This is a genomic window from Nostocoides japonicum T1-X7 (genome assembly GCF_001046855.1).
Lineage (GTDB): Bacteria > Actinomycetota > Actinomycetes > Actinomycetales > Dermatophilaceae > Nostocoides > Nostocoides japonicum.
The window spans coordinates 309582-362310 of sequence record NZ_HF570958.1; the positions used below are offsets into that span (position 1 = coordinate 309582).

General features: G+C 71.3%; 40 protein-coding genes and 1 pseudogene. 21 read left to right on the forward strand and 20 right to left on the reverse strand.

Annotated features, from left to right (window positions below):
- Positions 1–105 precede the first annotated feature (105 nt).
- From clpB to BN12_RS01460, 5 genes are all read right to left on the reverse strand, one after another.
- Positions 106–2670, reverse strand: a complete 2565-nt coding sequence (clpB, locus tag BN12_RS01435) for an ATP-dependent chaperone ClpB (RefSeq protein ID WP_048549722.1) — start codon at positions 2668–2670, stop codon at positions 106–108.
- Positions 2671–3047: 377 nt separating this feature from the next.
- Entirely contained in the window at positions 3048–4505 is a 1458-nt protein-coding gene (locus BN12_RS01440; RefSeq protein WP_048549723.1) for an LCP family protein, read from the reverse strand.
- Positions 4506–4986: 481 nt separating this feature from the next.
- Positions 4987–6693, reverse strand: a complete 1707-nt coding sequence (locus BN12_RS01450; RefSeq protein ID WP_048549725.1) for a formate--tetrahydrofolate ligase — start codon at positions 6691–6693, stop codon at positions 4987–4989.
- A 150-nt stretch (positions 6694–6843) separates the two neighbouring features.
- A complete protein-coding gene (nicT, locus tag BN12_RS01455) occupies positions 6844–7938 on the reverse strand; it encodes a Nickel transporter NicT (RefSeq protein WP_235432265.1) in 1095 nt (364 codons plus the stop codon).
- Positions 7939–7995: 57 nt separating this feature from the next.
- A complete protein-coding gene (locus tag BN12_RS01460) occupies positions 7996–8640 on the reverse strand; it encodes a maleylpyruvate isomerase family mycothiol-dependent enzyme (RefSeq protein ID WP_083454322.1) in 645 nt (214 codons plus the stop codon).
- A 50-nt stretch (positions 8641–8690) separates the two neighbouring features.
- Between BN12_RS01460 and BN12_RS01465 the strand changes: the two genes are divergently transcribed.
- Positions 8691–9527: a helix-turn-helix domain-containing protein gene (locus BN12_RS01465; RefSeq protein WP_048549727.1), complete on the forward strand. Its 837-nt coding sequence runs from the start codon at positions 8691–8693 to the stop codon at positions 9525–9527.
- Between the two features lie 71 nt (positions 9528–9598).
- On the opposite strand, the gene idi is transcribed toward BN12_RS01465, so the two are convergent.
- The 5 genes and pseudogenes from idi to dnaK all read right to left on the reverse strand — a co-directional run bounded on the left by idi (position 9599) and on the right by dnaK (position 14424).
- Positions 9599–10162: an isopentenyl-diphosphate Delta-isomerase gene (gene idi / locus BN12_RS01470; protein ID WP_048549728.1), complete on the reverse strand. Its 564-nt coding sequence runs from the start codon at positions 10160–10162 to the stop codon at positions 9599–9601.
- Positions 10162–10587 (reverse strand): annotated as a pseudogene (locus BN12_RS25970) (heat shock protein transcriptional repressor HspR); the annotation flags it as partial. The pseudogene BN12_RS25970 and the gene idi, both read right to left, overlap by 1 nt.
- Positions 10588–10760: 173 nt before the next feature.
- Positions 10761–11813 carry a DnaJ C-terminal domain-containing protein gene (locus BN12_RS01480; protein WP_048549729.1) on the reverse strand — a complete coding sequence of 351 codons (1053 nt, stop codon included), beginning with the start codon at positions 11811–11813 and terminating at the stop codon, positions 10761–10763.
- A gap of 47 nt (positions 11814–11860) precedes the next feature.
- Positions 11861–12520, reverse strand: coding sequence for a nucleotide exchange factor GrpE (gene grpE, locus BN12_RS01485; protein WP_235432266.1), 660 nt, complete (start codon positions 12518–12520; stop codon positions 11861–11863).
- Positions 12517–14424 carry a molecular chaperone DnaK gene (gene dnaK / locus BN12_RS01490; RefSeq protein WP_048549731.1) on the reverse strand — a complete coding sequence of 636 codons (1908 nt, stop codon included), beginning with the start codon at positions 14422–14424 and terminating at the stop codon, positions 12517–12519. The genes grpE and dnaK overlap by 4 nt, the downstream gene beginning before the upstream one ends.
- A gap of 745 nt (positions 14425–15169) precedes the next feature.
- Here dnaK and BN12_RS24220 point away from each other — a divergent pair.
- Complete coding sequence (locus BN12_RS24220) at positions 15170–15499, forward strand: hypothetical protein (protein WP_157635291.1); 330 nt, start codon at positions 15170–15172, stop codon at positions 15497–15499.
- Between the two features lie 236 nt (positions 15500–15735).
- Here BN12_RS24220 and BN12_RS01495 read toward each other — a convergent pair whose 3' ends face one another.
- On the reverse strand, positions 15736–17058 hold the full coding sequence (locus tag BN12_RS01495) for an aminotransferase class V-fold PLP-dependent enzyme (protein ID WP_083454323.1): 1323 nt from the start codon (positions 17056–17058) through the stop codon (positions 15736–15738).
- Between the two features lie 240 nt (positions 17059–17298).
- Here BN12_RS01495 and BN12_RS01500 point away from each other — a divergent pair, with 240 nt between their 5' ends.
- The gene (locus BN12_RS01500; protein ID WP_048549732.1) at positions 17299–17613 is read left to right on the forward strand and encodes a hypothetical protein; all 315 of its coding nucleotides are present in this window, start codon (positions 17299–17301) and stop codon (positions 17611–17613) included.
- A 297-nt stretch (positions 17614–17910) separates the two neighbouring features.
- On the opposite strand, the gene BN12_RS01505 is transcribed toward BN12_RS01500, so the two are convergent.
- Positions 17911–18681 carry a thioesterase family protein gene (locus tag BN12_RS01505; protein ID WP_048555874.1) on the reverse strand — a complete coding sequence of 257 codons (771 nt, stop codon included), beginning with the start codon at positions 18679–18681 and terminating at the stop codon, positions 17911–17913.
- A gap of 85 nt (positions 18682–18766) precedes the next feature.
- On the opposite strand from BN12_RS01505, the gene BN12_RS01510 reads away from it, so the two are divergent.
- Positions 18767–19777, forward strand: a complete 1011-nt coding sequence (locus tag BN12_RS01510; protein WP_235432267.1) for a magnesium transporter CorA family protein — start codon at positions 18767–18769, stop codon at positions 19775–19777.
- 122 nt (positions 19778–19899) lie between these two features.
- On the opposite strand, the gene BN12_RS01515 is transcribed toward BN12_RS01510, so the two are convergent.
- Positions 19900–21126, reverse strand: coding sequence for an acetyl-CoA hydrolase/transferase family protein (locus tag BN12_RS01515; RefSeq protein ID WP_048555875.1), 1227 nt, complete (start codon positions 21124–21126; stop codon positions 19900–19902).
- A gap of 194 nt (positions 21127–21320) precedes the next feature.
- Positions 21321–21914 carry a TetR/AcrR family transcriptional regulator gene (locus BN12_RS01520; protein WP_048549734.1) on the reverse strand — a complete coding sequence of 198 codons (594 nt, stop codon included), beginning with the start codon at positions 21912–21914 and terminating at the stop codon, positions 21321–21323.
- Between the two features lie 66 nt (positions 21915–21980).
- Here BN12_RS01520 and BN12_RS01525 point away from each other — a divergent pair, with 66 nt between their 5' ends.
- The gene (locus BN12_RS01525) at positions 21981–22550 is read left to right on the forward strand and encodes a hypothetical protein (protein ID WP_048549735.1); all 570 of its coding nucleotides are present in this window, start codon (positions 21981–21983) and stop codon (positions 22548–22550) included.
- Positions 22551–22763: 213 nt separating this feature from the next.
- On the opposite strand, the gene BN12_RS01530 is transcribed toward BN12_RS01525, so the two are convergent.
- Complete coding sequence (locus BN12_RS01530) at positions 22764–24266, reverse strand: CoA-acylating methylmalonate-semialdehyde dehydrogenase (RefSeq protein ID WP_048549736.1); 1503 nt, start codon at positions 24264–24266, stop codon at positions 22764–22766.
- A gap of 210 nt (positions 24267–24476) precedes the next feature.
- Positions 24477–25838 carry a TrpB-like pyridoxal phosphate-dependent enzyme gene (locus tag BN12_RS01535; protein ID WP_083454906.1) on the reverse strand — a complete coding sequence of 454 codons (1362 nt, stop codon included), beginning with the start codon at positions 25836–25838 and terminating at the stop codon, positions 24477–24479.
- A 391-nt stretch (positions 25839–26229) separates the two neighbouring features.
- Here BN12_RS01535 and BN12_RS01540 point away from each other — a divergent pair, with 391 nt between their 5' ends.
- From BN12_RS01540 to BN12_RS01570, 8 genes are all read left to right on the forward strand, one after another.
- Positions 26230–28128: an APC family permease gene (locus BN12_RS01540; protein WP_048549737.1), complete on the forward strand. Its 1899-nt coding sequence runs from the start codon at positions 26230–26232 to the stop codon at positions 28126–28128.
- Positions 28129–28231: 103 nt separating this feature from the next.
- Positions 28232–30265, forward strand: a complete 2034-nt coding sequence (locus BN12_RS01545; RefSeq protein WP_048549738.1) for a putative nucleotidyltransferase substrate binding domain-containing protein — start codon at positions 28232–28234, stop codon at positions 30263–30265.
- Positions 30266–30372: 107 nt separating this feature from the next.
- Positions 30373–31647 carry an NAD(P)/FAD-dependent oxidoreductase gene (locus BN12_RS01550; RefSeq protein WP_048549739.1) on the forward strand — a complete coding sequence of 425 codons (1275 nt, stop codon included), beginning with the start codon at positions 30373–30375 and terminating at the stop codon, positions 31645–31647.
- Between the two features lie 68 nt (positions 31648–31715).
- On the forward strand, positions 31716–32627 hold the full coding sequence (locus tag BN12_RS01555) for a dihydrodipicolinate synthase family protein (protein ID WP_048549740.1): 912 nt from the start codon (positions 31716–31718) through the stop codon (positions 32625–32627).
- A gap of 47 nt (positions 32628–32674) precedes the next feature.
- Positions 32675–34180, forward strand: a complete 1506-nt coding sequence (locus tag BN12_RS01560) for a gamma-aminobutyraldehyde dehydrogenase (protein ID WP_048549741.1) — start codon at positions 32675–32677, stop codon at positions 34178–34180.
- 184 nt (positions 34181–34364) lie between these two features.
- Positions 34365–35090, forward strand: a complete 726-nt coding sequence (locus BN12_RS01565) for an SDR family NAD(P)-dependent oxidoreductase (RefSeq protein ID WP_407667817.1) — start codon at positions 34365–34367, stop codon at positions 35088–35090.
- Positions 35091–35475: 385 nt separating this feature from the next.
- The gene (locus tag BN12_RS26625) at positions 35476–35898 is read left to right on the forward strand and encodes a sigma factor-like helix-turn-helix DNA-binding protein (RefSeq protein WP_162233017.1); all 423 of its coding nucleotides are present in this window, start codon (positions 35476–35478) and stop codon (positions 35896–35898) included.
- Entirely contained in the window at positions 35895–36926 is a 1032-nt protein-coding gene (locus tag BN12_RS01570) for a CU044_5270 family protein (protein ID WP_048549742.1), read from the forward strand. The genes BN12_RS26625 and BN12_RS01570 overlap by 4 nt, the downstream gene beginning before the upstream one ends.
- Positions 36927–36964: 38 nt before the next feature.
- On the opposite strand, the gene BN12_RS01575 is transcribed toward BN12_RS01570, so the two are convergent.
- Entirely contained in the window at positions 36965–37384 is a 420-nt protein-coding gene (locus BN12_RS01575) for an ArsR/SmtB family transcription factor (RefSeq protein WP_048549743.1), read from the reverse strand.
- 261 nt (positions 37385–37645) lie between these two features.
- Between BN12_RS01575 and BN12_RS01580 the strand changes: the two genes are divergently transcribed.
- Together BN12_RS01580 and BN12_RS01585 are read left to right on the forward strand one after the other, a co-directional pair.
- On the forward strand, positions 37646–39388 hold the full coding sequence (locus BN12_RS01580; RefSeq protein WP_048549744.1) for an ABC transporter permease: 1743 nt from the start codon (positions 37646–37648) through the stop codon (positions 39386–39388).
- Positions 39389–39435: 47 nt separating this feature from the next.
- Positions 39436–40833, forward strand: coding sequence for an ABC transporter ATP-binding protein (locus tag BN12_RS01585; RefSeq protein ID WP_048549745.1), 1398 nt, complete (start codon positions 39436–39438; stop codon positions 40831–40833).
- A 90-nt stretch (positions 40834–40923) separates the two neighbouring features.
- Here BN12_RS01585 and BN12_RS01590 read toward each other — a convergent pair whose 3' ends face one another.
- The gene (locus BN12_RS01590; protein WP_048549746.1) at positions 40924–42534 is read right to left on the reverse strand and encodes a PucR family transcriptional regulator; all 1611 of its coding nucleotides are present in this window, start codon (positions 42532–42534) and stop codon (positions 40924–40926) included.
- Between the two features lie 104 nt (positions 42535–42638).
- Here BN12_RS01590 and BN12_RS01595 point away from each other — a divergent pair, with 104 nt between their 5' ends.
- The 3 genes from BN12_RS01595 (at position 42639) to BN12_RS01605 (ending at position 48341) form a co-directional block, all read left to right on the forward strand.
- Positions 42639–43979: an aspartate aminotransferase family protein gene (locus BN12_RS01595; RefSeq protein WP_048549747.1), complete on the forward strand. Its 1341-nt coding sequence runs from the start codon at positions 42639–42641 to the stop codon at positions 43977–43979.
- Positions 43980–44775: 796 nt separating this feature from the next.
- On the forward strand, positions 44776–47433 hold the full coding sequence (locus BN12_RS01600; protein ID WP_157635292.1) for a hypothetical protein: 2658 nt from the start codon (positions 44776–44778) through the stop codon (positions 47431–47433).
- Between the two features lie 110 nt (positions 47434–47543).
- A complete protein-coding gene (locus BN12_RS01605; RefSeq protein WP_048549749.1) occupies positions 47544–48341 on the forward strand; it encodes a deoxyribonuclease IV in 798 nt (265 codons plus the stop codon).
- Between the two features lie 135 nt (positions 48342–48476).
- On the opposite strand, the gene BN12_RS01610 is transcribed toward BN12_RS01605, so the two are convergent.
- Positions 48477–49553: a DNA polymerase IV gene (locus BN12_RS01610; RefSeq protein ID WP_200901117.1), complete on the reverse strand. Its 1077-nt coding sequence runs from the start codon at positions 49551–49553 to the stop codon at positions 48477–48479.
- Between the two features lie 194 nt (positions 49554–49747).
- The gene (locus BN12_RS01620) at positions 49748–50377 is read right to left on the reverse strand and encodes a VOC family protein (protein WP_048555878.1); all 630 of its coding nucleotides are present in this window, start codon (positions 50375–50377) and stop codon (positions 49748–49750) included.
- Between the two features lie 134 nt (positions 50378–50511).
- On the opposite strand from BN12_RS01620, the gene BN12_RS01625 reads away from it, so the two are divergent.
- The 3 genes from BN12_RS01625 (at position 50512) to BN12_RS01635 (ending at position 52664) form a co-directional block, all read left to right on the forward strand.
- Positions 50512–51444, forward strand: a complete 933-nt coding sequence (locus tag BN12_RS01625) for a helix-turn-helix domain-containing protein (RefSeq protein ID WP_048549752.1) — start codon at positions 50512–50514, stop codon at positions 51442–51444.
- A gap of 84 nt (positions 51445–51528) precedes the next feature.
- Complete coding sequence (locus BN12_RS01630) at positions 51529–51768, forward strand: hypothetical protein (protein WP_048549753.1); 240 nt, start codon at positions 51529–51531, stop codon at positions 51766–51768.
- Positions 51765–52664 (forward strand): DUF692 domain-containing protein, encoded by a 900-nt coding sequence (locus BN12_RS01635; RefSeq protein ID WP_083454329.1) that lies wholly within the window; start codon positions 51765–51767, stop codon positions 52662–52664. Before BN12_RS01630 ends, BN12_RS01635 begins: the two co-directional genes overlap by 4 nt.
- The last annotated feature ends 65 nt before the right edge of the window (positions 52665–52729 follow it).

Below are 52729 nucleotides of genomic sequence, written 5' to 3' on the forward strand. Positions count from 1 at the left end.
ACCTCGACCCAGCAGAGGTCCCGCGCAGTCGAGGTACAACGACCCCACCCGAACGTCACCGCATACCTCCACCCACCAGGACCCCCACCCGGTCGAGGTACGACGTCACCGGAGGATGAGACCGTCGCTGTCGCCGTCGCGGTCGATCGTCACGGTGTCCCCGTCGTGGACGGTGCCGGCGAGCAGGGCACGGGCGAGCCGGTCGCCGATCTCGCGCTGGACGAGCCGGCGCAGCGGGCGCGCGCCGTAGGCGGGGTCGTACCCGGTGATGGCCAGCCACTCCCGCGCCGCGTCGGTCACCTCGAGGGTCATCCGGCGGTCGGCGAGCCGGGTCGCGAGGGCTCGGACCTGGAGCTCGACGATGTGGCTGAGCTCGTCGGTGGACAGCGGGTCGAACACGACGATCTCGTCGAGCCGGTTGAGGAACTCGGGCTTGAAGGTCGCCCGGACCATCCCCATGACCGCGTCGTGCTTCGCCTGGTCCGACATCGTCGGGTCGGTGAGGAACTGCGACCCGAGGTTGCTCGTCATGACGAGGATGACGTTGCGGAAGTCGACCGTCCGGCCCTGACCGTCGGTGAGCCGCCCGTCGTCGAGGACCTGCAGGAGGATGTCGAAGGTCTCCGGGTGGGCCTTCTCCACCTCGTCGAGGAGGACGACGGAGTAGGGACGCCGGCGCACCGCCTCGGTGAGCTGACCGCCCTCCTCGTACCCGACATACCCCGGGGGTGCCCCGATGAGACGGGCGACGGCGTGCCGCTCGGAGTACTCGCTCATGTCGATGCGGACCATGGCCCGCTCGTCGTCGAAGAGGAAGTCGGCGAGGCTCTTGGCGAGCTCGGTCTTGCCGACACCCGTCGGGCCGAGGAAGAGGAAGGACCCGGTCGGCCGGTCGGGGTCGGCGAGGCCCGCGCGGGAGCGACGGACCGCGTCGGACACGGCCTCGACCGCCTTCACCTGGCCGACGAGCCGCGAGCCGATGATCGACTCCATCGACAGCAGCTTCTCGGTCTCGCCCTGGAGGAGACGACCGGCCGGTATGCCGGTCCACGCCGAGATGACCTCGGCGATGTCGTCGGCGCCGACGCGCTCCTTGACCATGAGGTCGCTGGAGTTCAACCCCGCGGCGACCTCGGCCTCGTTGGCCGCGGCGAGCTGCTTCTCCAGCTGCGGGATCTCGCCGTAGAGCAGGCGCGATGCCCCTTCGTAGTCGCCCTCGCGCTGGAGCCGCTCGGCCTGGGTGCGGGCCTCGTCGACCTTCGCCTTGAGCTCGCCGACCTTGTTGAGGCCCGACTTCTCCGCCTCCCACCGCGAGGTGAGCGTCGCGAGCTCCTCGGACCGGTCGGCGAGATCCTTGCGGAGCCGGTCGAGGCGCTCGACGGACGCGGCGTCCTTCTCATTGACGAGGTGGAGCTCCTCCATCTTGAGCCGGTCGACGGCGCGACGGAGCTCGTCGATCTCGACGGGGCTGGAGTCGATCTCCATCCGCAGCCGGGAGGCGGCCTCGTCGACGAGGTCGATCGCCTTGTCGGGGAGCTGCCGACCACTGATGTAGCGGTCGGAGAGGCTCGCGGCCGCGACGAGCGCGGTGTCCTCGATCTCGACCTTGTGGTGTGCCTCGTAGCGCTCCTTGAGACCGCGGAGGATGGCGATGGTGTCCTCGACCGAGGGTTCGCCGACGAAGACCTGCTGGAACCGGCGCTCGAGGGCGGCGTCCTTCTCGATGTGCTCGCGGTACTCGTCGAGGGTCGTCGCGCCGACGAGGCGCAGCTCGCCGCGCGCGAGGAGGGGCTTGAGCATGTTGCCGGCGTCCATCGCCGACTCACCCGTCGCTCCCGCGCCGACGACGGTGTGCAGCTCGTCGATGAAGGTGACGATCTGTCCCTCGGAGGCCTTGATCTCCTCCAGGACGGCCTTGAGGCGCTCCTCGAACTCGCCGCGGTACTTCGCGCCGGCCACCATGGCGCCGAGGTCGAGGCTCACGAGACGCTTGTCGCGCAGGCTCTCGGGGACGTCGCCGTCGACGATGCGCTGGGCGAGCCCCTCGACGACGGCCGTCTTGCCGACGCCGGGCTCGCCGATGAGCACGGGGTTGTTCTTCGTCCGGCGGGAGAGGACCTGGATGACCCGACGGATCTCCGCGTCGCGGCCGATGACGGGGTCGAGCTTGCCGTCGCGGGCCGCCTGGGTGAGGTCGGTGCCGTACTTCTCGAGGGCCTCGCTCGTCGCCTCCGGGTTCTCGGACGTGACGTGGTGGCCCGCCCGGAGGCTCTCGATCTGGGCCTCGACGGCGCGGGCGTCCGCCTGGATGGCGCCCTTCTCGATGAGGGCGAGGACGAGCAGGTCGGTCGACAGGTAGGTGTCTCCCTTGGCCTGCATGAGCGTCTGCGCCGCCTGGAGCACGGCAAGCGTGTCCTGGGACAGGCCGGGCGACTGGACGGAGGAGCCGCTCGTATGCGGCATCCGGGCCAGCGCACGCTGCGCCTCCGCGGCGACGGCCTGGGCGGACGTGCCACCGGCGGCGAGCAGGGCGGGCGTCGTCGTCTCCGCCTGTTCGGCGAGGGCGACGGCCAGGTGGGCAGGGACGATCTCGGGGTTTCCGGCGGTCTGTGCCGACCGCTGGGCGACGGCCAGGGCCTCGGCGACCTTGGTCGTGGGCTTCAGCTCCATGAAGGCGGCTCCTTGGGTACGGGGGATGGGAGATTCTCCTACGGTCCAACCACCCCAAAGTTGAGCCTATTCCACTCAACCTCGGGTATGCCATTCCGGTCGCGTGTCATGGACGAGCCGGCGGTGGTGCACAGGCCCCGATCGGGTGCCAGACCGCCAGGCGACCGCCCCCGCACCGGCCCCGCCGTGGTGCACAGGCCCCGATCGGGTGGCAGACCGCCAGCCGACCACCGCGGCACCAGCCTGGCCGTGGTGCACAGGCCCCGATCGGGTGGCAGACCGCCAGGCGACCACCGCGGCACCAGCCTGGCCGTGGTGCACAGGCCCCGATCGGGTGCCAGACCGCCAGGAGGGGTGGGGTGGGGGGTGGGCTTGGGTCAGCAGGTGGCGTCGATCGAGCTCACCGCACCGTCGTCGGGCTCGGTGGTCGTCGAGCTCCCGTGCGTCGAGGTCTTCGAGGGTGACGCGGCGCTCGTCGTCGGCGTCGCCGTCGCGGCCGGGTGGTCCGCGACCGCCTTGTGGACGAGGCGGCGGATCTTGGCGTAGTCGGGGTTGGACACGTTCACGACCTGGTCGGTGATCGGCAGGCTGCTGATCGTGCCGTTCTGGATCCGCTGGACGAGCGTGACCCAGGCCTCGAGATCGCTCTGGGGGATGTCCACCGTCACGTTGTTCTTGAACACCTCGGCGAGCGCCCCGTAGTTCGCGAGCATCTTCACGGGGTTCGACTGGTCGAGCAGCGCGCCGACCATGCAGCGCTGCCGCCGCATCCGGCTGTAGTCGTCGGACTGCGCCCGGGACCGGGCATACCAGAGCGCCTCCTTGCCGTCGAGGTGCTGGCGGCCCGGCTCGATCCACGCCTGCCTGCCGGTCGTCCAGACGATGCCGCCGGCGCCGTCGCTCTTGCAGTTCATGCAGATCCGGCTCTTGACGTCGACGGTCACCCCGCCCATCGCGTCGACGAGCTGCTGGAAGCCCTTGAGGTCGATGATGACGCTCTGGTTGATCGTCAGCCCGGTGATCCTCCCGAGGGCCCGCCGGGTCTCGGTGTAGCCCGGTGCCGGGTCTCCGGGGAAGAGGTCCTTGTGCTGCTCGGCGAGCGTCCAGATGCCGTTGAGCAGGCAGTCCTGGTTCACGCCGGACTGCGGGTTGATGCAATGGAACCCGTCGGGATAGAGCGCGTGGAGCGGGTCGTCGGCAGCGAACGGCACCCGGTCGAGGTTGCGGGGCAGCCCGATGAGAACCGTGTCGCCCGTCTTGGTGTTGATGCTCGCGACCATCATCGAGTCCGACCGCACACCGATCCGGCCCTTGCCGGAGTCCGCGCCGATGAGCATGACGTTGACGCGGGGGATGTCGGCCCACGGATCCTTCTTCTCGGCGGCCGGCTTCACCGCGTTGACCGACGCGGGGTCCCCTCCGTCGGAGAACACCGTCCCGACCACGTCGCGCTGGATGGCGATGGCGCGGGCGCCGATGAGGGCGGGGAAGACGACGAGGCAGCAGCACAGGGCGGCGAACACCCTCGTCGTCCACGACTCGACGCGCGTCGCGTCCTGGGGGCGGGTCGTCACCGCCGTCACGACGATGAACGCGGCCCACAGCAGGGCTCCGCCGAGCAGACCGACGAGGATGACGAGCAGCTTGCTCCGGTCGACCCCGATGGACAGGGCCGTCGACATGGCGCCCTGGCTCATGACCCTGACGAGCGCATACACGCCGGCGACGACGAAGAGCGCGAGGACCCCGGCGCCGAGCCACCGCCGACGCGTCCCGAGCAGCCCGCTCCCGGGGACGACGGTGCTCGAGCCCGTGAGAAGATAGAAGCGCCGCATCTGGCGTCTTCGGGCCTCCAGACGGGACCGTCGACCGACATCCTCTAACGACACAGGGCTTGGCTCCTCGCGGTTGCAGGAAAAGATGGACGGTTGGGCTGGCAGACCCACGTCCACCGGCCAGTATGACCGACGAACCTGCGAAAACGATGTATGCGGGTTCCTCCCCTCTTCGACGACGCACCCGGGCGCCCGGTTGGGCCCGCTCTTCCCCCGCTCCGCCCGCCCCTAGACCACTCCCCCCGCACGTGCCGAGTTGTTGTCGTCATCCTGGCCTTTCGACGACATCTTCTCGGCACGTGCACCGACCCACCCCGCACGTGCCGAGTTGTTGTCGTCATCCTGGCCTTTCGACGGCATCTTCTCGGCACGTGCACCGAACCACCCCGCACGTGCCGAGTTGTTGTCGCCACCTCGGCCTTTCGACGACATCTTCTCGGCACGTGCGACATCTGCGCGGCGGGTGGGCGTGGGAGGCGAGTCAGAAGAGGCCGACGATCTCGCCGTCGTCGTCGAGATCGATCGACATCGCCGCGGGAGCGGAGGACAGACCGGGCATCGTGCGCATGTCGCCCGCAATGGCGTAGACGTAACCCGCCCCGGCGGCGGCGCGGACCTCACGGACCGGCAGCCGCCACCCGGTCGGGGCGCCCCGGAGCGTCGGGTCGGACGAGATCGACAGGTGGGTCTTGGCGATGACGACGGGGAAGGCGCCGTAGCCGAGCTCCTCGAACCGGGCCAGGTCGCGCGCCGCGGCCGGGGTGTAGTCGACGCCGTCGGCGCCGTAGACCTTCGTCGCGACGGCCTCGATCTTGTCGGTGAGGCAGGCGTCCATCGGGTACGTCGGGGTGAACTCGTGCTCCTCCGCGCACGCGGCGACGACCGCCTCGGCGAGGTCGGCCGCGCCGGCTCCCCCGTCGACGACGTGGGTCGCGACGGCCACGCGGGCTCCGGCCGCCTCGGCCGCGGCGCGGATGACGTCGTGCTCGCTGTCGAAGTCGGTGGGGAACCGGTTGATCGCGACGACCGGCGAGACGCCGAAGGAGCGGACGATCTCGATGTGCTTGACGAGGTTCGCGAGGCCGGCCCGGACGTCGTCGGGGTTCTCCTCGATCATCTCCGGCGGCAGCGGCTTCCCGGCGACGACGCGGTACCGGCCCGAGTGGGTCTTCAGCGCCCGGACCGTGACGACGAGGACCGCCGCGTCCGGCTGGAGGCCCGCGACGCGACACTTGACGTTGAAGAAGCGCTCGGCGCCCATGTCGGAGCCGAAGCCGGCCTCGGTGAGCAGGTAGTCGGCGGCGTGGATCCCGACCCGGTCGGCGACGATCGAGGAGTTGCCCGTCGCGATGTTGCCGAACGGGCCGGCGTGGATGAGGACCGGCCCGTGCTCGATGGTCTGCATGAGGTTCGGCTTGAGCGCCTCCTTCATGATGACCGCCATCGCCCCCGCGGCGTGGAGGTCCTCGGCCGTGACCGGCTCACCGGCATACGTGTAGCCGACGACGATCCGGCCGAGCCGGGCGCGCATGTCCCGCAGGGACGTCGACAACGCGAGGATCACCATGACCTCGCTCGCCGCCGTGATGTCGAACCCGGCCTGACGCGGCACGCCGTCGACGCGGGCCCCGAGTCCGACGACGATGTTGCGCAGCGAGCGGTCGTTGACGTCGAGGACGCGGCGCCAGGCGATGTTGCGCGGGTCGAGGCCCAGCTGGTTGCCGTGGTGGAGGTGGTTGTCGACGATCGCCGCGAGCATGTTGTGGGCCGCCGTGACGGCGTGGAAGTCCCCCGTGAGGTGGAGGTTGAGCGTCTCCATCGGGACGACCTGGCTGCGGCCCGCGCCGGCGGCGCCGCCCTTGATGCCGAAGGTCGGGCCCATCGACGGCTGCCGGATCGCGAGGATGGAGCGCTTGCCGATGTGCTGCAGCCCCTGGGCCAGGCCGACGGACGTCGTCGTCTTGCCCTCGCCGAGCGGTGTCGGCGTGATGGCGGTGATGACGACGTACTTGGCTCTCGGCCGATCGGCCAGGTCGTCGATGGCGGCGAGCTCGATCTTGGCGACGTGCCGGCCGTGCGGCTCGATGTGCTCGGGTCTGAGGCCGGCCGCCTCCGCGACCTCGGCGATGGGCAGCAGGGTGGCGGCGCGAGCGATCTCGAGATCGCTCGGCGGTGACGTCGTCGGCACAACCCCATCCTGTACCCCCGGGGTACTCTCGGTAGCCACTTCGGCCCGGACGCCTCCCGTGCGTCAGCGGCCGGCGCCGCTCGCGTCAGCGGCCGGCGCCGCTCGCAGCCGCGCTGGGCGTGGCTCCCGTCGGCGATGGACGCGCCTGCGTCAGCGGTGGGCGCGGCCCGTCTCCGGCGCCGTCGCGAGGGCGCTCTCCCAGCGCTGCTCGACCCTGCCCCACCGCCACACGCCGACCGCGAGGGCCCAGGTGAGGATGAAGAGGGCGACGATGGCATACCCGACGTAGTCGAGGCCGATGTTCCCGATGGCGGCGAGCGGCCCCGTCGTGATGTCGAGCCGAGCGGCGAGGACCGAGATGAGCTCGATCCCGCCGATGACGAGGGCCACGGTCACCGAGAGGGCCGTGACCGTCATGTTGTAGTAGATCTTGCGGACCGGGCGCGCGAAGGCCCAGCCGTAGGCCGCATTCATGAAGGCGCCGTCGAAGGAGTCGAGGAGGCTCATGCCGGCGGTGAACAGCAGCGGCAGGGTGAGGATGGCATACCAGGGCAGCTGCACCGCGGCCGCGCCCCCGGCGAGGATGAGCAGGCTGACCTCGGTCGCCGTGTCGAACCCGAACCCGAAGAGGACGCCGACGGGATAGATGTGCCAGGGCCTGCGGACGATCCTCGTCAACCCCCCGAACATCCGGTAGAGCGCGCCCTTGTTCGCGAGGGTCTCCTCGAGCTCGGCCTCGTCGACGGTCCCCCGGCGCATCCGGCGGAAGACCTTGACGATCCCGAGGAGCGTCGCGAGGTTGACGAGGCCGAGGGCGATGAGGAAGAGGCCGGACACCGTCGGCCCCCAGACCCCCGTCACCGTGTGCAGGGTCGAGTCGTCGGACTCGACCTGGCCCACGAGCGACCGGATGCCGAGGGCGAGGAGGGTGCACATGGCGAAGACGACGGTCGAGTGGCCCAGGGAGAACCAGAAGCCGACGGTGACCGGCTTCTGGCCGTCCTCCATGAGCTTGCGGGTCGTGTTGTCGATGGCGGCGATGTGGTCGGCGTCGAAGGCGTGCCGCATGCCGAGGGTGTATGCCGTGAGCCCGAGGCCGATCCCGAAGGCCTGGGACCCGAGGACGTAGTGCTGCGGAGCCACGACCCCGACGAGGAGAGCGAACCCGACGACGTGCAGGGCGAGGACGGCGGCGGTCATGAGACCGATCGCGATCCACTGGGGGCGTCCGAAGTGCGCGGTCACCCCGCCATTATTGCGAACATTTCGCAGCAGTGCTCCCCCGACCCCGACGAGGCCCGCTCAGGGACGCCATCGGGGGTCGCGGCCCAGCCGGCCGAGGAGCCGATCCTGCCGGCTCGCGTCCCGCGGCACCTCGACCGCCGCTGCGCAGACGCCGTCCCCGTAGAGGTGGTCGCCGAACCCGTCCGCCGCCCGCTCGACCATCGTCAGCTCCTCCTCCTCGAACGTGTCCGCGACGCCGACGGCCCGCGCGATGTCGTTGCGGTGCACGATGAGGTCGAACCCGTAGAAGTCGGCCAGCATGGCCCCGACGGTCGTGTCGCCGAACATGCCGGTGTATGCCGCGTCGGCGACGGCGGGATCGGCGAGCAGGCCGGAGAGCTCGTCGTGGTGGCGGCGCCAGCCCGCGACCGGGTCGGCGGCGACCTCCGGGCGCTCCTCGAGCGGGACGCCGGCCCGCCGGAGGAACTCCCGCTCGCTGTCGACGACGTGGGCGACGACGTCGGCGGCGGACCATCCCTCGCACGGCGAGGGGTTCGTCCAGGCGCTCGGAGCGGTGGTGTCGATGACGGCGTCGAAGCGGCGCGCGAGGGTCTCGTAGCGCTCGTGGCTCGACGGCTTCGTGGTCTCCGACGCCGTGGTGCTCGGTGCCGTGATGTCCGGTGTCGTGGTGTGTGGTGTCGGTGTGTGTGGTGTTGACGTCATGGAACGACAGTAGGTCGGGGCACCGACACGACGATTGTCATAATCCGACAATGGCGAGCCAGGGCCCGCGGCCGGTCGAGCCGGTCGACCGAGCGCACCTCACCGCTGCCGACCGGCCGTCGCCGCCCATCTGGCGCTACGCGCCGTCGGACGACCTCGGGGACCTCGTCATGCGCTACTGGGTCCCGGTGTGGGACCTTCCGGCCGGGTTGACGTGGAGCCAACAGGTCCTCCAGTACCCCGTCTGCCTCATCGTCGTCTCGACGACGTATGCCATCGCCGTGGGCCCGGACACCGGCCTCGGGCGGGTGGACCTCGCGGGGACGGGGTGGGGGGTCGGCACGATGCTCCAGCCCGCCGCCGGCTCGCTCCTCCTCGGTGGCTCCGTCGCCCCGCTCACCGACCACCGCGTCGACCTCGCGACGCTGCCATCCCTCGACGGGGCGCGTCTCGTCGAGGAGATCCGCGGGATCATGGCGCCCGACCCGGCCTCCCCGAGGCGTCACCTCGAGGCGCTGCGTGCCGTCGAGAGCCGCATCCGCCGTCTCGGCCCCGTCGACGAGGCCGGTCAGGTCTGCAACAACGTCGTCGCGCTCCTCGAGGCACGCCCCGACATCGTCCACGTCGCTGACCTGTGCGCCGCCCTGCGGATGACCGAGCGATCCCTCCAGCGGCTGACGACCGAGCGGATGGGGCTCACCCCGAAGTGGCTCATCCAGCGCCGCCGCCTCCATGATGCGACGCTCGCCATCAAGGAGGGCCGCGGCGACCTCGCCTCGATCGCCGTCGAGTCCGGGTATGCCGACCAGGCCCACTTCACGCGTGACTTCAAGCGGTTCACGGGGATGACGCCGGGCGCCTACCTCCGCGCCCAGCGGCCCGCCTGACGGCAGCTGCCGGGCCGCGCGGCAGTGCTGGCTGGGTCTGGTGCTCGGGCTCGGGCTCGGGCTCGGAGCAGTCAGTCGCCGCTCGGGGAGGAGATCGCCCTTCGCGCGAGCGGAAGCACGATGGCGAGCCACGGCGCCACCGTCGAGGGTCGGGAGGCCACGAGGGCGGAGACCTCGGCGGGCGTCGCCCAGCAGACCTCGGCGACCTCGTCGGGACGCGGGTCGACCCCTCCGAGAAGCCGCCCGAACAGGACGTGGTCGAACTCGTGCTCGGCGAGCCCCGAGACGGGGTCGGCGGCTTCGTAGACGACGGTGCCGACGCCCCGCAGCGGGCCCGCCACGGCGCCGAGCTCCGCGGCGAGGCGGCGGCGGGCGGTCTCCTCGACGTCCTCCCCAGGGGCCGGGTGGCCGCACGCGGTGTTGGCCCACAGGCCGGCGAAGTGGTACTTGGCGTCGCTGCGGCGCTGGAGCAGCAGTCGTCCGGCCCCGTCGTGGAGGAAGACCGAGATCGCCCGGTGCAGCGGGGCCGGCGGCCGGTGGGCGGCCAGCTTGGGGGCCACTCCCACCTCGACGTCGTCCTCGTCGACGAGGACGACGGGCGGATCGTCGGAGGGTCCGGCGGTCTCCTCGCTCATCAGCGGCGGGAGGCCGGAGGCCGCCAGACGACGAGCGCCCCAGGCGTATCGCGACCGACCGGCGGCGCGCCGCGCCGCATCGCGACGTCGCCGCTCGGCGACACCGCGAAGAACCGCGCGCTGGCTCCGTGGGTGACCCTGTCGAGCTCCTCGCGCAGCTCGCGAACCCGAGCCTGGAGCGCCTCGACCTGGTTGGTCAGCTCGAGGATGCGCTGGATCCCGGCGAGGCTCACGCCCTCCTCCTGGGACAGCCGCTGGACCTCGCGCAGCTGCGCGACGTCGCGGGCCGAGTAGCGCCGGCCGCCGCCGCGGGTCCGCGACGGGGTGACGAGGCCGAGCCGGTCGTACTGCCGCAACGTCTGCGCGTGCATACCGGCGAGCTCGGCCGCCACGGAGATGACGAAGACCGGGGCGTCGTCGTCGGAGGCGAAGACCGAGGAGTCGTCGGGGGCGAAGACCGGCGCAGCCTCGCCGGCCGGCCGTCGCCCCGTGGCCGAGGGGCCGAGGGGGCGAGGGCCGCCGGGGACCCCGCGGGCACGGGCGGCACCACCCGCAGCAGCCGCGCTGTAGGGGGTCGTCCTCCGCTCACCCGCAGGCATCACTCGCCGGCCTTCGCGAACAGCTCGGCCCGCGGGTCGTAGTCGCCCTCCTGCTTGCGGAGAGCCTCGACCGCCTCGCGTGCTTCGCCGGAGAGTCGTTGCGGGACAACGACGTTCACCTTGGCAAGCAGATCACCCGTGTGGGAGCTCGTCTTCACGCCACGGCCCTTGACACGCAGCACCCGACCGCTCGGTGTGCCCGGGGCGACCTTCACGCGCACCGAGCCGCCGTTCAGCGTCGGCACCCGCACGGTGGCCCCCAGGGTGGCCTCGGCGAAGGTCACCGGCAGGTCGACCGTGAGGTTGTCGCCGTCGCGGCCGAAGACGGGGTGCTTGTCGACCGTCACGGTGAGGATGAGGTCGCCGCTCGGCGCGCCGGCGTCACCGGGGGCGCCCTTGCCGCGGAGCCGGATCTTCTGGCCGTCCTTGACCCCGGCGGGGATCCGGGTCGTGATCGACCGGCCCTCCGGCGTCTGCAGGGTGACCGTCGCACCCTCGACCGCGTCGCGGAACGACAGGCTCGTCCGGGCCGTGACGTCCTGGCCCTTGCGGGGACCGGCCGGTGCGCCGTACCCCGAGAAGGGGTCGCCCCCGCCGTATGCCGTGCCACCTCCACCCCCGCCGAACATCTGGCTGAGGATGTCGTTGATGTCGGCCTGACCACCCGCCCCTCCGGCCCCGCCGGATCCGCGGAATCCCGTTCCGCCGGTGGAGAACCGGACGTTTCCTCCGCGTCCGCCGCCGAACGCGCTGAAGATGTCCTCGAAGCCGCCGTTGCCGCCCCCCGGTCCGCCGGCCGTGAACCGCGCGCCGCCGCGAGCCATCTGCCGCACGGCGTCGTACTCGTGGCGCTCCTCGGGGTCGGACAGGACGGCATACGCCTCGCCGACGTCCTTGAACCGCTGTTCCGCCGCGGCATCCCCCGGGTTCTGGTCCGGGTGCAGCTTGCGGGCGAGCTTGCGGTATGCCTTCTTGATGGCCGCGTCGTCGGCGTCCTGCGGGACGCCGAGGATCGCGTAGAAGTCCTTCTCGAACCAGTCCTGGCTGGCCATCGTGGCGTCCTCCTCTCAGGCGTCGGAAACGCTTGTCTCGTATGCGATCACGTGGGGTCGGCCACTGCCACCCGCGCGGGACGGATGACACGGTCACCCGTACGGTAGCCCGGCTGGAGGACCGTGACGACGGTCGTCGTCGTCGCGTCCTTCGGCAGGGCGGGGTTGTCGGCGTCCCACGAGGTATGCATGAGGGCCTCGTGGACGAGCGGGTCGAACTCGACCCCGACGTCGCCGAACCGCTCGAGCCCGAACTTGCCGAGCGTCGACTCGAGCTTGTCCGCGATGGAGGCGAACGGCCCCGCCACGAGGTCGCCGTGCTGGCGCGCCGCGTGGATGTCGTCGAGGACGGGCAGGAGCGCGTCGAGGACGGACTGGACCGCCGCCTCCTGGACGACGGCGCGGTCACGGTCGACGCGTCGCTTGTAGTTGACGTACTCGGCCTGGAGCCGCTGGAGGTCATCGAGCCGCTCGGCCGCGAGGGCCGTGTCCGGGTGGACCGACGGCGCGGCGGGCGACGGCCGGCCGGTGGTGGGCTCGAACGTCGTCTCGCCCACCACCTCCCGTTCGGTCTCGGCGGGGTCGCCCGCCGCCGCGTCGGCCGCGGCGGCGGGAACCTCGTCGTTGACGTACTCGGTGTTCACCGCGTCGTCGTTCACCGAGTCGTCCTCACCAGGCATACGGCCCGGGAAAGGAGTCTCGGTCACTTGGCGTCCTCGTCCTCGTCGACGACCTCGGCGTCGACGACATCGTCATCGGAGTCGGAGCCGCCCGTCGAACCGGTCTGGTCGCCCGCACCCGCCGAGCCGGCACCGGCATCACCGGCGGCCTGCTGCTCCGCCGCGCTCGCGGCATACAGGGCAGCGCCCATCTTCTGGGACTCCTCGTTGAGCGTGTCGACCTTCGTCGAGATGTCCGACGCGCTCGCGCCCGAGTCCGGCTTGAGGGCCCCCTTGAGGTCCGCGAGGGCCTCGTCGACGGGCTTGCGCTGCTCCTCGGTGAGCTTCTCTCCGCTGTCCTGGAGGAACTTCTCCGTCGAGTAGACGAGGTTCTCGGCCGTGTTGCGGGCCTCGGTCTCCTCACGGCGCTTGGCGTCCTCGGCGGCGTGCGCCTCGGCGTCCTTGACCATCCGCTCGATCTCCTCCTTCGACAGCGCGCTGCCGCCGGAGATGGTGATCTTCTGCTCCTTGCCGGTGCCGCGGTCCTTCGCCGACACGTTGACGATGCCGTTCGCGTCGATGTCGAAGGTCACCTCGATCTGCGGGACGCCGCGGGGTGCCGGGGCGATCCCGGACAGGTCGAACGTGCCGAGCGCCTTGTTCTGCTGCGCGATCTCGCGCTCGCCCTGGAAGACCTGGATGAGCACCGACGGCTGGTTGTCCTCCGCCGTGGAGAACACCTCCGACCGCTTCGTCGGGATCGCGGTGTTGCGCTCGATGAGCTTGGTGAACAGGCCGCCCTTGGTCTCGATGCCGAGCGAGAGCGGGGTGACGTCGATGAGGAGGACGTCCTTGCGCTCGCCCTTGAGGACGCCCGCCTGCAGTGCCGCCCCGACGGCGACGACCTCGTCCGGGTTGACGCCCTTGTTGGGCTCCTTGCCGCCGGTCAGTTCCTTGACGAGGTTGCTGACGGCCGGCATCCGGGTGGAACCGCCGACGAGGACGACGTGGTCGATGTCGGAGATGGAGATCCCGGCGTCCTTGATGACGTTGTGGAACGGCTGCTTCGTGCGCTCCAGGAGGCTCTTGGTCATCTGCTCGAACTGCGCCCGCGTGATCGTCTCGTCGAGGTGGATCGGGCCGTTCTCGCTCATCGAGAGGTACTGGAGGGAGACGTTCGTGCTCGTCGAGCTCGACAGCTCCTTCTTGGCCTGCTCCGCCGCGTCGCGCAGCCGCTGCATGGCGATCTTGTCCTTGGACAGGTCGACGCCGGTGTTGTTCTTCACCGTCGTGAGCAGGTGGTTGACGATGGCGTCGTCCCAGTCGTCGCCGCCGAGCTGGTTGTCGCCGCTCGTCGCCCGGACCTGGATGGTGGAGAACCCGTCCTCGGGGTCCTTGCCGACCTCGAGGAGGGACACGTCGAAGGTGCCGCCGCCGAGGTCGAAGACGAGGATGAGCTCGTCCTCCTTGCCCTTGTCGAGGCCGTATGCGAGGGCCGCCGCCGTCGGCTCGTTGATGATCCGCAGGACGTTGAGGCCCGCGATCTCGCCGGCCTCCTTCGTCGCCTGGCGCTCGGCGTCGTCGAAGTATGCCGGGACGGTGATGACCGCGTCGGTCACCGTCTCGCCGAGGTAGGACTCGGCGTCCCGCTTGAGCTTCTGGAGGATCCGGGCGCTGATCTCCTGGGCCGTGTAGGTCTTGCCGTCGATCTCCGGCGACCTCCAGTCGGTGCCCATGTGGCGCTTGACGGAGCGGATGGTCCGCTCGACGTTCGTGACGGCCTGGCGCTTGGCGATCTCGCCGACGAGCACCTCGCCGTTCTTGGAGAACGCGACGACGGACGGAGTGGTCCGGCCCCCCTCGGCGTTCGCGATGATGGTGGGCTCGCCGCCTTCGAGGACGGCGACCGCGGAGTTGGTGGTACCGAGGTCGATGCCGACCGCACGTGCCATGGTGTGTGTCTCCTTGTGGTTGAGTACTTCGGACTCAAGCTATGGACCTGAGCGGTCATGCCGCAACTTCGGTCGTCAAACTTGCGCTCACTTGACTCAACTTTACGACCTCCCGTCTTGTTCCCGATCGGAGTGATGGATTCCAGGCGGGCCGAGGTGTAGGGGTGGGAGCCGCGGCGGGCAGCCCGGGCCCGGCGACGGGCAGCCCACCCGGCCGGGGCCGGCCCACGGACACCCAAAGGGACTCCGGCCCGGTATGCGAACCCCGCGCCGAGCACGAGGTCGGCCACCCTGGCCGGCCATTGGGTGTCCGTCGGACAGAGGCGTCCTGCCTCTCGCGAGAATCGGAGTCCACGGAACATGCGCCGCTACCACGATCCTGAGCGGGAGGACCGGCTGGACTCATCCAGTCGATGTGCGAGGAGATCGCCCACAGCGCGCTCGGGAAGGCTCTAGGCTCACGGTAATTCGTGCGTCTCTCGAGGACCTGCCGACAGGAGCTGCGTTGAGTCGAGGCCGAGTTGGTTCCACGGTCGCCCTTGCGGCGGGTGCACTCGTGATGGCCGCTTGCACGGCATCCGATGCGACTCCACCGAATACGCCGACCTCCACCTCCGGGACGGCTCGATCAGGCCCGACGGATCGATCGGCCCCGGATGCATCGGCCCCGACCTCGGCCGTGGGTGCCCGCACAGCCAAGGTCCACCCTTTCAATCAGCCTGTCCTCATTGAACCTGGGCTCACGGTGACGGTCTTCGAGCCCAGTGAGTTCGGGCTTCCGTACTCGACTGGGCGAACCGGCACCACCGCAGCTCGCATCACCATGCCGGTTCAGATAGACAACCACTCTCAGCATGGCTACAGACCTGGCCGCCTCGAGATCAGCGTCGTGTCGGCCGGCGCCGAGGGTGTTCCCGTCACGGGACGAGGCATAGGGCGGAACGAATCACCGGAATACGTGCTGCCACCGCAGGCTACCTACCAATGGCAGGTCGTCTTCGCCGTCAAGGATCCTTCCCACGTCGTGGTGACCGTGGACCCACACGTGCGGTACACGATCACGTTCGCCAACTGAGGCGAGCGACGACAGACCTCAGCCCTGCGCGGCGGACACGGGGCGAGGCCCAGGATGCGGGCCGAGCCGACCGGCGGACACCCAAAGGGACCCGGACCGGGTATGCGAGGCCGGCGACGAGCACGAGGTCGGCCACCCGGGGCGGGCATTTGGGTGTCCGTCGGTCGAGCGGGTGGGGCGAACGGGCGAATCGACCTCGCCGAGCCATCCGCTCGGCCGGGGCACGACGGCGGCGCTCAGGCGCGAAACGGCGGGTACTCCTGGAGCGCGCCGACCAGCCGGTCGACGTCCTCCTCGCTCGTGTACGGCGCCAGGCCGAACCGCATACCTCCCTCGGCGCCGAGGCCGAGCCGACGCGCGGGCTCGTAGGCGTAGAACGACCCGACGGGCGCGTTGATGCGCCGGGCCGCGAGATGCGCTCGCAGCGCCTGGAGGTCGACACCGTCGATCGTCACGAGGAGCGTGGGCGTGCGGCGCGCCGCCCGCGAGTGGACGGTCGCGCCCGGGAGCTCGAACAGCGCCTGCTCCAGCCGCCGGCGCAGGGCGTCCTCGTATGCCTCGAGTGCCGTCATCGAGGCGACGATGCGTTCGCGTCGTGAGGCTCCGGCCGGGGCGGTGAGACCAGTGGCTGGCGTGACCGGGGCCGTCGCCCCGACCGACGCGGGCGCGACCGATGATGGAGCGGCCGGCGCCGCAGGTGGGATGAGGTCGGCGAGGAAACCGACCGCCGCCGCGGTCCCGGCGAGCAGTTCGTAGGGCAGGGTTCCAAGCTCGAACCGCTCGGGCAGCGCGTCGGTCGACGGGAGCAGCTTGTCCGGCGCGAGGCGCTCGAGGGCCTCCGGGCGGCCCCACGTCGCGCCGCAGTGCGGCCCGAGGAACTTGTACGGCGAGCAGGCGAAGAAGTCGGCGCCCAGGGCCACCACGTCGATCGGCACATGAGCCGTCGCATGGACGCCGTCGACATGGAGCAGCGCACCGACGGCGTGGACCCGGTCGGCGATGGCGCGCACGTCCGGCATCGTGCCGATGAGGTTCGAGGCCGCCGTGACGGCGACGAGGCGCGTTCGCGGGCCGAGGACCTGCTCGACCGCGGCCGGGTCGAGCTCTCCGGTGAGCGGGTCGAGCTCGGCGAACCGCACCGTCACCCCGCGCGCCGCCGCCGCGATGACCCACGGCCGGACATTGGCGTCGTGGTCGAGGCTCGAGACGACGATCTCGTCGCCGGACTCCCACGTCTTGGCGAGCGCCCGCGACAGCTCGAAGGTGTTGTGGGTCATGCTCCGGCCGAAGAAGACACCGCCGGGTGTCGCGCCGAGCAGGTCCGCCACCGCCGACCGGGCCTCGAGGACGGTCTGCTCGGCATTCCGCTCCGCGGCGGTCGCCAGCCCGCGGTTGGCCAGCGGCGCGGTCAGCGTCTCGTAGATCGCCCGGGCGACCGGCTCCGGCGTCTGGGATCCTCCTGGGCCGTCGAAGTACGCCGTCCCGTCGGCCAACGCCGGAACCTGCGCGCGGATCCGGTCGATGTCGTATGCCGCCTGCCTGCTCCCGATCGTCGTCACCGGCCCAGCGTCTCAGGGTCCCGGCGGATCGAGGCATCCGGGCACTCTCGAGGGATCCCGGATCCGCGGGTTCCGATTCCGCACCTGCCGCGAACCCGCGGGATCCCCGATCCGCGGGTGCCGGTTCGGCAGCTGTTGCGAACCTGCGGGTCCCCATTCCGCGCTGTTCCGGATCCGCGGGATCCTGGCTGTGTGGGGTCCCGGATGACTTCCACCCGTCGCGACCTACGATCGTGGGTCATGAGCCTGCGCACCGCTGCCGACGTGGACACCGCACCTCTCACGGTCCTCGGACTCGCCGGCGGCTTCCTCGTGGCCGATCAGACCGGCGTCCGGCCGGCGGGCGGTGCGCTGTTCGCCGCGGTCGGCGCGTACTGCGCCCGCAGCTGGGCCCGCCAAGGCCTCCCGACGGCCCTCGGCCTCGGGACGGTGTATGCCGCCGCCATGGGACTGTCGCACCCCCTCGCCAAACGGATCGGCGCCTGGCCGGCGGTGGCCGTCGTCTCGGCCGCGACGGCGACGGCTGCCCACCTGCTCAGCGACCGCAAGTCCTGACCCCACCCCAGGCGCGCGGAGGTCGGCCGGGATCGCGTGCCAGACCGCTAGGCCGGATGACTGGCTCTGGTGCACAGACCCCGATCGGGTGCCAGACCGCCAGGGTCAGCCGGCCGGCGGGGCGGAGCAGGTGGTGCACAGACCCCGATCGGGTGGCAGACCGCCAGGGTCAGCCGGCCGGCGGGGCGGAGCAGGTGGTGCACAGACCCCGATCGGGTGCCAAACCGCCAGGGTCAGCCGGCCGGCGGGGCGGAGCAGGTGGTGCACAGGCCCCGATCGGGTGGCAGACCGCCAGGGTCAGCGGGGGCGGACGGTGAGGATCTGGGCCAGCGTGCCCATCGGGCCGGTCTCGTCGTGGAGGACGCTGCTCGTCAGGCCGATCCCCGTCTCGCCGAAGGACACCGTCGTGTCGAAGCCGACCCAGTCGCCGGCGGGCTGCCGGAAGAGGTGGGCGGTGAGGTCGACGTTGGGGAAGAGCACCTCCCCCGGGTCGGCGCGCACCGTCATCCCGTTGGCGATGTCGAAGAGCCCTGCGGCGCGGGCGAGTCGGGAGACCGGCTCCCCCTCGACGAGCGGAGTGTCCGTGCGCACCCAGTAGGCGGCGCGGCCCGGCTCGACCTGCTCGCGGCGCAGCTGCGCCGACGCGATGAACCCTCCGGGCCACACCGACGCCGGCTCCCACGGACCCATCTGCTCGGGAGACGGTATGCGGGGCAGCCGACTCCCCGCATACCCGCCGGTCTCCCCGGGGGCCATGAGCCAGGCGCGGAGCCGGACGACGTCGCGACCCGCATACGCCATCGTCGCCTCGACGAGCTCGATGGTCCGCCCGGCGCGCAGGACATGGACCCCCGTCTCGACGGGGCCGACGGGGACGGTCCCGAGGATGTCGTAGGAGAGCCGCACGACCACGAGCCCGTCGCCGCGGCGACTGTCCCGGTCGCGCTCGACGACGTGGGCGAGCAGCCCGAGGGCGGGCGCGATGTGCTGCTCGGCGAGGACCCATGCGCCGCTCGTGTGCTCGGTCGCCCGGAACGCGGTGTCGGAGAGCCGTTCGAAGTACGCCACGTCGCCCGAACCTAGCGCGGCGCGATCCCGGTCCCGCAGCCGCGTCGCGCGCCGTCGGAGGAGGTGACCGGGCACGATGGGCCTCGTGACGACGACCTGCATCGTCTCCGGACGGGCCTGGCGCGACGGCCACCCCGTCGCGGGCGAGCTGACCGAGGACGACCTCCACCGGCTCCACCGCGAGACGGACGCGCTCGTCTGGGTCGACGTCCGGGATCCGAGCCCGGCCGACCTGCGGCGCCTCCTCCACCGGGTCGGCCTCCCGGACGGCGCGATCGAGGACGTCACCGCGCCCTACGAGCGGCCGAAGGTCGCACGATATGGCGACCACGTCTTCTTCCAGGCCTACGCGACCTGGATGGCCGACCACCCCGCGGCCGGCGAGTACGTCCGGCTGCGGACCGGGCGGGTCTCCGGCTTCGTCGGGCCTGGTCTCCTCGTGACGATCCGGGAGGGCGACGCGTTCGACATGGCTCCGGTCGTGCGGGGGTGGGAGGAGAACGCCGACCTCATCGTCGAGGGCGCCGCCGCGCTCCTCTACGGCCTCCTCGACGTCGTCGTCGACTCCCACTTCGACACGGTGCAGCGGCTCGACGACGACCTGGAGGACCTCGAGGACGTCCTGTTCGCCGAGCGTCGGACCGGTCACGACTTCGCGCGCAGGACCTACGGCATCCGCAAGGACCTCGTCCGGCTGAGGCGTGTCGTCCTCCCCATGCGCGACGTCGTCGACGGCCTCATGCGCCATCGGTCCCGTCCCGAGGGCAACCGGTTCACCGCGCTCGACGCGTGGTTCGACGATCTCTACGACCATGTCCTGCGGGCCGCCGAGTGGACCGAGTCGCTGCGCGACATGGTGAGCACGATCTTCGAGACGAACCTGTCCCTCCAGGACGCCCGGCTCAACACCGTCATGAAGAAGCTCGCCGGTTGGGGCGCGATCATCGCCGTGCCGACGGCGGTCACCGGCTGGTTCGGGCAGAACATCCCGTTCCCGGGCTTCGGGCGGCACGGTGGGCTCGCGGTCAGTGTCGCCCTCATCGTCGTCGCGACGGCGGCCCTGTATGCGCTCTTCCGCTCCCGCGACTGGCTGTAGCGCCGTCCCCCGCGCGCCCCCTCTGCGAGGGCCCCGGGTGCGGCTCCCATGCGAGGCTCCTATGGAAGCCTCTCCACGAGGCTCCTGTGCGAGGTCCCCATGCGGGCCTGTGCGCGATGCTCCTACGCGAGGCCCAGGCCGGGAGCCTCCTCCCACAGCTCGTCGCGGACGTCCGGATGGGCCGCGTGGTCGATGATCCGGGCGGCCTGGGTCCGCTCGTCGACGCCGTAGATGTCGGCGACCCCCTGCTCGGTGACGACGGCGCTCGGTTGGAAGGAGGTGACCGGCTCCCCGAGGAGCGGCACGATCGTCGACGCGTCCGCCTTGGGATGCCACGAGCGGAGCGCGAGGATGGCCTGGCCGCCGACGCCGTGGAGCGCCCCGACGATGAAGTCGGTCTGGCCGCCGAACCCCGAGTAGATCCGGGCCCCGATGCGCGAGGCGTTCGCCTGCGCGAAGAGGTCGACCTGGAGTGCGGTGTTGACGCTCGTCATGAGCGGCTGCCGGGCGATCCGCGCCGGTTCGTTCGTCGTCTCCGTCCGCAGGAGGAGGACCCGGTCGTTGCCGTCGACCCACCGGTAGAGCTCCTCGCTGCCGAAGAGGAACGATGCCGTGATGGGGGTGCCGGCGTCGAGGGCGCCCCGGCGCTCCAGCCCGAGAACGCCGTCGCTGAACATCTCGCTCCACACCCGCAGCCCGCGTCGCGCGCCGAGCCCATGGAGGACGGCGTCGGGCACCCCGCCGATCCCCAGCTGGAGCGTGCTCCCGTCGGACACTCGCGCGGCGACCCGGTCGCCGATCGCCCGGCTCGTGACGTCGGGCGGGAGCGGGTCGAGGGTGGCGAGCGGTTCGTCGACCTCGACGGCGACATCGACGTGATCGAGCGGGACGACCGCATCGCCGTACGTGTACGGCATGTGCCGATTGATGACGGCGACGACCACTCCGCCCCGGGCTCGGGTCGCCTCGATCGCCGCCGGGAGGAGGTTCACCTCGATCCCGAGCGACACCGTGCCGTCGCGTGGGGGCGAGGCGTGGAGGAGGACGACGTCCGGCGGCAGAGTGGTCGCGAAGAGTCGTGGGACGAGGGACAGCCGCGACGGCACGTAGGACAGCCGGGGGCTGCCCCGCATACCCGGTCCGACGAAACAGGTCTCGAGGACGACGCCGTCCCGGTCCGGCAGCCCCCGCTGGGCATTGAGGACGAAGAGCCGGTATGCCGGGACCACCCGATCCCACGCCCGGAGGGCCGTCACGGGCGTCGCGAAGTTCCCGGCGACGACGAGGCGCGGGGTGTCCGGCAGGCCGGGGAGTGCCTCGGGCAGGCGGTCGAGGTCGACGGTGCGCACGAGCCGAGCCTGACAGACGTGGGCGCCCGCGCCGAGCCGTCCCCTCGCACACTCCCGCACGTGCCGACCTGATGTCGTCCAGGGACCCTTCCGGCGACAACAACTCGGCACGTGCGGACTCGGGAGCCAGGGGCGGGGCGGACTCGGGAGCCAGGGGCGGGGCGGACTCGGGAGCCGGGGCGGGGCGGACGGAGCTAGCGTGGGCGCGAGCCGGCCAGCCGGTCCACCTCGTCCCGCAGGCACTCGACGGCCCAGTCGGTGTCCGCCGTGTCGGGGTCGGTCAGCAGGTGGAGGGCGACCCCGTCGACGAGGGCGTGCAGCCGGCGCGCCTCGGTGGCGAGCCGCGTCTCGTCGAGATCGGGGGCGAGCGAGGCGACGAGGTGGGCGCAGAGGCCGAGCAGCGCCCGGTAGGCCTCGTCGCGGATCGGCACGAGCTCGGGGGTCGCCGGCGCCTCGGCGATGAGGGCGAGGTTGACCTCGAGCTCCGCACGGCTGTCCGGCTCGAGGGGGATGAGGTGCCGCAGGATGGCGACGGCGTCGCGGCGAGCGTCCCCCGTCCGCGCAGTGGCGGCCAGCCGCTCGGTGGCGCGGCGCACCATGAGCCGGGCGGAGAACTCCACCAGCTCGGTCCGGGTGGGGAACACGTGCCGCAGGGAACCCACCGCCACCCCGGCCTCCGCCGCGACGGTGCGCACCGAGACGGCGCCGATCCCCTTGTCCCGGATGACCCTCCAGACCGCCTCGGCGAGCTGCTCCTTCCGCTCGTGGGTGTCGATCCTCCGGGGCACGCGGCCAAACTAGCACGATCGTGCTAGTTTGGTGTTTCAGCACAGTCGTACTACCAAAGGTTCGTCATGATCGTCGTCATCGTCGCGTGCGAGATCGCCTTCTGGGTGTTCGTCGTCCTGGGCCTGCTCGCGCGGTATCCCTTGCGCCGGCCACGGCTCGGGCTCGTCCTCCTCGCGCTCACCCCGGTGGCCGACGTCGTCCTCCTCGTGGCCGCCGCGCTCGACCTGCGCCGGGGGGCGACCGCGGAGCTCGGGCACGGCCTGGCCGCGGTGTACCTCGGCATCTCGATCGCCTACGGACGCCGGATGGTCCGCTGGGCCGACGAGCGGTTCGCCCACCGGTTCGCCGGCGGCCCCGCCCCCGTCCGCCTCGACGGCCTCGCGTATGCCGCGCACTGCTGGGGGGACGTCGCCCGAACCCTCCTCGCCGCAGGCATCGCGGCCGGGGTCGTGTGGTTGCTCACCGTCGTCGCCGACGATCCGGCCCGCACGGCGGCGCTCGCACCGGCCCGCTCGCTGCTGCTCATCGTGCTCGCGATCGACGTCGTCTACGCCGTGAGCTACACGATCTGGCCGCGCCGACCGCGAGCCCGCTCCGGCGACGCGGTTCGGGAGCGCGTCGACTCCCACCGCTGAACGAATGCGGCTCGCGCAGGGGTCGACTCCCACCGCTGTGGCCGGTCGGAGCGGGCCAGGCCGGGGCGCCGGATCGGCTCCCACCCGAGGCAAGGGGTCATGGCGAGCGCCGTCATCGGCATACCGTCATCGACGCCCACCCGCCTGGCATGCAGAGAGCCGGCTCCCCGCATACGGGAAGCCGGCTCCTGCAGGTCACCGGATGGCGGAACCTCAGTTCTGGGGGAAGCCCAGGTTGATGCCGCCGTGGCTCGGGTCGAGCCAGCGGGACGTGATGGCCTTCTGCTGCGTGAAGAACCGGAAGCCCTCGGCGCCGTGCGCCTTCGTGTCGCCGAAGAGCGAGGCCTTCCAGCCGCCGAAGGAGAAGGTGGCGACGGGCACGGGGATCGGCACGTTGATGCCGATCATGCCGACCTGCACCTCGTTCTGGAACCGCCGGGCCGCCCCGCCGTCGTTGGTGAAGATCGCCGTGCCGTTGCCGTAGGCGCCGGAGTTGATGAGCTGGACGCCCTCCTCGAAGGACTCGACGCGGACGACGGACAGAACCGGACCGAAGATCTCCTCGGTGTAGACCCTCGACGTCGTCGGGACGTGGTCGATGAGGGTCGGGCCGAGCCAGAAGCCGTCGGCCGCGCCGTCCGCCTCGACGTCCCGGCCGTCGACGACGACCTTCGCGCCGTCCTCGGCGGCGATGTCGAGGTAGGAGGCGACCTTGTCGCGGTGCTGCTTGGTGACGAGCGGACCCATGTCGCAGCCGCGACGGCCGTCGCCGACCTTGAGGGTGCGCATGCGGTCGGTGACCTTCGCGATGAGGTCGTCGGCGACCGGCTCGACGGCGACGACGACGCTGATCGCCATGCACCGCTCGCCGGCCGAGCCGAACCCGGCGTTGATGGCGCTGTCGGCGACGAGGTCGAGGTCGGCGTCGGGGAGGACGAGCATGTGGTTCTTCGCGCCGCCGAGGGCCTGGACGCGCTTGCCGTGCTTGGAGCCCTTCTCGTAGACGTACTGCGCGATGGGCGTCGAGCCGACGAACGAGACGGCCTGGACGTCCTCGTGCTCGAGGAGCCCGTCGACGGCGACCTTGTCACCGTGCAGGACGGTGAAGACGCCGTCGGGGAGGCCGGCCTCCTTCCAGAGGTTGGCGATCCAGTTGGCGGCCGAGGGGTCCTTCTCGCTCGGCTTGAGGACGACGGTGTTGCCGGCCGCGATGGCGATGGGGAAGAACCACGCGGGCACCATGGCGGGGAAGTTGAACGGCGAGATGACGGCGACGACGCCGAGCGGCTGACGGGTCGAGTAGACGTCGACACCGGTCGACACCTGCTCGGAGAACTCGCCCTTGAGGTGCTCGGCGGCTCCGGTCGCGAACTCCACGACCTCCTGGCCGCGGGTGATCTCGCCGAGGGCGTCGGACAGCACCTTGCCGTGCTCGCTCGTGATGATCTCGGCGAGCTCGCCCTTACGGGCGTTGAGCAGCTCGCGGAACGCGAAGAGCACCTGCTGACGACGGGCGAGCGAGAGCCCGGACCAGGCCGGGAAGGCGGCCTTCGCCGAGGCGACGGCGGCGTCGACGGTCGCCTCGTCGGCGAGGGCGACGTTCTTGGTCACCTCGCCGGTGGCGGGGTCGTAGACGGGAGCGGTCCGGGTGCCGGCCGGGAGCAGCTCGGCACCGTCGACCCAGTGCGGAAGGGTGGGGAGGGTGGTGGTCGTCATGCGACGACGGTATGCCGGACCCTCCTGGGTGCGCCGTGCCGGATCGTCCCTGACAAAGCCAGACAACTGGACACTTCGTCGCCCCGGTCATCGCGAGCGACGACGACAACTCCCCGCACGTGCCGAGTTGATGCTCCCAAACCGACCCCGCGACGACATCTTCTCGGCACGTGCGAAGAGCGGCTCCGCCGGGGCGCCCACAAGCCCGCATCAGCCGGAGAGGACGGGGACTCCGGCGAGGGCGGCCGCGAGGTCGGCGTCCGACAGCGGGTCGTCCGAGAGCGCGTCGGCGAGGAAGCTCTCGTATGCCCCGAGCTCGAGGAGCCCGTGGCCCGACAGGCCGACGACGATGACCGTCTCCCGGCCCGCGTCGCGCGCCGCGAGCGCCTCCCGGCGGACCTGGGCGAGCGCATGCGAGGACTCGGGCGCCGGCACGATGCCCTGGGTCCGGGCGAACTCGACCGCCGTCTCGAAGCATTCGCTCTGCGGCAGGGCAGCCGCGGTGAGGAGCCCCTCGGCATACGCGTGCGACACGAGCGGCGCCATCCCGTGGTAGCGCAGCCCACCCGCGTGGATGGGCGACGGGACGAAGTCGTGGCCGAGGGTGTACATCTTCATCAGCGGGGTGAGGCCCGCGGTGTCGCCGAAGTCGTACCGGTACTCGCCCCGCGTCAGCGTCGGGCACGACGCCGGCTCGACGGCGACGATCCGCGGGTGCTGCAGCCCGGCCAGCGTCTCGCCGAGGAACGGGAAGGCGAGGCCGGCGAGGTTGGATCCGCCGCCCGCGCAGCCGATGACGACGTCGGCACCTGACTCACCGGCGATCGCGAGCTGCCGGATCGCCTCCTGTCCGATGACGGTCTGGTGGAGCAGGACGTGGTTGAGGACCGACCCGAGGGCGTACTTGGCCTCCGGGTCCTGTGCCGCCACCTCGACGGCCTCGGAGATCGCGATGCCGAGCGACCCGGGATGGCCCTCGGGGAAGGCTCTCCCGGAGGCGGTGAGCCGGCTCGGCGACCGGTGCACCGTGCCGCCGAAGACCTCCATGAGCGTGCGGCGCTGCGGCTTCCCGTCGTAGGACACGCCGACCTGCCAGACCTCGCACTCGACGCCGAAGAGCGCGCAGGCATACGCCAGGGCGGTCCCCCACTGCCCTGCACCGGTCTCCGTCGTGAGCCGGGTGATCCCGTCAACCGCGTTGTAGTAGACCTGCGGGATCGAGGTGTTCACCTTGTGCGAGCCGGCCGGCGAGACACCCTCGTACTTGTAGTAGATCCGGGCCGGCGTCCCGAGCCGCTGCTCCCACCGCCGGGCGCGGTAGAGCGGCGAGGGCCGGTACTGCGCATACACCTCGCGCACGGGCTCGGGGATCTCGATCCAGCGCTCGGTCGACACCTCCTGGCGGATCAGCTCCATCGGGAAGAGCGGCGCGAGGTCGTCCGGCCCGACCGGCTCGTGGGTTCCCGGGTGGAGCGGCGGTGGAGGCGGCGTCGGGAGATCGGCGACGAGGTTGTACCAGTGCGTCGGCAGCTGGTCCGGACCGAGGCTGAACATGACCTGCGAGTCACTCATCGAGGCTCCTGGGCGGCGGGCGGGTAGGGCGCGAGCGGATGGGCGGCAGCCTACTGGCGGTAGGTCGCGACGACGGTATGCCGCGGGCTCGGCCGGCCCTCCCGGCCCAACGGGAACGCCACATGCCCGGAAGGGCCGCTCGCCAGAGACCCTGCTGCGGCTCCGGAGCGCACCCGCCCGGTCGCGAAGCAGTCCGCCGCCCAGGCCGGGCGCCGGGAAGAACCCACCCATGACCTCTTGCGTGAATGCAACTTGTCTGACAATCTACGTTCCCACCACAGTCCCGCGGCGCCAGCTGCTCCGCCGGACAGGCATCTCGAGGCCCGACGAGGCGACGCGACGCCCACCACCTGACGAAGCAGTTCCCGACGAGAGCATGGGAGAACACGGAATGTCCGACGCGACATCCACCGCCGTCGAAGGCGCGTATGAGGCCAGCGACGCGGGCCTGAAGAAACAGATCACGTTGTTCGGGCTGATCGCGCTCGCGGTCAGCGTCCAGATCGGGTCCGGCTGGCTCCTCGCGACCCTCGCGGCGGCCAGCATCGCCGGCCCGGCCTCGATCATCTCGTGGATCCTCGGCGCCGTCTTCTTCGGGATCATCGGAGCGACGTGGATGGAGCTCGGCACGATGCTCCCCCGCTCCGGCGCCGGGGTGCGCTACCCGCGCCTCACGCACGGGGCGTTCCTCTCCTGGTTCAACGGGTGGGGGTACCTCATCGCCGCCATCGCGCTGCCCGTCATCGAGCTCCAGGCGGTCATCACCTACGTCGGTGGCCACTGGCCGCAGCTCGGCCTGCTCAAGGAGTCGTCCGGCACGCTCGTCCTGTCCTGGCCGCGGGGCATCGTCGTCGGCTTCGTCCTCATGGGGCTCTTCTTCGTCCTGAACTCCCTCGGCGCCAAGCTGCTCAGCGAGTCGAACAAGTACATCACCATCTGGAAGCTCGTCATCCCCGTCCTCACCGCGGTCCTCATGTTCACCGCGTTCAACTCCTCCAACCTCACGGTCGGCGGCGGGTTCGCCCCGCTCGGCGTGGGCACCATCTTCGGCGCGATGGCCGGCGGCGGGATCGTCTTCGCATACAGCGGGATCCGCCAGATCCTCGACTTCGGCGGCGAGGTCATCAACCCGCAGCGGAACATCCCCATCGCCATCATCGTCGGCGGCCTGCTCATCCCGCTGTTCATCTACATGCTCCTGCAGGTCGCCTTCGTCGGCGCCATCCACTGGTCCGCGACGGGCCTCAACCCCGGCGACTGGACCCATCTGCTCGACAGCAAGTGGGCCTCGGCGCCCCTGCTCAACGCCGTCGAGGCCGCAGGGTTCACGTGGTTCGCCGTCGTCCTGCTCACCGATGCCGCCCTGTCGCCGATGGCGACCGGCTGGGTGTGGCTCGGCATCGGCTCGCGCTCGATGTACTCCATGTCGGTCAACGGCGAGCTCCCCAAGCCGCTGCAGACCATCAACAAGTACGGCACCCCGATCGTCGCCCTGTTCGCCTGCACCGCGATCGGCCTGTTCTTCTTCTTCCCCGCGCCGAGCTGGTACTCCTTCGTCGGCCAGGTCTCGACGGCCCTCGTCCTCAGCTACCTCATGGGCGGGCCGGTCCTCGCCACGCTGCGCCGCACCGCGCCGCGTCTGCACCGCCCGGTCCGGCTGAAGATCGTCGGCTTCTGGGCCTTCGCCGGCTACGCCGCGAGCCTCTTCCTCATCTACTTCGCCGGGTGGGTGACGCTCATCAACCTGCTGACCGTCGTCTTCCTCGCCCTGCCCATCTACGGCGCCTACACGAGCGTCCGCAGCGGCTGGTCGCCGAAGGCCCCGAGCTGGATCCTCTCGGCCGTGTTCACCATCGCCTGGTTCTTCGTCGCCGGCAAGGGCGGCTGGCTGTTCACCGCGGACCAGAAGCAGTCCGCGGGCGGCTGGTCCTTCGGCCTCTACGGCACCGCGCTCCTCGTCCTCATCGCCGGCTTCGTCATCATCCTGTATGCGATGAGCACGGCCGAGGGCAAGCGGCACGTCGCGGGCGGGTCCTGGATCGTCGGCACCCTGACGGCCACCCTGTTCGTCGCGTACTTCGGCCAGTACGGCCCGATGACGACACCCACGCTCGGCCACCAGACCGACCTCGTCGTCATGGCGCTCGTCGCCGTCGGCTCCTACCTCTGGGCCATCCGCACGGGTGGGCCCACCGAGGAGCTGAGCGAGATCCTCGCGGCGAACGAGCAGGCGGGAGCGCTCGACACGCCGGACGCGGACGCCCCGGACGCGGACGCCCCGGTGCGCTGACCGCCGCCATCACCACCGCTCGACCCGCTCGATCGGCCCGGTCCGGGTCGTCCCTCGTGGACGGCCCGGACCGGGCGCGCGCCCGGCGCGGCACAATGAGCCGATGACCGGCTCGGGGCACCGCATCGAGGACGCCGGTCAGCGTGAGGAGGCCCTCACGACCGGGCTGGCGGAGTTCCTCGCCGGCTGTCCGCCGCTGGACGCCCTGTCCGAGGAGGAGCTGCGGCGGGCGGCCCGGACGGCGACCGTCGAGCGGTACCGGGCGGGGGAGGTCATCCTCGACGCCTTCGACGCGAGCAGCGGCCAGCTCTTCGTGGTCCGGGAGGGCCGGGTCAACATCTGGGCGCACGCCGACCGGCTGTCCGAGCTGCCCGACGAGACGGCGGGGCCGAGGTCGCTGTTCGGCTACACCGCCGCCCTGATGGGCGAGGCTGTGGGGCCGTTGGCGGCCGCGCTCGGCGAGGCGGTCGTCGTGCGCCTCGACGCCGACCTCGTCGCCCGGGCCTTCAGCACGCGGCGAGGAGCCGAGTTCCTCACGAGGCGCGTCTCGGCCTCCACCCGCCAGCGGGCCGGCATACCTCTCTACACCGTCGTCGCCGACCTCATCGTCAACCCTCCGACCATCCTCGAGGCCACCGACTCCCTCCGCGCGGCGGCGCAGCGGATGTCCGAGATGGGCCTCGGCTACTGCGCGGTCCGGCTCTCGCCGGCGAGCTACGGCCTGGTGACCGACGCCACGATGCGCGACGCCGTCGCCGCCGGGGTCGCGATCGACCGCCCGCTCGCCGACGTGGCGGACCGCCACCCCTCGACCGTGCGCCCCGACACCTCGGCCGCGGAGGCGCTCATCCGCCTCCTGGAGAGCGACGCCGACCTCGTCCTCGTCACCGACGCGGCGGGGACCCTGCGGGGAGCCCTCGGACCCCGGGACTTCGTCGTGTCCTCCACGACGGCCGGCGCCTCCCTCCACGAGCAGATCCGACGCGCCGACTCCGTCGCGGACCTGCAGAGCCGGTACCGCCGGGTCCCGGCGATGCTCAGCGACCTGCTGTCCCGGGGCCTGGAGCCCAGCCGGGTCATCACCGTCCACTCGGCCATCGTCGACACGGTCATCCGCCGTGCCCTCGACCTCGTCCAGCGTCGCTTCGACGACCTCGACCCCGACGTCTTCACCTGGCTCTCCCTCGGCAGCAACGGTCGCCGGGAGGCCGTCCTCAGCTCCGACATCGACGCGGCGGCCTCGTTCACCGACGGGATGTCGCAGGCCGACATCGCGCGCTACCTCCCGCTCTTCAGCGAGGTGGCGGCCGTCCTCCAGGCCGCCGGGCTGCGGCACGACAGCCACGGCACCGGGCCGACGAACCCGACGTTCGCCCGGACCCACGCGGAGTGGGCCGCCGCGGGCCGCGAGTGGCTCACCCACCCCACGCAGGACGACGCCATCATCATGACCTGCATGCTCGTCGACGCCCGGCCCATCCACGGCGACCTCGGGCTGACCGAGGTCGCCACGGTCTTCAGCGGCCTGCGCCGGCACCCGGACACGATGCGGCTGCTCCTGCGCACGGCCGCGCCCCGGCGGGGCGTGATGCGGCGCTCGGCGCTCCCGCGACGCAGGGACCGCGAGCTCGACCTGAAGAAGCAGGTCCTGCTGCCCATCGTCAACATCGCCCGCTGGGCCGCGCTCACGGTGGGTGACCCCGCCCTCCCGACGAGGGAGCGGCTGGGCGCCGCCGCAGGCTCCGAGATGCTCTCCACCGAGGACGCCGCGACGCTGCGCGACCTCTTCGAGATCCTCCAGGGGATCCGGCTGCGCCACCAGGTGCGCCAGCTCGATGCCCACGAGCCGCCCACCGACACCGTCCAGCTCGCCGCGCTGTCGACGCCCGACCGCACCCTCGTCCTCGAAGGCGCCCGCGACATCGCCGCCATCCAGCGCCGGATGGCGAACATGGCCTCGTTCGTCCTCCCGGAGCTGAGCCCCGGCCCGGCTCCGGCTGCGGCCCGTCAGGCGGCGGATGGACCCCGTCGGGCGGCGAGAGGTTCGCGTCCGGCGGCGAGAGGCTCTCCTCGGGCGGCAGGTGGCTCCCGAGAGTCCGCGACCGGCACCGGCCGGTCGCCGGATCGCGCCCCCTGAGTCACGCTCAGGCCGCCTCTTGTTTGTCAGACAATCTGCTGTATGCTCGCCCTGGCTGTCCGATCGGGCGGCAGGACGGATTCGCGGGGAGCGGAGGAGCGATCGGTATGCGGGTCGTCGTCGGGGGCGGGCCGATCGGGTTGATGACGGCATACCACCTGGCCCGGGAGGGCGCGGAGGTCCTCGTCGTCGACGCGCGGAAGACGGGCCTCGGCGCGGGTGAGGTGAACGCCGGGTGGGTGTGCCCTGCCGAGTCGGCCCCGGTGCCGGGCGCGGGGATGATCGCGCAGTCGCTGAAGTGGATGCTGCACAGGGACAGCCCGCTCTACATCCGCCCGTCGGTCGATCCGGGGTTCGTCAGGTTCATGCTCGGCATGTGGCGGGCCTCCAACGAGCCCGCGCAGCGGGCCGGGTTCCGGGCGAGCCTGGCACTCGCCGAGGGCACGACGCGGGCCTACGACGAGTACCACGCCGACGGCATGGAGTTCGAGCTGTCGCACCAGGGTCTGCTCATGGCGTTCACCGAGAAGGAGAACCTCGAGCACCACCTGGCCAACCTCGACCTAGTCCGGGCCTTCGACCTCGACCCCCACGTGCTCATCGGCGACGACGTGCGGGTCCACGAGCCGCTCCTGTCGGACGCGGTCCATGGCGGCATCTTCTTCCCGAAGGAGCTGTACCTCGACCCGCCGGCGTTCATGGGGTCGCTCCATCGGCGGCTCGTCGAGCTCGGCGTCCGCATCGTCGAGGACGCCCCGGTCACCGGGTTCCGGCGCTCGGGCGACCGGGTGACACACGTCGTGACCGCCCGCGAGACCTTCGACGCCGACGACGTCGTCATCGCGGCCGGCGGCTGGTCGGCGGGCCTGACCAAGCTGCTCGGCCACCCCGTCCCCGTCCGCCCGGGCAAGGGCTACAGCGTCGACACGGAGCCGTTCGGGCTACGCAGCTCCACGAACCTCTCCGACGCGAAGGTCGCCGTCACGCCGCTGCACCGGGCACTGCGGCTCGCGGGGACGATGGAGTTCGGTGGCCTCGACGAGGACCTCAACCAGATCCGGATCGGCGCGATCCTCCGCGCCCCGACCGTCTACCTCCGCGACTGGCAGCCGCCGGCCGTCGACAGCGTCACCCCGAAGGCCGGCATCCGGCCGATGATGCCCGACGGGCTCCCGGCCATCGGCCGGCTCGGGGACCTGGCGAACACCTACGTGTCGACGGGCCACGGGATGATGGGCATCACCCTCGGACCGGCATCGGCGATGGCGATCACCGACCTCGTCCTGCGCGGTACCGAGCGGGAGGTCCTCGCCCCCTTCTCCCCCCGCCGATTCACGACGGGCTTCGTCCCGCGACGCCCGGCGCGACCGGTCGGCGCCTGACCGACCGGCGGACCCGCATACCAGGTCACCCACCCGACCGTTCATCCCACAGCAAGGAGACCCCGCTCATGTCCCGCAAGCCCGTCGCCCTCAAGGGCATCCTCGCGGCCGTCACGACGCCGTTCACCGCCGACGGGTCCGCCGTCGACGAGGACGCGCTGCGCGCCCAGGTCGAGCGCCTCGTCGGCGCCGGGATCCACGGTCTCGTGCCCTGCGGCACGACCGGGGAGTTCACGACCCTGTCGCCGGAGGAGTATCGGCGGGTCATCGAGGTCTACGTCGACGCCGCGGCGGGCCGGGTCCCGGTCGTCGCCGGGATCGGGTCGCTCACGACGCGGGGCGCCATCGAGCTGGCCCAGCACGCCGAGCGGGTCGGCGCCGACGCCGTCATGGTCGTCCCGCCGTTCTACGACCCGCTGTCCTTCGAGTCCCTCATGGCCTTCCTCGCCGACGTCGCGGGGGCGATCGGCCTGTCGGTCATGTACTACAACGTCCCGGGCGCGACCGGGCTTCGTCTCGACGCCGACCAGATCGCCCGGCTCGGCTCGATCGACGGGGTCGACTACCTCAAGGACACCTCCGGGGACGCCGTCACCCTGGCCGACCTGCTCGTCAACCGCACCGAGGACATCAAGGCCTTCAACGGGTGGGACACCCTCACCTTCTTCGGCCTCGCGAGCGGTGCGGAGGCCTCCGTGTGGGGGGTCGCCGGCGTCGTGCCCGAGCTCGCGGTCCGCCTGTGGGACACCGTCGTCGAGCGCGGCGACCTCGCCGCGGGTCGCGAGCTGTGGCGCGACCTGTGGGCGATCAGCGACTTCCTCGAGTCGGTCAACTACGTCGCCGGCATCAAGGCCGGCCTGGAGCTGCTCGGCCAGCCGGTCGGGCCGCCTCGCCTGCCCACCCAGCCGCTGCCCGCGGCCGACCGGGAGCGCTTCGCCGCCATCCTCGAGCGCGCCGGGGCGCTGCCCGCCGCCGTCTGAGGGCGAGCACAATCGCAGTCGACGGTGACAACGAGGAGAGGTATGCCATGAGCCAGTTCATCGACGGGACGCGTCGGGAGTCGGTGTCGGGCCGGCCCTGGGAGGTCCGCGACCCGAGCAACGGCGACCTCGTCGCGCAGGTGACCCTCGCGGACGGCGCGGACGTGGAGGCTGCGGTCGCCGCGGCGCGGGCGGCGTTCCCGGGCTGGTCGAGAGCGACGCCGGTGGAGCGCTCGGGCGTGCTCGCGACGTTCGCCAGACTGCTGGAGGACCGGGCCGAGGAGATCGCCCAGCTGGAGTCCAGGCAGGCGGGCAAGCCGATCCGACTGGCCCGCGAGTTCGACGTACCGGGGACGATCGACAACGTCGCCTTCTTCTCCGGCGCCGCCCGCAACCTCGAGGGCAAGGCGACCGGGGAGTACTCCGGGGACCACACCTCCTCGATCCGGCGCGAGCCCATCGGCGTCGTCGGATCCATCTCGCCGTGGAACTACCCCCTGCAGATGGCGGCCTGGAAGATCCTGCCCGCGATCGCCGCGGGCAACACGATCGTCCTCAAGCCGTCCGAGCTCACCCCGCTCACGTCGCTGCTGTTCGCCGAGATCGCCTCGCAGGCGGGCGTTCCCGACGGCGTCGTCAACGTGCTGACCGGGACCGGCGCCGACTGCGGCGCCGTCCTGCTGCGGCACCCGGACGTCGACATGGTCTCCTTCACGGGGTCGACCCGGGTCGGGCGGACCGTCCTGGAGGCCGCGGCGACGACGGCCAAGCGGGTCCATCTCGAGCTCGGCGGCAAGGCGCCGTTCGTCGTCTTCGACGACGCCGACCTGCAGGCCGCGATCCACGGCGCGGTCGCCGGGGCGCTCATCAACACCGGCCAGGACTGCACCGCCGCGACCCGCGCCATCGTCCACCGGTCGCTGTACGCCGACTTCGTCGACGGCGTCGCGAATCTCATGGCCCAGGTCCGTCTCGGCCCGACGAGCGACGAGGCGACCGACCAGGGTCCGCTCATCTCGACGGCCCACCGCGAGAAGGTCGCCGGAATGGTCGACCGCGCAACGGCATACGCACGCGTCGTCACCGGCGGCGAGATCCCCGGCGGTGACCTCGCCGCGGGCTCCTACTACACTCCCACCCTCGTCGCCGACGCCCCGACCGACTCCGAGATCGTCAAGGACGAGGTCTTCGGACCGGTCCTCGCCGCGATGCCCTTCGACACCGACGACGAGGCCATCGCCCTCGCCAACGACACCCCCTACGGCCTCGCCGCGTCCGCCTGGACCCGCGACGTCTACCGAGCCCTGCGCGCCACCGCCGAGATCCGCTCCGGCTGCGTCTGGGTCAACGACCACATCCCGATCATCAGCGAGATGCCGCACGGCGGGATGAAGCAGTCCGGCTTCGGCAAGGACATGTCGACGTACTCCTTCGACGACTACACCGTCGTCAAGCACGTCATGTACGACCGCACCGGTGACGCCGCCAAGGCCTGGCACCGCACGATCTTCACCCTGCCTGGCGCGTCCGGCCCGGCGGCTGACGGGTCGTGAACGGACGGCCCGCCGCATCGAGCGCGAGGCGCTTCGTCGCCGGCGACACCGACGTCATCTCGCGCGCGACCGTGCCGTCGGCGTCCGCGGCAACGTGATGGCACCCATCGGGGCCGTCGGGACCCGCGGGTCGACCGACACCGACGGCGCGCGAGGAACGGCCGGCGGTCGCCGGGTCGCGCTGGTGACCGGCGGGTCACGGGGCATCGGCGCTGCGACAGTGAGGGCACTGCATCGCGACGGATTCGACACCGTGGTCCACTGCGGTCACGACGAACGTGCGGCCAACGCCCTGGTGGCCGAGCTCGGTTCCGAGCGCGCGACCGTCATCGTGGCCGACCTCACCGATCCGGACGCCTACCAGCGGCTCTGGAGGGAGGCAGTCGGGTGGCGGGGCCGGATCGACGTCCTCGTCAACAACGCCGGAGCGTGGATCGGCTCGCCTCTGGAGAACCCCGCCGGCTGGATGTCGGGCTGGGAGGTCAACATCGCCCTCCACCTCCTCGCCCCGGCGAACCTGTGCCGTGAGGCGGTCCTGTTCTGGACCGACGAATGCCGTCCCGACAGGCCTCCCGGGATCGTCATCAACCTCGCCAGCCGCTCGTCCCACCGCGGCGACGATGCCGATCACCTCGCCTACGGCGCCACGAAAGGCGGAATCCTGGCTCTCACCAAGGGGATCGCTCGTGCCTACGCCCCCGATGTCCTCGCCTACGCCATCGCTCCCGGATGGGTCGCCACCGATCTCGTGGCGGACACGGACCTCACCGACATCGTCGCCGGCCTGCCCATGCGGGAAATGACTCCCGCCAAGGACGTCGCCGAGGTCATCGCCTTCCTGGCGAGCGGCCGGTCCCCGCACACGACGGGCGCCACGATCGACATCACCGGCGCCGACTACGTTCGCTGACCTTTCAACGCCACCGACTCCGACTCCGACTCCGACTCCGACTCCGACTCCGACTCCGACTCCGACAAGGAGCGCACACTCGTCGCTGTGGCCGTGCATGGATCACCTCGACACCGCCCCAATCGCGCCAAGGATCGAGGTGGTGATACGACGTGAGGGTCACCGCCCGCAGTGTCCCCGCTCGGTGGCACCGGCGGATGTGTCACCGCTGCCGAGTCGAGTGGGATCCGGTGTAATTGAGGGGACCGGGCCGGACATAAGAGGGATGTGCGCGCCGTGACCTCTGCCGAAGAGCAGGAGCGGCTCTTCGTGCGCCTGTATGAGGAGCATTACCCGACGGTCATGGACTTCCTCCGGCGACGTACCGACGAGACGACGGCCCGCGATGTCGCCGCGGAGACCTTCCTCGTGGCCTGGCGCAAGCTGGATCAGGCGATCGTCGGCGATCTGCCGTGGCTGTACCGGACGGGGCCTCACGCTGCGGAACAGCGAGCGCACGGAACGACGGCAACGACGGACCGCCGGCCGCCTGGCCGCCGAGCCCCCGCTCGCGAGCCCGGACCCTGCCGGTGCCCACGCCCATCGCTCGACCGTCCTGGCGGCCGTTCAGCGGCTGCCGGAAGCCGATCGCGAGCTGCTGTACCTGGTGGCCTGGGAAGGCCTGGACGTCAAGAGCGCCGCAGCTGCCACCGGTCGCAGCGCCGGGGCCACCGCCGTCCGGCTGCACCGGGCCCGGGCGCGCCTGCGCCACCAGCTCGGCGACCATCCCTCGCTCCCTTCCACGGTCCTTCCGGAGGCAAGTCCATGAGTCCCGACCGCCCGGATGTCGTCGCCCTCCTCGCCGCGGTGAACCCGGTCCCGCACGACCCGGGGACGGACAGGACCCTGGACATGCGGGCCCGAGCCGACCTCGCGGCGATCCTGACCTCGCTCCGGGATGAGGAGAGCTCTCATGCGCAGGGCCCTCCCCTCTCCACCAAGCGACACTGGTGTCGGCGTGCCGTCGTGGCCGGCGCAGTCGCCGTCGTCACGGCAGGCGTCCTCGGGGCGGGAATGATGGGGCGGGCCCCGTGGGCCGGGCCGGACACGGCACGGGCGGCGACTCCAGCCGCGCTCACCTATCGCCCGGTTCCCGGTGGCGCCGACGCCCCCACGATGCTGAGGACCCTCGCGGCTCAGGTCCGGCAGCTCCCACGCGACGACGGGCACGGCCGCTACGCGAACGTCACCGTGCGCGAGTGGAGTCTCTGGACGCGGGTCGACGGGAGACAGGTCACCTCGGAGGTCGTCCCGTTGGAACGACGCTCGTGGATCGCGGACGACGGCTCCGGCCGGCTGTCCACGACGGTCCTGCGCCCCGGCGCCTCCCCCCGCACGACAACAGCGGTGTACGGCCCCGGCGGCCTCTCCATGATGTGGCCCGCCGGGTCGCTGTCGGGCGACTCCAGGACGCTGGCCGAGCAGCTGGGCCGGGGACATCCCGCCGGGAACGGCCCGGCCGAACGCCTGGTGGCGATCGAGGACGCGTATCAGGCCATGCCCCTCGAGCCCAGCGTGCGCGCCGCCCTGCTCCGCTACCTGGCGGACACCCCCGGTCTCCTCCTGACCGGCCAGGTGTCCGATCGCGTCGGCCGTCCTGGCCTCGCCGTCAGCATCGACTCCGACTACTCCGGGCTTCCCACGCGATACACCCTCATCTTCGACACCACGACGGGCGCGCTCATCGACAGCGAGGAGACCCTCACCTCCAGCGCCGGCAAGCTCAACGTCACCATCCCGGCCGTGATCAGCTACACGGTGTTCCTCGGATCCCGCTACACCTCTCGCACGGAATAGCCACCATCTCATGGTGCGTGAACTACGCCACTCGGTGGTTACGGGGCGAGTTCCACCTGGGACGGGGCGGCAGCCGGTGCGTTGAATCGGGGTCGGCGAGGTGGCCGTCGTGGATCAGGCGGTGTTCGGAGGGTGCCGTCGGGGGCGATATGGCTGAACATCTGCTCGATGACGGTCAGGATGTGGGGGTCCTCGACGCGGTAGAGCTGGCGGCGGCCATCGCGACGGGCGGTGACAATACCGGCTGCGCGGAGCTTGGCGAGCTGCTGGCTGGCTGCGGGAATGTTGGCACCGGTGAGCTCGGCAAGGGTGGTGACGTCGTACTCGCCGCCGGCCAGCAGCCAGACCAGGTGCAGCCGGCCGGAAACGGAGAGCATGTCGAAGGTCGCGGCAGCGGCGTCGAGCTGCGCGGCGGTGATCCCGCGAACGGCTTGGTGGGAAGGAGTCGTGGATGTCATCTCGCCTGCTACTGTCCATCACGATCTAATGTTTGCGCAACCCGTTGACTATCGGTTAGACTGCCGGACGGCCCGCAAGCGGCCTGTTGAAGGAGGTGAGTCTGGTGAGCCCCGACCCCCATAGTCCCTGTCGAAGTCAATCCTTCGGTTCGCGCTGTGATCTGCGCACGTTCGCCGAGGTTCACATCTTTCATACTGCCGTGACCTGATCCATCTGCCCCCAGGACGCGGCGGTCCGATCCGCGCTCTGGGAGGTTCGCGATGAGCTTGTTGCGCCCGTTCGTCGGGTTCGATGTGACGCTGCGCTCGCGCACACGCCTGGTCGCGGATGCGGTGGTGCTCGTGGCGGTAGCGGTCGTGTTCTGGCTGCTGCTGCAGCTGGCACACGGGGTGGACGCCCCGTTCAACCGGGTCTCGGCCCCCTCGTCGGTGTCGACCGATCCCGCGAACCTGCCTTACTACGCGCTACGGTCGCTGGCGCGGATGTTCGCCGCGCTGACCATCTCGGTGGTGTTCACGTTCGTCTACGCGACGGCGGCAGCACGCTCGCGGCGAGCAGAGATGATCCTGCTGCCGATCCTGGACGTGTTGCAGTCCGTGCCGGTGCTGGGCTTCTTGTCAGTGACCTTGACGCTCTGGTTGACGTTGTTTCCGCGCACGGTGCTGGGCGTGGAGTGCGCGAGCGTCTTCGCGATCTTCACCAGCCAGGCGTGGAACATGACCTTCGCGTTCTACCAGTCACTGACCACCCAGTCCCGCGATCTGGACGAGGCGGCACGACTGCTGCGGCTGACCAAGTGGCAGCGGTTCTGGAAGCTGGACGTGCCCAGTGGGATGACCCCGCTGGTGTGGAACGGGATGATGAGCTTTGGCGGCGGCTGGTTCTTCCTGATCGCCTCCGAGGTCATCTCGGTGAACAACCACACCTATGCGCTGCCTGGCATCGGCTCTTACGTCGCCGCGGCGAGTGAGCACCGGCAAGTCGGCCGTCTGCTGCTGGCGATCGGCGTGATGATCGTGATGGTGGTCGGCGTCAATGTGCTGTTCTGGCGGCCACTGACCGCGTGGGCCGAACGGTTCCGCACCGGGGACACGGCCTCGGCGCAGGTGCAGCGCAGCCTGGTGCTCGACCTGCTGCGTCACTCTGCCCTCCCGACGCTCGTCGGTCGGGGACTGCGCCCGGCGGGTCACGCGTTGGACCGGGCGATGCGCCCCTTCGGGCTCGCCGACAGCCCGCTGCGGGTCAACCCGTATCGGCGCCGGGCCGGCGACATCGCATTCACCACTGTCGTGCTTGCACTCATCGGGTTCGGCACGTGGAAGATGCTGGTCTCCATCGACCACGGGACCGGGCTGGGCGAGTTCGGCCACGCCGCCCTGCTCGGACTGGCCACCTTCGCCCGAGTGCTCGTCCTGCTGGTCATCGGGTCGCTGGTGTGGGTTCCGGTCGGAGTCTGGATCGGGATGAACCCGAGGGTCACCCGCTACGCCCAACCGATCGTGCAGGTCCTGGCATCATTCCCGGCGAACTTCCTGTTCCCATTCGTCACCCTCGCTCTGATCCACACCGGGATCAGCCTCAACATCGGCGGCATCCTGCTGATGGCGCTGGGCGCGCAGTGGTACATCCTGTTCAACGTCATCGCCGGGGCAGCCGCGATCCCCAATGACCTGCGCGAAGCTGCCGCCAGCCTGCGGCTGGGCCGGTCGCTGCGGTGGCGCACACTGATCGTCCCGGCAATCTTCGCCTCCTGGGTCACCGGCGGCATCACGGCCGCGGGCGGGGCGTGGAACGCCTCCATCGTGGCCGAAGTCGTCTCCTACGGCGGTCACGACCTGACCGCCTACGGGCTGGGCGCATACATCACCCACGCGACCACCGACGGCAACTTCGCCCAGACCCTCGTCGGCGTCATCGTGATGAGCCTCTACGTCGTGGGCCTCAACCGGATCTTCTGGCGCCGCCTCTACCGCATTGCCGAGACGCGCTACTCACTCATCTGAAACGCCCTACCCAACGCTGACAGCCGACAACCGAAGGAGGTGCCGCGATGGCCACCCACCCGCTGCTCGCCACGACCGGCGAACAGACCGCGATCGTGGAGGTCGACCACGTGTCGAAGTCGTTTCTCTCCGCTGATGGCACCACCTTGCCGGTCCTCGATGACATCACCCTGACGCTGCACGAAGGCGAGATCGTCGCCCTGCTCGGCAAGTCCGGCTCGGGCAAGTCCACTCTGCTGCGAACCATCGCCGGGCTGATCGCCCCCACCACCGGCGAGGTTCGCTACCGCGGCACCCGACTCAACGGCGCCAACCCCGGAGTCGCAATGGTCTTCCAGTCCTTCGCCCTCATGCCCTGGCTCACCGTGCAGGACAACGTCGAGCTCGGGCTGCAGGCCCGCGGCATCGGCGAACGGCAGCGCCGCACCGCGGCCCTGAACGCGATCGACGCCATCGGCCTGGACGGCTTCGAGACCGCCTACCCCCGCGAGCTATCAGGGGGGATGCGTCAGCGCGTCGGTTTCGCCCGGGCACTCGTCCTACAGCCCGATGCGCTGCTGATGGACGAGCCCTTCTCCGCCCTCGATGTGCTGACCGCAGAGAACCTGCGCAATGAGCTCCTGAGCCTGTGGACCCACGCGGACTTCCCCACCCGGTGCCTGTGCATCGTCACCCACAACATCGACGAAGCCGTGCTGCTCGCCGACCGGGTGCTCGTCCTCGGATCCAACCCCGGTCACGTCAAGGCCGAAATACCCATCCACGTTCCCCGGCCCCGCGACCGTCGCTCCCCCACCTTCGAGGCAGCAGTCGACCAGATCTATGGCATCCTCACCGGCCGCGACGAGAACCCCGCCGCGGAAAGGGTCACTACTCCCGGACCACTCACCCACCCTTTGCCGGCCGCCAGTGTCGGCGGCCTTGCGGGCCTGGTCGAGATCGTCTATGCCCACAACGGCCAGACCGACCTGCCCGACCTGGCTGACGAGCTGTCCTTCGACGTCGATGACCTGCTCCCGCTTCTCGACGCCGCCACGATGCTCCGGCTGCTGGAAGTCGAGAGCGCCCAAGCGTTCCTCACCGATGCCGGCCGTGCCTGGTACACCGCCGACATCCAGACCAGCAAGCAACTCTTCGCCCACCACGTGGTCGAGCACGCCCCGCTGGTACGCACCATCGTCAAAGCTCTCGAGAACAGCGACGACGGCACCCTGCGCGACGACTTCTTCCGCGACCTGCTTCGGCGCGCCTACACCACCGAGGACATCGAGAAGCAACTCACCATCGCCATTGACTGGGGCCGCTACGGCGAACTGTTCGATTACGACGCCGACATCGGCGAGCTCATCCTCACGGAGGTCGCCGCCGCTGTCATCCCCCACCTCGCCGCAGCGGCAGACGAACCAGACGGCCCACACGATCAGGCGGGTCCGGCCGACGGCTGAGCCTTGGCCTTGCGCCGGGCGATCGGGACTCGACGCTCGGGAATGGTGTGCTGGGCACGGGCCAGCCCTGCCCGTCGACCGCGCCGCCGACTACGCCACCAGCTCGAGGGCGGCCCACAGCTCGGCGCGGTCGGCGAAGCGCTCGAGGTCGAGGCCGAGGAGCCGCTCGACGGCCGTGACGCGGTTGCGGAGGGTATGCCGGTGGATGCCGAGCTCGCGCGCCGCCGGGTCCCACGCGCAGTTGTGGTCCATCCAGGCCCGCAGCGTCTCGAGGAGGATGTCGCGCTGCTCCGGCGGCGCATCGAGGAGCGGCTGGAGGAGCCGGCGGGCGACGCTCGCCCCACCCGAGGTCTCGAGCAGCCCGAGGATCCCGTCGCCGACGAGGTCGTCGAACCGGACGAAGGGTCGCCCCTCGTGCGCCCGGGTCGCGGCCCGGTGCGCCTCGTCCAGCCCGACCGACAGCGCCCCCCACGTGACAGGGGTCGAGCAACCGGCAGTCAACCCGTTGCTCTGCAACAGCTTTCGCACCGGGGCCACGTCGTCGGCGCGGGACACGGTGACGAGCCGAGCGGCATACCGGGCGAAGAACAGCCGGCCGGGCCGGCGCTCCGCGAGGAGCTCGAGCTCGGACGCGAGGGACTGGTCCTCCCCACCCGCCGACACCGCACAGACCCGGACCGGCTCCTTCGGCAGCGGCCCCCACAGCTGCTCGGCGCTCCGGGCGGCGATCGCGACGGAGCCGGCGAGCATGAGCTCGAGGAGCCCCGCCCGCAGCAGCCCCCGGGCCTCGTCGAGGGCACGGGTCTGGTCCAGGGCGATGCTCGCGATGGCGATGACGCTCGTCACGAGATCGTGCCCGCCCTGCTCGAGCGGCTCGGTCGAGCCGACGACGAGGACGCCACGCAGCTCGGGCGGCTGGCCGAGCGTCTGGAGGGTGATGTCGCCATGCGCACCGGCCAGCCGAGCACCTCCTCGAGCCCGCCGGTGGAGGGCGCGCCGCACGTCGGCCTTCACCTCCTCGAGCGCTCCCGGCGGCGGCGTCACCCGGGTCTCGATGGGCACCCGGTGCCCGGAGGCGTCGAAGAGGGCCACCCAGCACCCGAGCCGCTTCTCCAGCTCGCGCAGCACGGCCGTCAGTCCGTCGGGACGCAGCGCGGCGCGGGCGACGGCACGTTGGGCCTCGAGGGACCATTCGAGCCGCTGACGCTGCTCCTCGGCCGTCGCGTCGGACACCGCCGTGACGATCGCCATGAACGGCGTCCTCGCGTCGACCTCGACGAGCGGGAGTCCGCGGTCGCGGCACGCGGCGACGACCGCCGCCGGGATCGCGTCGTGGACGACCGTCGACACGCCGAGCGCCGCGACGCCGGCGGACACGAGCCGGTCGACGTATGCCAGGGCCGAGCAGCCGGTCTCGTGCCCGTCCCGGGCCTGCCGGACCGCCTCGCTCCGGTCACCGGCTCGGCCACCGTCGTCGGAGTCTCCATCGGGGCGGGGTGCGGTGCCGGCGCTCACTGCCTCGAACTGGGCGCCGTCGGTGAGCAGGAGCCCGCCCGGTGTGAGCCACGGCGTGGGGTCGGGCAGGTCCGAGCTGTGCGCCCAGGTCAGCGGCTGGGTCAGCGCGTCCGCGTCGTCGGCCCCGGTCACGAGGCGCAGGTGGAGGTCCTCCTGACGCAGGAGGAACTGCAGCGTCGGCTGCATGGCATACCACCTCTCCGGAAAGTGCCGGAATGTCGAGGCGACCCGCCTCGGGATGGACAGAACGAGCATACGGTGGACCCGTGGGTCACGGGACGATAGCGGGCATGACGACGCTCATCCCGAACCCCGCGGCCGACCTCACCCACGCCCACCTCACGAACGCGGACGTGGCGCAGCTGGACACCCGATCGGTGTTCCACTCCTGGTCCGCGCAGGGCGCGCTCAAGCCGCTGCCCATCGCGGGTGGCTCGGGCAGCGTCGTCTGGGACCACGACGGGAAGCGCTACCTCGACTTCTCCAGCCAGCTCGTCTACACCAACCTCGGCCACCAGCACCCCAAGGTCGTCGGCGCCATCACCGAGCAGGTCCAGCAGCTCGCGACGATCGCACCGGCACACGCCAACGAGACCCGCGCGGAGGCGGCGCGCCTGGTGACCGAGCGCGCACCCGAGGGCTTCCACAAGGTCTTCTTCACCAACGGCGGCGCCGACGCCAACGAGAACGCCATCCGGATGGCGCGGCTCGTGACGGGCCGGGACAAGGTCATCTCGCGGTACCGCTCCTACCACGGCAACACCGGTGCCGCGATCGTCGCGACCGGCGACTGGCGCCGCGTCCCCAACGACTTCGCCCGGGGCCACGTCCACGTCTTCGGCCCGTACCTCTACCGCTCGGAGTTCTGGGCGACGACCCCGGAGGAGGAGTCGGCCCGCGCGCTGCACCACCTCGAGCGCGTCATCCAGCTCGAGGGCGCCTCGACGGTCGCGGCGATCCTCCTCGAGACGATCCCCGGCACGGCCGGCATCATCGTCCCGCCGCCCGGCTACCTCGCCGGGGTGCGCGAGATCGCCGACCGCTACGGCATCATCCTCATCCTCGACGAGGTAATGGCCGGGTTCGCCCGGACGGGCGAGTGGTTCGCGTTCGACGCGTTCGACGTGCGGCCCGACCTCATCACCTTCGCCAAGGGCGTCAACTCCGGCTACGTGCCGGTGGGCGGCGTCGTCATCTCCGACGCCATCGCCGAGGCCTTCGACGAGCGCGTCTTCCCCGGCGGCCTCACCTACTCCGGCCACCCGCTCGCCGCGGCGAGCGTCGTCGCGAACCTCACGGCGATGGCCGAGGAGGGCGTCGTCGAGAACGCCCGGCGGATCGGGACGGAGACCTTCGGGCCCGGCCTCGCCGCGCTGGCCGAGAAGCACGACGTCATCGGCGAGGTCCGCGGCGCGGGCGTCTTCTGGGCCGTCGAGCTCGTCGCCGACCGAGCGACCCGCGAGCCGGTCGACGCGGCGACGATCGGCCGCCTCAAGGCCGCTCTCCTCGAGCGGGGCCTGCTGCCCTTCACCGCCGACAACCGTCTCCACGTCGTCCCGCCGGCCATCGTCACGACCGACGAGGCGGCCCAGGGCCTCGCCATCATCGACGAGGCGCTCGCCACCCTCTGACGAGCACAGCGCAGCCACCACCTGGTGTCACCGCCCGTCCAAAGGCCGTGGCATCGACCGACAGCGGGGCCCGCGTGCCCGCCCTCCAGGATGAGGGTGGGCACGCGGGCCCCGTTCTCGTTCCTGCGGTTTCGTATGCGACGCCAGCCGCTGACGACCGGCAACTCGGGCATTCAGGAGCAGTTTGTGCATTCCACTCACACCGGGGCCGCATCCCGGCTAACGTTCCTCACATGACGACGCCCGGGGGGGCGCGTCAAGAGAAATCGGGGGAACACATGACACGGCGAGCCATGACGGCGGCCAGCAGACGTATCCATACACGGGGTCCGACGGACCGGACCCGGTCACCGGGTGGGGACCCGGTGCCGGCGAGCATCCTCGCCTGACACCCGTCCGAGAGAGAGACCCGAGACGCCCTCACCGGCGGATCTGCGCGGGCTCCTCGGGTGGGCCATGCCCACCGGCCACCTGCGGGTGGCGTCACTCGTAGGCCAGCGGCGCACATCAGAGGCGTGCCCGCCCGCCTACGAGCACTCCTGATCTCCGCGTCCACCTGACGCGGACGACAGGCGAGTCACCATGCGCTCGCGCGTTGAGGCACGCGTCGGGCTCGGCTCGCCCATCGATGCCCGACGTCCCGAAGGCCCCTGCCTGCTCGGGACCGGCCGGCATCACTCGCAACAACCCCAGGTCGACGGACCGATAGCTGGCTGCGGCTGCGCGCCGACGCCGGCAGGGGGCAACGAAATCCCATGAGGGGGAAAGAAACACCATGAGGGGGAACGGGAACACCATGAGGAAGACCATCTTCACGACCGTCGCGCTGGCGGCCTGCCTGTCCGCGGTCGCAGGGCCGGCATTCGCGTCCGGGAGCACCGGCCAGTGTGTCGCCACGCCGGCGAAGACGTCGACGGTCCACCACGACGCCACCGGTCACACGACGGTCTGGACGCTGCCCGGAAGCGACGCGGTCACCCACGAGGAGAGCCGGTGGGTACGCACCGTCCCGGCCGTCGAGGAGCTGAGCCACCTCACGCAGCGCTGGACCCGCACCATTCCCGGGTATGCCGCCGTCACCCACGACGAGGGGCAGTACGAGCGCGCCGTCCCCGCGGTGGACGCCGTGACCCACGACGAGCGCCAGTACGAGCGGACGATCCCCGGCATCGCCGCCGTCACCCACGACGAGGGGCAGTACAAGCGCACCGTCCCCGCGGTGGACGCCGTGACCCACGACGAGCGCCAGTACAAGCGGACGATCCCCGGCATCGCCGCCGTCACCCACCTCGAGGCGCGCTACACGCGCACCGTGCCGGCCACGGCGCAGCAGAGCCACGAGGAGTACCGCTTCAGCCGGACGAACCCCGGCAGCGCGGCCGTCACCCACGACGAGCACCAGTTCCGCCGTTGGGTGGACACCGTGCCGGCCGTCAAGGAGAAGTCCCACAAGGAGTACAAGTACTCCAAGACGATCACGTCGCCCTCGCACACGGAGTACCGGTACGCCCTGGAGTCCAAGACGGTCACCTACACCGGGAGAGACCACAGGGTCACCGACTGGCTCGACGCCAACTCCTCGTCGCACGCGGGGAGCCAGTGGACCCTGAAGACCTCGGTCCTGGAGGCGGCCCACTTCGACTACTCGAGTGTCCCGACGGACGGCTCGGTGAGCCTCTCCGCGTACGGTGGTCCGAACGTCACCGTCTCCTACCACATCAACCCCGAGTCCCAGATCAGCGACTGGACGACGAGCACGACGAGCACCATCCCGGGCGGGTACCGCGTCGGGACCCGGACGGTCCAGGGCACGACGGAGACGGTGTACTACGACAACGGCGACTGGACGACGGACACGCCGGGTTCGCCCTGGAAGCAGATCGACCAGCGGACCGTGGTCGACCAGGAGGCGGTCCCCGCCGTCCCGGCGCACTACGAGTACCGCACGGCCAGCGGGTCGGCGAGCACGAACGCCGGCGACGCCGGATGGTTCACGGCCGGCTCGTTCTCCGGGTGGACGGTCTTCGCGAACCGCACCGTCACCGACAAGGCCGCCGTGGCGCCGTTCACCGAGTACCGCGCCGCAGACGGGTCGGCGAGCCCGAAGGAGTCCGACGCGGCGTGGTTCCGCGACGCGACGTTCTCCGGTTGGAGCTCCTTCGACCACCAGACGGTCGTCGACCACCACGCCACGCCGGAGCAGGTCTACTACCTCGGGGCCGACGGCGCCTCGGTCTCCGACGAGGCGGACGCCGCGTGGATCACCGTCGGCACGCCGGTCGGGTCCGGCTGGACGCAGCTCGACACGAGGACCGTGACGGACCAGGCCGCCGTGCCGGGGTACGACGAGTACTACGTCCAGGGCGGGGCGCCGAGCCGCACCCTCACCGACGCCAACTGGACGACCGACACCCCCGACGGGTGGGAGCTCGTCGACACCCAGACCGTGACGGACCAGGCCGCCGTCCCGGCGTACGACGAGTACTACGTCCACGACGGGTCGCCGAGCCGCATCCTTGGCGACACCAACTGGACGACCGACACCCCCGACGGGTGGGAGCGGGTCGACACCCGGACCGTGACCGACGAGGCGGCCGTGCCGGGCTACGTCGAGTACTACACCCCCGGCGGCGAGCCGAGCCGCGACCTCGGCGACGCCAACTGGACGACCGACACCCCCGACGGATGGGACGTCGTCAACGAGCGGACCGTCACCGACGAGGCGGCCGTGCCCGGCTACGTCGAGTACTACACCCCCGGCGGAGAGCCGAGCCGCGACCTCAGCGACGCCAACTGGACGACCGACGTCCCCGAGGGATGGGAGCAGGTCGCCACCCGCACCGTCACCGACGAGGACGAGGTCCCGGACCGGATCCAGTACCTCACCTACGACGCGGAGACCGACGCGTTCGGCACGACGCAGAAGGAGGCGAAGGCGAGCTGGATCCCGGAGGACGTCGCCCCCCCGAAGACCGGGAAGCGCCCGGCGTGGACGACGTTCGGCGACCCGGACAAGGTCGTCGACCAGGCCGCGGTGCCCGGGTACACGGAGTACTACGTCCACGACGGCGAGCCGACGAGCGACCTCACCGACGCGAACTGGACGACGGACACCCCCGGCGACGACTGGACCCTCGTCGACACCCGCATCGTCACCGACGAGGAGGCGGTGCCTCCTGTGGACATCACCGAGTCGGTCGTCGACAAGGCGGCGTGGGACGAGAAGGTGACGACGCCGGCGGTCTACACGACGTGCCCGGCCAAGCCGACGACCAACGTCGTGCGGACCACGAGCGCGCCGACGACGACCACGAGCGTCGCACCGGCCAGTGCATCGTCCCTCGCCTACACCGGCGCCGGGGACATGACGCCGTACCTCATCGGCGGCGTCGCCCTGCTCACCACCGGCATGGGCCTCGTCCTCACCACCAAGTGTCGCCGCCGCGACGCCTGACCCACAGACGTGATCCCCCGCGCCAGCCCCGGCGCGGGGGATCACCTGTCGGTGGGCGGGGTCGCCGGAGCGGGCGGAGGAGCGTCGGTGGCGCGGCATACGGTGGACCCATGACGGACCTGGCCATCGGAGCGCACGTCGAGCAGGAGGACCCGGTCGCCGAGGCGGTCACGCGGAAGGCGGCGGTCGTCCAAATCTTCCTCGGCGACCCGCAGAGCTACAAGGGCCCCGTCGTCCGGTATGCCGGGGGCGCCGACGGCCTGCGGGAGGCCGTCGCGGCGGCCGGGGTCAGCCTCTACGTCCACGCGCCGTACCCGATCAACGTCGCCTCGCTGAACAACCGGATCCGGATCCCCGGGCGCAAGCTGCTGCAGCAGCACGTCCTCGCCGCGGCGTCCGTCGGCGCGAAGGGCGTCATCGTCCACGGCGGCCACCTCGGCGTCGACGAGGATGCGGCAACCGGTTTCGACAACTGGCGCAAGTGCGTCGACGGCCTCGAGCTGCCTATCCCGCTCCTCATCGAGAACACCGCGGGCGGCGACAACGCGATGGCCCGGCGCCTGGAGGCCATCGACCGGCTGTGGTCCGCCATCGCGCCGGCCTCCGGGTCCGATCGCGTCGGCTTCTGCCTCGACACGTGTCACGCACACGCCGGCGGCAACGACCTCGCGACGATCGTCGACAAGGTCCGCGCGATCACCGGCCGGATCGACCTCGTCCATGCCAACGACTCCCGCGACGCGTTCGACTCGGGCGCGGACCGGCATACCAACTTCGGGTCGGGCTTCATCGCGGCCGACGACCTCCTCGGGGTCGTGCAGGAGGCCGGGGCACCCGTCGTATGCGAGACCCCGGGTGGCGCCGAGGGCCAGGGCGAGGACATCGCGTGGCTCCGCGAGAACCTCTGACTCCTCACGTCTGACCGATCGGGCCGACGATCTGTCACCGACGGCTCCCTCGGTCGGACGGAGAAGTTGCACCTGGACGGAGCAATATCTCCGTCCGCACGCAAGTTCTCCGTCCGGCTGAGGAGAGGTGGGCGCTCAGAGCCGGCCGCGGATGGGGGTGCGCTCCGCGGTGTCCGGCTCGGGCATGAGCATCTCCGCGCGGAGCCCGAGCAGACGGATCGCTCGGCCCTCCTCCCGCTTGCCGGCGAGGACCAGCGCCGCCGCCTCGACCGTCCCGGCATCGCTCGTCGGCTCCGGGAGCGTCCGGCTGAACGTCTTGGTGAAGAAGGGGACGTAGCGCACCTTGAGAGTGATCCGGATGACCGGTCGGCCCTCCGCATGGACGTCCTCCATGACCTGGGCGGCCAGCACCCGCACCGCCTCCTCGACCTCGGCGGGCTCGGTGAGGTCCTGCTGGTAGGTCGTCTCGCGGCTGTGTCCCCGCGCGACCCAGGGCGTGTCGTCGACGACCCGCGATCCGTGTCCCGACCCGAGCTCGGCGTACCACGCGCCCATCCGCGGCCCGAACTCCCCGACGAGCACCTCCGGGTCCGTAGCCGCGAGCTCGGCGACCGTGCGGATGCCGTGGCGCGCCAGCCGTCTCGACACGGCCGCCCCGACTCCCCAGAGGTCGCGCACCGGGCGGCCCCCCATGACGTCGAACCAGGTGTCCCGCGTCAGGCGGTAGACGCCGCGCGGCTTGCCGAAGCCGGTCGCGATCTTCGCGCGGATCTTGTTGTCGCCGATGCCGATCGAGCAGTGCAGCCGGGTCCTCGCGAGGACGTCGGCCTGCACCTCCCGCGCGAAGGCCTCCGGCTCGTCACCCTCGTAGGCGAGGAAGGCCTCGTCCCAGCCGAGGACCTCGAGCCGCCCGTGCCGTCGCAGGGTCGCCATGACCTCCGCTGACGCGGCGTCGTAGGCCGCCTTGTCGACGGGGAGGAACACCGCGTCGGGTGCGAGACGGTATGCCGTGCGCAACGGCATACCGGACCCCACGCCGAGCTCCCGGGCTTCGTACGACGCCGTCGAGACGACGGCTCGCTCCGCCGGGTCGCCGCGTCCGCCGACGACGACCTGACGGCCGGCGAGCTCGGGATGCCGCAGCACCTCGACGGCCGCGATGAACTGGTCGAGGTCGACGTGCAGCACCCACCGGCTCGGGGACGCCTCCATCCCGACAGTCTCCCAAGAGCGGCTGACATCGCGCGGGACACGCACGTCGACGGGGACGGCGAACGCCGCGCCGGCTCGGGACGCCGGCTCCTTCCCCGATGCGGCTCCGAGCCGACCAGCGGGTCGGACCACGACCGGCCCCCTGGGGTGCACGACCGGCCACAACGAGCACGCCACGGCACCCGGGACCGTCGTCAGCCGGCGGCGCGGACCGCGCTGACGGCCTCCCAGGCGAAACCGTCGGGGTCCGTGCACGGACCGATGTCCCCCACGACCGTCAGCCGGTGCGACCCGCTGCCCTCGGGCGGGACGCCGGCGTCCTTCGCGAGCGCGCGCCGCCGATAGAGCCCCAGGGAGACCGGGCTCGCCGACGTGTCGAACTGGACGTAGGAGCGGCCGAAGCTCTTGGCCACGGCCAGCCCGTGATCGACGTAGAAGCGCTTGCTCGCCGCGACGTCGTCGACTCCGAGGAGGAGGACGAGGTCGTCGAACGCCCTCGTCGCTGGTCCCGTGTCCTTCCTCGCGGAGGTGGCGACCTTCCAGATGGCTCCGTCGGGGGCCTGGACGACACCGCCGTATCCCCAGAGGGACCTCTTGGCCGGCTTGAGGGTGGTGGCCCCTGCCTCGACCGCGGAGCCGAGGAGGCTGTCGACGGTGGACGGCTGGGCGACGGTGAGCGACAGCGTGAAGCCGCGGAAGCCGTCGGAAGGGTCCTGCGCGCGGCGCAGCTGTACGACGGGGCCGAGGCCGAAGGCCTCCGTGGAGAACCGCCGGGCGGCCACGGGGTCGGCGACGTCGAGGACGATGGATTCGATGTGTGTCATGGCCACGACGCTAGGCGGCGCGGCACCGCCGGTGCTTCTCGATTCCTGACCGACTGGGCGCCGGGCTTCGACGAGCCCGCGGTCGCGCAACGCCGATCAAGCGCGCCCGGGGCGAGCGGGAGCACGCTGGTCCCGTGAGCACGGATCCCGACACCTTCCACCGGCTCCTCGCCCTCGTCGAGACGTCCCTCGACGACCCGGCGAGCAGCCCGGCGGAGCTGGCCCGGCAGGCATACCTCTCGCGCTTCCACTTCGACCGGCTCGTCGCGGCCGCGACCGGAGAGCCACCGGGGGCGCTGCGCCGCAGGCTCCTCCTCGAGCGGGCCGCCCACCGGGTCACGACGACGGCGACAGGCCTGCTCGACATCGCCGTGGAGGCGGGGTACGGCTCGCACGAGGCGTTCACGCGTGCCTTCGTCGCCGCATACGGGAGGACACCCTCGGCGGTGCGCGGTGACCCGCCGCCGACCTTCCGCGACCTCGAGCTGCCGTGCCCGAGCGACGTGCACTACCAACCACCCGGCGGCCTCCGGCTGCCGGCCGACCGCAAGGAGTCCGCCATGGACGTCATCCAGCAGCTCGTCGACCACCACGTGAGCGTTCTCGCCGAGATCATCGAGCGGATGCGGCGCCTGCCGCAGGAGACCCTCGACGCACCGATCGCCGTCTCCGTCGAGACGATCGACGACCGCCCGACGCTGCGCTCCGTCGTCAACGCGATGGTCACCCAGGAGGAGCACTGGCTGTCCGCGCTCCGCGGCGGCGGCTGGCCCGACGAGAGCGACCGGAGCGTCGACGGCCTGGCGGAGCGGCATCGCGTCGCCGGCGCGGGATGGCGCGCGTTCGTCGCCCGGACTCTCGCCGAGGGGCGGCTCGCGGACACCTTCGTCGACACGACGTGCGAGCCGCCCATCACCCACTCGCTCGGCGGCACGATCGGGCACGTCATCACCTTCGCCGCCGTCCGGCGGACCCTGGCCGTCGGCGCCCTGGAGTCGGCGGGCATCACCGATCTCGGGGCCGGCGACCCCCGCCCGTACCTCGACTCCTGCGCGATGAGCGGCTGACGGTGCATGTATCACCGGCGGGCCGGCCGACTCCTTCAGTCATAGGGGCCGTTCCTCGGTCCCCCGGCACCCCGAGGAGTCGTCATGCCCGACATCACCACCGTCCGCCTCCGTGAAGGCGTCACCCTCGACGACCTCAGCAGCATCCTCGCGAAGATCGTCGACCTGCAGGGCTGCCCCGCGTGCGGTCTCAACGGGTTCGACCTGCGCTTCGAGGTGGACCCGGAGATCCGGTTCGCCGAGCTGAGAGAGCAGTTCGCCACGCAGATCGTCGGCATCGACGTGAACCGGGGCGCGCTCCAGCCGGCACGCCGGCTCGGATGACCTCGCCGTCGTCCACCCACCCCTCCCCGGGGCCCGCCCTCGGCGTGTCCTGGGAGGGCCGGCCCGTCGCGCTCCTCGAGGCGGTGGCCGACCACGTCGACGTCGTCGAGGTCGTCCCCGACTGCCTCGTCGGGCCGGACGGGAACATCGCGACCGAGCGCCTGCGCGAGCTGGACCGGTTCGCACCGCGTCTCGACGTGACATACCACGGCATCGGCCTGTCGATCGGCTCCGTCGAGGGGTGGAACGAGGCCTACCTCGGCCATCTCGAGACGCTCCTCGCCTGGCGCAGGCCGCTCTGGCACAGCGAGCACCTCGGGTTCACCGAGGTCGACGGGTCCTTCCTCGGGGCGATGCCCTGCCTGCCGCCCACCCTGGAGGCCCTCGACCTCGTCGTCGAGCGGGTCCTCACGTTGCAGGAGCGCTACGGCCTCGAGTTCATGCTCGAGCACGTCGCGAGCCCGCTGGACCGGCCCGGAGACATGTCGCTCGCGACGTTCCTCAACACGATCGCGTCGGAGACCGGGTCGCGGATGCTCCTGGACCTCCACAACCTCGAATGCGACGCCGACAACGGACTCCTGGACCTCGACGTCTTCTTCGACGAGCTGGACTGGGCGGCCGTCGGCGAGATCCACGTGGCGGGCGGGGTCTGGCAGGACGGCTGGCATCTCGACGTCCACGCGGGGACCGTCGCCGAGTCGACCGGACAGCTGCTCCGCCTGGCCCTCGCCGAGGCCGAGAACGTCGGGCTCGTCGTCTACGAGGTCCTCGCCTCGGCCGTCCCGCGGCTCGGCGTCGACGGCGTCGTCGCCGAGGTCGACCGGCTGCGGGGGGTCATCGACGAGGCGTTCCTCGATCGGACGGCTCGGCCCGAATGCGGGTCGCGCCGGTGAGCCGGCCCCCGGCGGCAGGCCGGCTCCCGGCGGCAGGCCGGCTCCCGGCGGCAGGCCGGCTCCCG

What these genes read in the sequence shown, in the direction of transcription:
- BN12_RS01600 (WP_157635292.1), top strand. Translation starts at nt 44,776, where the DNA reads ATGAGGAAGACCATCTTCACGACCGTCGCGCTGGCGGCCTGCCTGTCC.
- BN12_RS01595 (WP_048549747.1), top strand. Translation starts at nt 42,639, where the DNA reads ATGACGACGCTCATCCCGAACCCCGCGGCCGACCTCACCCACGCCCAC.
- idi (WP_048549728.1), bottom strand. Translation starts at nt 10,162, where the DNA reads ATGAGCGAGGAGACCGCCGGACCCTCCGACGATCCGCCCGTCGTCCTC.
- BN12_RS01575 (WP_048549743.1), bottom strand. Translation starts at nt 37,384, where the DNA reads ATGACATCCACGACTCCTTCCCACCAAGCCGTTCGCGGGATCACCGCC.
- BN12_RS01500 (WP_048549732.1), top strand. Translation starts at nt 17,299, where the DNA reads ATGAGCCTGCGCACCGCTGCCGACGTGGACACCGCACCTCTCACGGTC.
- BN12_RS01555 (WP_048549740.1), top strand. Translation starts at nt 31,716, where the DNA reads ATGTCCCGCAAGCCCGTCGCCCTCAAGGGCATCCTCGCGGCCGTCACG.
- BN12_RS01560 (WP_048549741.1), top strand. Translation starts at nt 32,675, where the DNA reads ATGAGCCAGTTCATCGACGGGACGCGTCGGGAGTCGGTGTCGGGCCGG.
- BN12_RS01530 (WP_048549736.1), bottom strand. Translation starts at nt 24,266, where the DNA reads ATGACGACCACCACCCTCCCCACCCTTCCGCACTGGGTCGACGGTGCC.
- BN12_RS01535 (WP_083454906.1), bottom strand. Translation starts at nt 25,838, where the DNA reads ATGAGTGACTCGCAGGTCATGTTCAGCCTCGGTCCGGACCAGCTGCCG.
- BN12_RS01525 (WP_048549735.1), top strand. Translation starts at nt 21,981, where the DNA reads ATGATCGTCGTCATCGTCGCGTGCGAGATCGCCTTCTGGGTGTTCGTC.
- BN12_RS01545 (WP_048549738.1), top strand. Translation starts at nt 28,232, where the DNA reads ATGACCGGCTCGGGGCACCGCATCGAGGACGCCGGTCAGCGTGAGGAG.
- BN12_RS01480 (WP_048549729.1), bottom strand. Translation starts at nt 11,813, where the DNA reads ATGGCCAGCCAGGACTGGTTCGAGAAGGACTTCTACGCGATCCTCGGC.
- clpB (WP_048549722.1), bottom strand. Translation starts at nt 2,670, where the DNA reads ATGGAGCTGAAGCCCACGACCAAGGTCGCCGAGGCCCTGGCCGTCGCC.
- BN12_RS01605 (WP_048549749.1), top strand. Translation starts at nt 47,544, where the DNA reads ATGACGGACCTGGCCATCGGAGCGCACGTCGAGCAGGAGGACCCGGTC.
- BN12_RS01580 (WP_048549744.1), top strand. Translation starts at nt 37,646, where the DNA reads ATGAGCTTGTTGCGCCCGTTCGTCGGGTTCGATGTGACGCTGCGCTCG.
- BN12_RS01620 (WP_048555878.1), bottom strand. Translation starts at nt 50,377, where the DNA reads ATGACACACATCGAATCCATCGTCCTCGACGTCGCCGACCCCGTGGCC.
- BN12_RS01540 (WP_048549737.1), top strand. Translation starts at nt 26,230, where the DNA reads ATGTCCGACGCGACATCCACCGCCGTCGAAGGCGCGTATGAGGCCAGC.
- BN12_RS01635 (WP_083454329.1), top strand. Translation starts at nt 51,765, where the DNA reads ATGACCTCGCCGTCGTCCACCCACCCCTCCCCGGGGCCCGCCCTCGGC.
- BN12_RS01610 (WP_200901117.1), bottom strand. Translation starts at nt 49,553, where the DNA reads ATGGAGGCGTCCCCGAGCCGGTGGGTGCTGCACGTCGACCTCGACCAG.
- BN12_RS01585 (WP_048549745.1), top strand. Translation starts at nt 39,436, where the DNA reads ATGGCCACCCACCCGCTGCTCGCCACGACCGGCGAACAGACCGCGATC.
- BN12_RS01570 (WP_048549742.1), top strand. Translation starts at nt 35,895, where the DNA reads ATGAGTCCCGACCGCCCGGATGTCGTCGCCCTCCTCGCCGCGGTGAAC.
- BN12_RS01465 (WP_048549727.1), top strand. Translation starts at nt 8,691, where the DNA reads ATGGCGAGCCAGGGCCCGCGGCCGGTCGAGCCGGTCGACCGAGCGCAC.
- BN12_RS01630 (WP_048549753.1), top strand. Translation starts at nt 51,529, where the DNA reads ATGCCCGACATCACCACCGTCCGCCTCCGTGAAGGCGTCACCCTCGAC.
- BN12_RS01550 (WP_048549739.1), top strand. Translation starts at nt 30,373, where the DNA reads ATGCGGGTCGTCGTCGGGGGCGGGCCGATCGGGTTGATGACGGCATAC.
- BN12_RS01460 (WP_083454322.1), bottom strand. Translation starts at nt 8,640, where the DNA reads ATGACGTCAACACCACACACACCGACACCACACACCACGACACCGGAC.
- dnaK (WP_048549731.1), bottom strand. Translation starts at nt 14,424, where the DNA reads ATGGCACGTGCGGTCGGCATCGACCTCGGTACCACCAACTCCGCGGTC.
- BN12_RS01440 (WP_048549723.1), bottom strand. Translation starts at nt 4,505, where the DNA reads ATGCGGCGCTTCTATCTTCTCACGGGCTCGAGCACCGTCGTCCCCGGG.
- BN12_RS01590 (WP_048549746.1), bottom strand. Translation starts at nt 42,534, where the DNA reads ATGCAGCCGACGCTGCAGTTCCTCCTGCGTCAGGAGGACCTCCACCTG.
- BN12_RS26625 (WP_162233017.1), top strand. Translation starts at nt 35,476, where the DNA reads ATGTCGCCGCGGAGACCTTCCTCGTGGCCTGGCGCAAGCTGGATCAGG.